The following is a 57,671-nucleotide window of genomic DNA, read 5'->3' as shown; positions in this document are numbered from 1 at the left end:
CTGGCGTGAGCGCACCGCCCTGCGCGTTCACCTTTTGATGTGCCATCACTGCCGACGCTATGTGCGCCAGTTACGTGCGTTGGTCTCTTCCTTGCGTATCGCTGAGCCGAGCCCTGTCAGTGATGATCACGTGGACAAGGTCCTGAATGACCTGGACAGGAAGCCCTGAATCACGCGCCCTTCACATTTGCTGACCGCTACTGACAGCCTGTGCAACTTTTCTCATCCATGTAAGCCGGCAGCCGCGCTCACATAACTAACCGGGCTCAAGTCCAGTTTACACAGACACCACCACCCAATTCCGGAGACGCCAGATGCGCGAAGACGTTCAGGACTACTACGGCAAACAGCTGCAATCCAGTAACGACCTGCAGACCAATGCCTGCTGTGATCAGGCACCGCCGGAATACCTGAAACCGCTCCTTGCCCAACTCCATGATGAAGTCATCACCCGCTATTACGGTTGCGGACTGGTGGCACCAGAACAACTGGAAGGCATGCGCATTCTCGATCTGGGCAGCGGCTCCGGTCGCGATGTTTATCTGTTATCCGCCCTGGTCGGCGAGCAGGGCGAAGTGGTCGGCGTGGACATGACCGACGAGCAGCTGGACGTCGCGCGACGCCACCAGGAATTCCACCGCCAGCAATTCGGCCATGCCCGCAGTAATGTGCGCTTCCTGAAAGGCTATATCGAGGAGCTGGACAGCCTGGACCTTCAGGACGGTTACTTTGACATCATCATTTCCAACTGCGTCATCAACCTGAGCACCGATAAAGCGAAGGTACTCAAGGATGTGAAGCGGCTGCTCAAGCCCGGTGGCGAATTCTATTTTTCCGATGTCTATGCAGATCGTCGAGTGCCCGCCCCCCTCGTCAACGACCCGGTACTTTACGGAGAGTGTTTGTCAGGTGCCCTGTACTGGAATGACTTTATCAACCTGGGCAAACGCAGCGGTTTTGCCGATCCGCGCCTGGTGGAATCACGCCGGCTGACCATTGAAAATCCGGTCATTGAAAAGAAGCTCGGCAACATCCGCTTCTACTCCGCCACCTACCGACTGTTCAACATTGAACATCTGGAGCCCGCCTGTGAGGACTATGGCCAGGCAGTGATCTACAAGGGCACCCTGAAAAACTGCCCGCATGCCTTCAAGCTCGATGATCACCACATTATCGAAACCGGCAAGGTATTCCCTGTTTGCGGCAACACCTGGTTGATGCTGGAGAAAAGTCGTTTTGCCGAGCATTTTGATTTCATCGGCAGCTTTGATATGCACTACGGCATCTTCGAAGGTTGTGGCTTGAATGTGCCATTTGAAGACAACGAGCAAAGCGGCGCGGCCAGCTGCTGCTGAAGCCGCAGGAGCCTGCCTGCAGGCGATAATCACTGTTGCGAGAAGCGAGTAACGAGTTTCGAAAGGCAAACCCCTGAAGCGGGCCACGCTTTTGATCTTCGTAACTCGCAACTCGTACCTCGCCACTCAAACGTCCGGCGAGCATGAGCTCCGACCAAAACCCTCTGGCACTGTTACACGGACCAAGGAAGCCTAATGAACATCAAGAAAGCGCTGTTGTTTATCATCATCGCCGCGCTCATAGCCAGCTACTTCATTTTCGATCTGGGTCAGTTCTTCAGCCTCGCTTATCTCAAAGAGCAGCAGAGTGCTTTTGATGGTCTGTATGCTGACAAGCCGGCCATCGTGCTGGGCGCTTTCTTCATCCTCTATATCGCCGTGACGGCATTGAGCCTGCCCGGTGCCGCCATCATGACGCTCGCTGCCGGCGCCCTGTTTGGCTTCTGGATTGCCCTGGTACTGGTCTCCTTCGCCTCTAGCATCGGCGCCACCCTGGCCTTTCTCGCTTCCCGGTTTCTATTCCATGATACCGTTCAGGAGCGCTTCGGTGAGCGCCTGAAAAAAATCAATCAGGGCATTGAAAAGGAAGGTGCATTTTACCTGTTCACCCTGCGACTGGTCCCGGCCTTCCCCTTCTTCGTTATCAACCTGGTGATGGGCCTGACTCCCCTCAAGACCCGTACCTTCTACTGGGTCAGCCAGATCGGCATGCTGGCCGGCACCGCCGTGTATGTGAATGCCGGCACCCAGCTGGGACAGATTGAATCCCTTGGTGGCCTGCTCTCCCCACAACTGCTCGGCGCCTTTGTTTTGCTCGGCTTTTTCCCCTGGATCGCCAAAGGCATCATGAACCGTTTGCAGGCCCGAAAAGTCTATAAGGGCTGGAAAAAACCGAAGCACTTCGACCGCAACCTGGTGGTGATTGGCGCCGGCGCCGCCGGTCTGGTCAGCGCTTACATCGCCGCCACAGTGAAAGCCAAGGTCACCCTGATCGAAAAACACAAGATGGGCGGTGACTGCCTCAATACCGGCTGTGTTCCGTCCAAGGCGCTGATCAAAAGTGCCCATCTGGCCTACCAGGAGAAGCAGGCAGAAAAGTACGGGTTCGACAGCATTAAAACGGATTTTCGTTTCACAAAATTAATGTCTCGGGTCCAGCAAGTCATTGCTGACATCGAACCCCATGACTCGGTGGAACGCTATACAGGCCTGGGGGTGGACTGCCGTCAGGGTGAGGCGACCATCGTCTCGCCGTGGGCAGTGGAAATCCGCAATGGTGACAAGGTAGAAACGCTCACCACCCGCAGCATCATCATTGCTTCCGGCGCCCGCCCTTTTGTACCCCCCATCTCCGGCATCGAAGAGATGGACATCCTCACCTCCGACAACCTTTGGGAGCAGGAAGAGCTACCCAAACGACTGCTGGTTCTGGGCGGGGGCCCCATCGGCTGCGAACTGGCCCAGACCTTTGCCCGACTCGGCAGCCAGGTGACTCAGGTAGAGATGCTGCCACGCATCATGATCCGTGAAGATGAAGAAGCCAGCGAGATTGTCACCCGCTCGCTGCAGGAAAGCGGCGTGCAGGTACTGACAAACCACAAGGCAATACGCTTCGCCCGGGAAAATGGCGAGAAAGTGCTGTACGCCGAGCATGATGGCAAGGAGATTACCCTGCCCTTCGATCAGGTACTGGTCGCCGTGGGGCGCAAGGCCAATACCGACGGACTGGGACTCGAAGCACTCAACCTGCCTACCGCAGCCAACGGCACCATCCAGACCAACGATCTGCTGCAAAGCCGTTACCCGAATATCTATGCCTGTGGCGACGTGGCCGGCCCCTACCAGTTCACTCATACCGCCTCCCACCAGGCCTGGTATGCTGCCGTGAATGCCCTGTTCGGGTTCCTGAAATCATTCAAAGTGGATTACCGGGTAATCCCCTGGTGCACGTTTACCGACCCGGAAGTGGCTCGAGTCGGCCTGAACGAACTGGAGGCCATCGAGCAGGGCATAGAGCACGAGGTCACCCGCTACGGCATTGATGATCTCGACCGCGCCATCGCCGACAGCGCCGCTGAGGGCTTCGTGAAAGTCATCACCGCCAAGGGCAGCGACAAGATTCTCGGTGTCACCATCGTTGGCCAGCATGCCGGTGACCTGATCGCCGAGTATGTACTGGCGATGAAGCATGGCCTGGGGTTGAACAAGATCCTTGGCACCATCCACATCTACCCCACCATGGCGGAAGCCAACAAATTCGCCGCCGGCGAGTGGAAAAAAGCCCGCAAACCCGAAGGACTGCTGCGCTGGGTGGAAAAACTGCATGCCTGGCGCAGGTGACGAACCTCAGTCATATTGACAATCATTCTCATTAAGAATACCGTGCACGGCCGAATACATCCCATACTCACATCCCGGGAGAATTGCCGTGCACCGCTTTCGCCATCTTGGCTTGCCTGTATCCCTGCTGACCCTTGCTCTCTCACCGATCGTCTTCGCTGAAGCGGAGAACCATGAACTGGAAGCGGTGACCGTGTCCGCGACTCGCTCCAACAGTGAGGTAGGCAAGACACCGCAAAAGATCACGGTGATCAGCAAGCAGGAGATTGAACAACAGCTGCGCATGACCTCGGATCAATCTCAAGTGCTGAGCAACCTGATTCCGTCCTACACGCCCAGCCGCCAGAAGCTGACGAATGCTGGTGAAACGTTCCGTGGCCGAGCCCCGCTTTTCCTGATCGATGGCATCCCACAATCAAACCCGCTTCGTGATGGCTCCCGTGATGGCTACACCATCGACCTGTCCATGGTCGAGCGGATCGAAGTAATCCACGGCGCCAGCGCCGAGCATGGTCTGGGCGCCACCGGCGGCATCATCAACTTCGTCACCCGCCGCCCTGAAGCCGGCACCGTGAACCAGCACCTGGGTGTACAAGCCACCGCGCCAACCAATGACATCAAATCCGACAGCCTGAGCTACAAGGTGGACTATCGGGTGGATGGCATCGCCGGCAATCTGGATTACCTGTTCGGCGCCAGTTATGTGGAGCGTGGCATGTTCTACGATGCCCAAGGCGACTACATCGGCGTGGATGGCACCCAGGGTGACATCATGGACTCACAGAGCGGTGATGTGTTCTTCAAGCTGGGGTACTGGCTCTCTGACGAGCAGAACATCGAACTGTCCGTGAATCACTTCCGGCTGGAAGGTAACCATGACTACGTGGCCGTGAATGGCGACTGGGCCAATGGCATTCCCACCACCGCAGAGGAGGGCGACCCGGATGGCGACGCCCCCATGAACAAAGTGACCACCGCCGGGCTGACCTACACCCACAGCAATCTGGGCGGCAATCACTTCACTGCCCAGCTCTACAGCCAGACCTTCAAGGGCCGCTATGGCGGCGGCATCTTCGGAACCTTTCAGGATCCGGCCTATGGCCCGGACCTCTATGACCAGTCCCAGAACGAATCCGACAAGATTGGCAGCAAGCTGACCCTGACCCGCGATGGTCTGCTGGACAACCGCCTCAAGCTGACCACCGGCCTGGATGTGCTGCAGGACGAAACCACCCAGGTCCTCGCCCAGACTGGCCGTGAATGGGTACCTAAAACCCGGTTCCGCAATCTCGCCCCGTTCCTGCAAGCGGAAGCCTCCCCCATCGACCAGCTGATCCTGCAAGCCGGTGTTCGCTACGAATACGCCGAACTAAACGTGGACGACTTCACCACCCTGGCTTCCTACGGCAGCCAGCAGGTGAAAGGCGGCAACCCGGACTTTGAGGAAACCCTGTTCAACTACGGCCTGGTATTCCAGGCCACCGAGAACACTCAGCTGTTTGCCAATTACTCCGAGGGGTTCGGCATGCCGGATGTGGGCCGGGTTCTTCGCGGCATCAATGTGCCCAACCAGAACGTGGAGGACTTCCTTGACCTGCAACCGATCCTCACTGACAACACCGAGATCGGTATCCGCATCAATGGAGAGCGCAGCCATTTCCAGATCAGCCACTTCAGCTCCGATTCCGATCTCGGCCAGCGCCTCGAGAACAACGGCGGCATCTTCGAGGTGAAACGTGAGCGCACCGAGATCCAGGGCATCGAAGCCGAAGCCGGCTGGCAGATCAGCAGCGCCCACGACCTGAACGCCAGCTATGCACACACCAGCGGCAAGTACGACAGCGACGAAGACAACAAGGTAGACACCCGCCTGGATGGCAACAACATTGCCCCTGACAGCTTCCGGCTGCGCTGGCTGGCACAGTGGACCAGCAAGCTGAACACCCAGCTGCAGGGTACCCACTATTTCAACAAGGATTTTGAAGGCGACACCAACGACTTCGTAGCCTACCAACTGGTAGACCTGAGCCTGGGCTATGACCTGCCCAAAGGCGAGCTGACCGCTGGCGTGGAGAACCTCTTTAACGAGGACTACTTCACCTACTACGCACAGACCGCCACCACTCTCGATGAGCGCAATTTCAAGGGCCGTGGCCGCACCTTCACCCTGGGCTACAACCTGGACTTCTGAGCCAGAACGATGATTTGACGGGCAGCTTTGGCTGCCCCGTCTTTTCTCTGACGAAACCTGAATCATGCGTACTCTGCTGTTTTTTCTGCACAAGTACACCGGCCTGACGCTGGGGCTGTTGCTTGTCATCAGTGGCCTCACCGGCAGCCTGCTGGTGTTCCATGACACCCTGGATGAGCAGCTCACTCCCGGCTTGATCACGCATGGAGAAAACCTGGCGCCACTCAGCACCGTTATCTCCAACGCTGAGGCCGCCACCGGTAAAACCGCCCAACGCATCGATCTGTCACGCCAACCAGGCAGCCCCCACACTCTGCGTTTTGCCAATGATGCAGATGCCCCCGGGCCATTGCAGGTCAGCGTGTCGCCCTATTCAGGCAACGTCCTCGCGGTGCGCGACTGGGGCCTCTACCCAATGACATGGGTCTACCGACTTCACTACACGTTGCTGGCGGGCAGTAATGGCAAGATCGTGGTCGGCATCCTTGGCTTGTGTCTGCTGGGCTTCTGCCTGACCGGGCTGGTGCTGTGGTGGCCCACCGGCAAACGAAAAGGAAAATGGCAGCGTAACCTGACTATCAAGCGAGGAGCGGGTCGCTACCGCCTGCACTTTGATCTTCATCAGGTCACCGGCATTTATCTTTTGCCGGTCTTGATAGTGATTGCATTCTCCGGAGTCAGCCTGGTGTTTGGAAAACAGGTCAGCGTCCTCGTCGGCAGCGCCCTGACCATGCAAGAGCGCCCCTCGCCCTTCTCAAACCCCACTGACAGCGCTCCACTGACCGCCGACGAGGCTTTCGCACTGGCGCAATCCCGCTTTCCTGAAGCGACGATCCAGCGTCTGTACCTGCCCAAAGCCCCCACCGACACTTACCGCGCAGCCTTCTCCTTGCCGGAAGATGCCTGGCAGGATTATGGCGCCAACAATCTTTGGCTGGATCAATACAGCGGCGAAACATTGGCGCTCTGGCAGATCAGCCAGCTCCCTGAAGGTAATCAGTTCATGACCTGGCAATTCCCTCTCCACAACGGGGACGCACTGGGCCTGCCCGGAAGACTGATTGTCCTGTTCAGTGGCTTTGCACCACTGCTGTTTTTTATTACTGGCAGCTACCTCTGGTGGACCAAGCGCCAGCTGAAGCGCAAGGCGATACAACGTCGCAAGCCTCGCACCTGATCCGCCCGACGCCCAGCATTGACAAAGCTGGACAACCTCCTCCGTGATACGCTGACAAAATCCGCCACCGACGTCAGCATTGGGTACAGGACAGAGCCCGCAGCAACCCCGTACCATCACGTGATCACAACCGGAAAATTTGCAAACTCCAATAACAACAACGGGAGCCCCCATGAAACACTTGCTGATCCCCCTGCTGCTCCTTTGCGGTTATGCCCAAGCCTTTGATCACGGCAGCTGGAATACGTTGCTCAATGAGCATGTGAAACATTTAAGAGACGGCGTGGCTACGGCCGTGGACTATAACGGCATGGCTGAGGACCGGGCTGGCCTGCAGAGCTACCTCAATGCTCTCTCAGCAGTCACCACCGCAGAATTTCAGCAATGGTCCCGTGATGAGCAATTGGCCTTCCTGATTAATGCCTACAATGCGTTTACTGTGGAACTCATTCTCCTCGAAGGGCAGCCCGATTCCATTCGCGATATTGGCAGCTTTTTCTCCGGCCCGTGGGACAAGGAGTTCTTTTCCCTGCTGGGTAAACCGCGCACGCTGGACGAAGTGGAACACGAGATGATTCGCGGCAATCCTGCACTGATGGACCCTCGCATTCACTTCGCCGTGAATTGCGCCTCCATCGGTTGCCCGGCGTTGCGCCCGGAAGCTTACACAGCGGACAAGCTGGATGGCCAACTGGAAGAGAGCACACGAAAGTTTCTTAGCGACAAACAGCGTAATCGCTTCAACGCAGACGACAACGTTTTGGAAGTCTCGAAGATTTTTGACTGGTATGAGGATGATTTTGAAAAAGCAGCGGGAAGCGTAGCAAACTATCTGCTGCCCTATGCGAAGGAACTCGGCGTCCCGCAAGTGAAGCAGACATCGATGAAAAGCGATGACCTGACCATTCGCCACCTGGACTACAACTGGAAGCTGAACAAACAGTAGCTGGACGCCAGGAATAAAACCGCAGGGCGGAAATGGGCGAATGTCCGTCTCCGCCATTTTCAGTAAATCTCACGCCCCGCCACATCAACAAAAACCCGGGGCAAGATTGCCGCCCCTTTCGCTCAACAAGTTGAGCCTCCCACAAAACCTCCTCACCTGCAGAGGTCACTTGAATCCATCCAGGTCCAGGTGTTGGGTTTTGGGTTTTGGGTTTTAGCTATTAATTATTCACTATTAACTATTAATTGCCTTTAAAGATATTCCAGCGCCTGCGCCACATTACTGACGCCGATCACTTCAACACCATCAGGTAGATTCCTTGGCAGGTTGGCCTTTGGCACGATGGCTTTCTTGAAGCCGTGTTTTACCGCCTCATAAAGGCGTTCCTGCCCCTGCGGTACCGGACGAATTTCACCAGACAAGCCCACCTCACCAAACACCACCAACTCTCGCTCCAGCGCCCGGTCGCGGAAGCTGGAAACAATCGCCAGCACCTGGGCCAGATCCGCCGCCGTCTCGGTGACTTTGACGCCACCCACCACGTTCATGAACACGTCCTGGTCACCCACCTGAATGCCACCATGGCGATGCAGCACGGCCAGCAACATGGCCAGACGATTGCCCTCAAGGCCAACACACACCCGGCGCGGATTGCCAAAGTGGGACGCATCCACCAACGCCTGCAGCTCCACCAACAACGGACGGGTCCCTTCCCACACCACGGTTACCAGGGAGCCAGACGCAATTTCGTCGGCACGGTTAAGGAAAATCGCGGAAGGATTCTTCACTTCCTTGAGCCCTTCGCCGGTCATGGCGAAAACGCCCAGCTCGTTGACGGCGCCAAAGCGATTCTTCAAACCACGCAGGGTGCGGAAACGGGAATCGGTTGAGCCCTCCAGCATCAGCGAGCAATCAATCATGTGCTCCAGCACCTTCGGGCCCGCCAGGGTGCCATCCTTGGTGACATGCCCCACCAGCATCAGCACTGTGCCGGTCTGCTTGGCGAAACGAGTGAGCGCGGCCGCACACTCGCGCACCTGCGCCACACTACCGGGCGCCGACTGCAGCGCGGCGAGATACATCACCTGAATGGAGTCCACCACCAGGATGCGCGGCTGCTCCTTGCGGGCCAGCTCGAGAATCTGCTCCACATCGGTTTCCGCCGCCAGGCGCAGCTTGTCCTTGGGCAGTTTCAACCGGTCGGCGCGCATGGCTACCTGGGAAAGGGATTCCTCGCCGGTGATATACAGTGACTTCTGGGAATCGGCCAGCTTGCACAGGGTCTGCAGCAACAGGGTGGATTTACCTGCCCCCGGATGACCTCCGATCAGAATGGCCGAGCCGGGCACCAGCCCACCGCCCAGCACCCGGTCCAGTTCGCCCATACCTGAACTGATGCGCGGCGTTTCCTCCAGCACGATGTCGTTGAGGTTCTGCACTTCGGACAACTGCCCGGCAAAGCCACCTCGACTTCCTGCACCTTTGGACATGGGCGTCGCGGGATCGTGGACAAATTCCTGCAGCGTATTCCAGGCACCACAGGACGAGCACTGCCCCTGCCACTTGGGTGTATCAGCCCCGCAATCGGTGCAGACAAAGGCGATTTTTTTCTTGGCCACAACAAATCCTTCTTGTGCAGGCTAATCTACGGAACCGCTGCAGGGGCGTAGCGAATAACACCGCTTGAAGTGCGAACAAACCAGTTTCGAGTTGCGAGTTTCGAAAATCAAAAACACCAGTCGCGGCGGGTTTTGATTTTCGAAACTCGTTACTCGTTACTCGCTAACGCTCGGATTCGCGCCTCAAATGGCGCTCCTACAGTAGTACTGAATCAAACGATAATGCGTTCAGGACGGCTGGTGATCTGGCAGAACAATTCATAGCTGATGGTACCGCAGGCTTGCGCCACCGCGTCCACGTCCACCACATCCCCCCACAGCTCCACCTCATCCCCCACATGGGCTTCAATGCCATTGAGGTCGATGGTGAGCATATCCATGGAGACTCTCCCCACCAGCGCCGTGGGCTCGCCGTTAATGGCTGCTGGTGTACCGCTGGGAGCATGACGGGGATAGCCATCGCCATAGCCCACAGCAACTACCCCGACCCTGCCCACCTCGGCCGCAGTCCAGGTAGCGCCATAGCCTACCGACTCACCGGGCTGGATGTCATTGATGGCGATCAGCCGGGCACTGAAACGGTGACTGACTTGCAGCCCCAGCTCCGCTGCACTTTTCCAGGTAAACGGGGAGGAGCCGTACAGCATGATGCCAGGGCGGACCCGCCGGCCATGGGATGCCGGGTAGCGAATCAGGGCGGCAGAATTGGCCGCAGACAACGGCAAGCCCAGCGCATCTGCGACTTCCTGGGCCAGCATCAGCTGCCGGCTGGTCCGACTATCCTGCTCGTCATCAGCACAGGCGAAGTGCGTCATCACGCCCACCGGCTTCATCCCTGCCGCAGCCAGCTGCTCGGCGGCCTGCAAGGCGATGGCCGGGCGCAGACCGAGACGATTCATGCCAGTGTTGAGCTTCAGCCAGATGCGAACCGGGCCGGGATTATCCAGCAACAGGGCCACCTGCCAGGGCGAGTGGACCACCACATCCAGCGATAGCTGACGGGCCTCCTGCAGCTCTGCCAGATCAAAGAAACCCTCCGCTACCAGAATTGACGCGCCGATACCCGCATCACGCAACTGACGCGCCTCTTCCAGCAAGGCCACGCCAAAGCCGTCTACCTGCGCTGACATGGCCATGGCAGCATTCAGCAGCCCATGGCCGTAACCATTGGCCTTGACCATAGCAAACACTTCAGCGCCCGCCGCCAACAGCCTGGCCCGCCCGGCATTATGCGCCAGCGCCGCATTACGAATTTCAACCCGGGTACCGCGCATGATTACATCCGCCAGAAGCCAGAGGCCCAACGCCCGACGCTACGCAGGGTTTTCACGTCAGGCGTCAGGCATCCAGCGTCAGGCATCTTATTCATCCATTGCCGCCAGCTGGGCATAGTATTCCGGCGCCAGATCGTCAAAACGCGAGAACTGCCCCTGGAAAGCCAGACGCACGGTACCGATCGGCCCGTTACGCTGTTTGCCGATGATCACCTCGGCAACGCCCTTTTCATTGGTGTCCTTGTTATACACCTCGTCCCGATACAGGAAGGTGATCAAATCGGCGTCCTGCTCGATGGCCCCGGATTCCCGCAGGTCTGACATCACCGGGCGCTTGTTGGGCCGCTGTTCCAGGGACCGGTTGAGCTGGGAAAGTGCCAGCACAGGGCAATTCAGCTCCTTGGCGATCCCTTTAAGAGAGCGGGAAATTTCGGAGATTTCATTCACCCGGTTATCCACCCCCGGCACCTGCATCAGCTGCAGGTAATCCACCATGATCGCGCCGATCTCGCCACCACACTCCCGAGCCACACGCCGGGCGCGGGCCCGCATCTCCAGCGGGCTCAATGCCGGGGTGTCATCAATGTAGAATTTCTGCTCGCTGAGCATATGGATGGCAGAAGTGATACGCGGCCAATCATCCTTTTCCAGGTTACCGGAGCGCACCGAGGTCTGGTTGATGCGCCCGAGGGACGCCAGCATCCGCATGACGATGGACTCTGCGGGCATTTCCATGGAGAACACCAGCACCGGCTTGCCCGCCTTGATGGCCACGTTCTCACACAGGTTCATGGCAAAGGTGGTCTTACCCATGGAAGGACGACCAGCGATAACCACCATATCCGACGGTTGCAAACCGCCGGTCATCTTGTCCAGTTCGTCAAAGCCGGTGGTCACCCCGGTGATGGCGCTCTTGTTCTTGTAGAGCTCATCAATCCGGTCCACCGCTTTCTTCAATACAGACTTGATATCCTGGGGGCCGGAGCCTTTCTTCTGCTGCTCGGCAATTTCGAAAATGGCCGACTCAGCCTTGTCCAGAATTTCCAGCGACTTGCGCCCTTCCGGATTGAAGGCACTGGCGGCCACATCATGGGACACATTGATCAGCTGACGCAGGATACTGCGCTCACGGACGATCTCAGCATAGGCGGTAATGTTAGCCGCACTGGGCGTATTGCGCGCCAGCTCGGAGAGATAGGTCATCCCCCCGATATCCTCCAACTGCCCCAGCTGGTTGAGCGCCTGGGAGACCGTCACCAGATCGCAGGGATTCTCCTCTTCTACCAGCTGGGCAATCACCTCAAAGATTTGCCGGTGAGCCTTGCGATAAAAGTCCCTGGACCCGACTCGCTCGGCCACATCATCCCAGGCACTATTGTTCAACAGCAGGCCACCCAGAATCGCCTGTTCCGCTTCCACAGAGTTAGGCGGAACCTTCAGGTTTTCAGGAAGATGTTTATCCAGTGACATGGGTTCATTCATTGGGGTTTCCACAAGACCAGAAAATCAGTAACGAGTTTCGAGAAGCGAGTACCGAAAAGCACCGCAACCCGGCCTTTCGTAACTCGTAACTCGCTTCTCGAAACTCAAAATCACTTCAACGAAAAAGGGCACTGCCCTCGCGGACAATGCCCTGATTCTGTCACCGCACCCCGTCAGGGGCAAACCGGTTGTCAGTTATCTGTCGATTACTCGGCAGGAACCACAGCCAGCTTGATGGTAACGGTTACTTCAGCGTGCAACGCCAGGTCGATTTCGAACTCGCCAGTGTTGCGCAGCGCACCGTTAGGCAGCTTCACATCCGCTTTCTCTACGGCCACACCAGTGGCAGCAGAAACCGCTTCGGCGATGTCGCGGGTACCCACAGAACCGAACAGCTTGCCTTCGTCACCGGCTTTCGCAGCGATGGTCACGGTAGCGTCGTTCAGCTTCTCGGCGCGCTCCTGAGCGGCAGCCAGCTGCTCGGCAGCATGCTTTTCCAGCTCGGCACGACGGGCATCAACTTCAGCCAGATTGGCCTTGGTTGCCGGCAGCGCCTTGCCCTGAGGAATCAGGAAGTTACGGCCGTAGCCGGAACGCACGTCAACCACAGTACCCAGGTCGCCCAGGTTCTTGATAGTTTCCAGCAGGATCACTTGCATGATAGTAGTCCCCTCGGCTTAGCTGTCGTGGCTGTCGGTGTACGGCAGCAGCGCCAGGAAGCGGGCCTGCTTGATAGCAGAAGCCAGCTGACGCTGATAGCGTGCCTTGGTGCCGGTGATACGGCTGGGCACGATTTTGCCAGTTTCGGTGATGTAGGCTTTCAGGGTGTCGAGATCTTTGTAATCGATGTACTCAACACCTTCCGCGGTGAAGCGGCAGAACTTGCGGCGGCGATAAAAACGGGCCATTGGATATCTCCTGTTTAATCCTGATTGAGAGGTTCCAGCGTTTGGGCAAGCAGCTGTAAACGATCCCGGGCGTCTCCCTTGTAACCGGCACGACTAAGGCATCCGGTTACCTTGATTCGCTGACCCTCTTTCAGGCTTTGGGCCTGTCGGGTCATCCCACCTGCCAGAATCACGGCAATGCGGGCCTGGACTTCACGGGGGTGGCCGTCTTCCAGTTGGCGGGAGCGATGCTCAAGCCACAACCGTTGGCGGGGTACCCCTGCCGGTGTCAGTGCGACCTTTTCCAAGGTGGCGATTACACCGGTGAGTTCACAGTAATTGCTTTCCAAAATTAGCTGGCAGCCCCCTCCTTCTCTTCGTTCTTCGCCAGTGCAGACGGCTCGGTAACAGCGTTGTCGCGACGAATCACGAGGTGACGGATTACGGCATCGTTAAAGCGGAAAGTGTTTTCCAGCTCGGCCAGGGTTTCGCCGTCACATTCGATGTTCAACATCACATAGTGAGCTTTGTGGATCTTGTTGATGGAGTAGGCCAGCTGGCGACGACCCCAGTCTTCAAGACGGTGGATGGTGCCCTTGCCATCAGTCACGATCGCGCTGTAACGCTCGATCATGGCAGGCACCTGCTCGCTCTGATCCGGATGGACCAGGAACACAACTTCGTAATGACGCATGAATTGCTCCTTACGGTTGAGACACCTCACGGTGTCAGATCAGCTTCCCGTTCGTCCCAATGGCGACACGGTGAAGCAAGGAGACCCAAACCCCAGCCTGTATCTACAGGCGGGGCGCAGGAAGCGCGCGATTCTATCCCATACACCCTGCCGGGCTCAAGGCATATCCATTGCCAATTGCATCCTGTCGTCGTATCCTGAACCGAAACATAACGCTACAAACGCTTACAAAAAGCGTCGTTTACCCTAAACCCCTGATAAAAAAGGGGAAAACAACAACAATTGGGATACGACCATGCACCTCAGAGCCCTGGCCGCTGGCCTGTGCAGCTTTTGCTTGCTGTCCCCGCTTCACGCCGAAGAAACCCTTCCGCCGTGCGGCAACCCTGTATCTGTGCCCAGCAAACCGGATCTGGAAGATTACCCGGACTACACCGACTTTCTTGTGAAAATCATGGTTTATAAGAAAGCCAAAAAGAGTCAGGTTATCCACCGGGAGGCTTGCCCGGAAGACTATCAGCCACAGCCTGTTGTCTCGAAAGATCCAACCATCATTCTGGAACCGGAAACACTGGACGGCGCCCTGGACAGGGCTGAGCAGATTCCCAAACTGGACTACGCAAGCAACGCGACATGGCATGACCGCTCGACATCTCAGAGCTTCTCCCTGGCCGCACTGCCCGGTTCAGCGCTGGCCAGCGAGAACATTCGCACGATTCTCGCCAATGCCAATAACGATAGTCCACTGGTGCTCCCCATGACGATTGTGGGCATGCAACTTGACGGGCTGAATGACGGCGCCAATGCAGAACATCTGGCACAGGACAGCGCATATCAGACCCTCCTTTACACTGAAGGCTCCGTTATCGAGATTCTTTTTTCGTCAGCTAATGGCATTACGGCCATGAGCAATTCAGGCAATCTGACGTTCTTCCATAACGACAGTAACGACATTGTGTTAACCAACGGCCTGATCGAAGTCGAGAGCTGCCTGAGTAGCGGCTGTCCGGACCTGTAACCCCCTTGAGGCCAGCAAGGAGTCGAGATAGTTATGATCTGGGGTAAAGCCATACTGAACCTGACTCTGGTTTGCTGGGTGCTGGCGCCCGGCAGCACCCTTGCCGGCCCGGATCTTTCTCCCAAACAGCAATCCGCACTTGAGCATGTCCTCGGCCCTCGCCCCGAGATCCGCAACTACAGCCAGCAAGACCAATTCGTTACTGACCTGCTGGCCTGGAAAGCCCGGCGCGAGTCGCTCACAGAGAAACTTCGTGCGGGCGAAGACATCCTGCCACCCCAGCCCGAGAAACCGGATGACTGGCACCATGTCACCGGGCCGGAAGATCTGGACACCGCCCTGCAAAATGCCGAAGGCTATCAGCAGCCCAGATACAAGGAGGCGCGCCGCTACGACCGCACCACGCACATTAGCTTTCCACTACCTCCGCTGGGCAAACAACAACTGGCCAAGGAGCGACTGGAGCCAGTAAGACCACCGCTTAGGGCCATCACCAACGAAACCGTACCCGCTCCACTGCTGGACGAAACCAGCCAACTTCAGCGGGAAATGGCCGCCCGACAGGCTGACCTGCCGCTACCTTCACTGGAAACGCAACGCATTGTGAGCCACTCGGAATTACGTTAAAGAGACACTGCGGGCGTGACGCTTGACGTCACAGCTCAAGCAAACAAAAAGGCCGCGCCCAGAAGATGGGCGCGGCCTTTTTGTTTCAAGACAGCCATCACACTGCTCGCGCAGCGATTTAGTGTTAAGCGCTTTTCTGAGCGCGCACCGCGAACAGCACCACCCCGGTGGCCACAGACACATTCAGGCTCTGCACCTCACCGGCCATGGGAATTTCCAGCAGCTGATCACACTTGTCCCTGGTCAGCCGCTTCAACCCGGCACCTTCCGCACCCATCACCACGGCGAGAGAATCCGGGGCCTGATAATCAAACAGGGAAGCACTGCGCTCTTCCAGCGCGGTACCGACCACCTGCACACCTCGCTCCTTGATCTGGTCCAGCAGGGTCGCCAGATTGCCCACCTCGTAATAGGCAAGGCTCTCCGCTGCCCCCACTGCCGTACGGCAGGCCACAGGCGTCAGGCCGGCAGCACCACGACGCGGAACGATGACGGCATTGACGCCCGCCGCATCGGCACTTCGCAGACAGGCACCCAGATTATGGGGATCGGTGACATTTTCCAGAATCAGCAGAAAGGGGCTGGCCGGCTTGCCGTCGAGCCATTTGAGCAGGGCGTTTTCATCCGCGGCGCGACGAGGACGTGCCCGCGCCACAATTCCCTGGTGCTGGGGACCGGCATGCTTTTCCAGAACATCGCGTCGCGCCCGCTGCACCGCGATACCGAAATCCCTGGCCACCTGAATCATAGCCTCAAGCCGAGGCTCCTCCCGCTCGGCACGGGTATCCTGTACAAACAGCTCCAGCACCGCTTCCGGGCGATGCCGCAACAGGGCTTCCACCGCATGGAAGCCGGAATACATGAGGGGTTTCTGGGGTTTGCTCATTGTGACGCCTGCACGCTACATGCTCTACGCAATAGAGGTAGAGCCAGAATCATAACGCAGAAGCGGCGCCTGAACCGCAAACCCTCAACAGAGAGTTCACGACTCAAGCGCCGCTCCTGCAGGTAAATCGACGTCAGCTTTTCTTGCTGCGCCGAGCCGCCTTTTTGCCGCGAGGCGGCCCCTTACGCTTGGCCTTGGGCTTGGGAATGTCGCCCTTGGCCAGTTTTTCACGCTCGGATGTGCCTTTCGCCGCTGCCGGTTTGCCGCCTTCTTTGCCGGTCCTGCCCTTACCCGCCTGCTTGCTGCCCGCCTTGGGCCGCCCCTTGCGGGATGGGGTTGAGGATTCCAGCTGAAGATCAATCTTGCGATCCTCGGTATGAACGGCGGCCACCCTGACCGTCACAGAGTCACCCAGGCTGAAGGTGCGGCCACTACTTTCACCCTTGAGGCTCAGATTCACCTCATCAAAGTGGTAATAGTCGCTATCCAGGTTGGCCACATGCACCAGCCCATCGATATGCAACTCGTTGAGCTGAACAAACAGGCCAAAGTTGGCGACACCGCTAATCACCCCTTCAAACACTTCGCCGATACGTGATTCCATGAACTGGCACTTGAGCCAGGAGATCACATCGCGGGTTGCGTCGTCTGCACGGCGTTCGGTCATGGAGCATTGCTCACCAATCGCCACCATGTCGCCCTGATTGTAAGGCACAATTTTTTCCTGCGGGATGACCGGCAGCTTGCCCGGGTTATCCACGTGAGCAGGCATGGCCTCGCTGCGAATCAGGTAACGAATCGCCCGATGCACCAGTAGATCGGGGTAACGACGAATTGGCGAGGTAAAGTGGGTGTAGGCCTTGTAGGAAAGCCCGAAGTGCCCCTTGTTCTCGGCCTCGTATTTAGCCTGGGTCATGGAACGCAGCATCATGGTCTGAATCACGTGGCGATCCGGTCGATCCAGAATCTGCTCGCGCAACTGCTGGAATACGGCAGGCTTCGGCGCCCCTTCAGACCAGGCAATACTCAGCCCAAGCCCACCGAGGAATTGCTGCAGTTTGCTCAGGCGCTCTTCCTTGGGCGGCTCATGGTTGCGATACAAAGCGGGGATCTTTGCCTTTTCCAGCAGCTTGGCAGCACAGATATTGGCGGCCAGCATGGCCTCCTCAATCATGATATGCGCCACATTGCGCACCACCGGGACCATCCCTTCGATCTTGTGGTTTTCGTCGTAGATAATGCGGGTTTCTTCGCTATCGAAGTCGATGGCACCTCGCTCTACACGGCGCTTGCGCAGTGCCAGGAACATTTCGTGATAGGCCCACAACATATCCAGGGACTCATCATCCAGGCTAGCCACCGTCTCCAGCGCCAGTTCTGATTCCGGCTCCTCAATCATGGCGCCCACCTTGGTGTAGGTAAGGCGATGACGGGAGCGCATAACCCCTTCACGGAACACAAAGCCCGAGAGGCGGCCATTGGCAGAAATGGTCATGTCGCAGTAAAGACACAGCCGATCCACATGGGGATTGAGGGAGCACAGCCCGTTGGACAAGGCCTCCGGCAACATCGGAATAACCCGGTTCGGGAAGTACACCGAGTTACCGCGCTTGGCAGCTTCACGATCCAGCGCCGAACCCGGATACACATAATGGCTGACATCTGCGATGGCCACGATCAGGCGCCAACCGCCACGGGCACGACGCTCCACATAGACGGCATCGTCAAAGTCCCGGGCGTCTTCGCCATCAATGGTCACCAACGGCAGATCCCGGAGATCCACCCGGTTGGCCTTGGCCTGATGAGGTACGGCATCGCCAAAGGCATTGGCCTGCTCTTCGACGCCTTCCGGCCAGACATAAGGAATCTCGAAACGGCGCAGAGCCACTTCAATTTCCATACCGGCCTGATCCGGGGTAGCAATGACTTCTTCCAGGCGCACCAGCACATGGTGCTCGCGGCTGGGATATTGGGTAATCGTGGCGCGGACATGGTCACCGGGATTCGGCTTGATGCCGTTCTTGTCCTCGACCAGCACTTCCTTGGTAATACGACGGTTTTCCGGCTCGATAAAGCTGATGCCGGCTTCCCGGTAATAGCGGCCAACCAGTTCCGTCGTCGCTCGCTCAGTGATTTCCACGATGCGGGCTTCTTTCTTGCCGAAGCGGTTTACCCCCGCATCGCTGACCAGCACCCGGTCACCATCCATGACCTTTTCCATCTGGCGCGGGCCGATGAACAGGTCACCCATGGTCTTGTCGTCGGGGATCAGGAAACCAAAGCCATCCTTGTGGCCCTGGATCTTTCCTGCAATGAGGTCCATGCGGGAGACCACACCGACCTTGCCATTACGGTTCTGGACCAGCTGGGCATCGCGCAGCATGGCCCGTACACGGCGGTCGAGACCGACTTCGCCGTCCTCGCCCACCTCCAGCAGCGCGGCCAACTCATCGAAGGACAGGGGCTTACCCTGATCATTGAGTACGTCCAGGATCAGCTCTCGGCTGGGCACCGGATTCTCGTACTTTTCCGCCTCTCGGTCGGCATGGGGATCGCTATAGTGTTTTTTTGGGGGCATTGAAGAATTTTTCGAAAAGGGGTTTGACATCCCGCCATCATATACTAGAATGCACGCGCTTTCGCGATGAACCTGACGTGAAACAGTAAAAACTTTGCTTTCGGGCAAAGAGTCAGGTTCATAACGGAAATGCCGAGGTGGTGAAATTGGTAGACACGCTAGCTTCAGGTGCTAGTGGGGGCAACCCCGTGGAGGTTCAAGTCCTCTCCTCGGCACCAAACATGACTCTTACGGAGTCCGACAAAGCCCTGTAACCGTCTGGTTCAGGGCTTTTTTCGTTTATACTCGCTCTAATCCCATCCGATGGAATCCAACCAGATACCAGCATTTCTGTTGGTACTTATGTTGGCACTGCCCTGCTGGCCTCTTTCAGATACCAACAACGCCCAAGGAACAGGAAATGAGCAAGAATGCGATGGAAAAGCTGTCGGCCCTTGAGATCAAAAAGGCCAAACCGAAAGACAAAACCTACAAGCTTGCTGACGGTGGCGGGCTCTACTTACAGATCTCTCCTGATGGAGGAATGTACTGGCGCTATCAGTACCGCTTCCTAGGTAAGCAGAAATCCTTGGCACTTGGGGTGTATCCCGAAATCTCCCTCAAGGCCGCCCGAAAAGCTCACAAAGACGCGCGGCTCAAACTTGCCGACAACATTGACCCTAGCGAAGCTCGCCGCCAGGAGAAACTGGCTCGCACCGAAGCCCAGGCCAACAGTTTCGAGGCTGTTGCCCAGGAATGGCTGGTGCGCCAGCAGGTAGCCCCCGAAACAGACAAGAAAAATCGCTGGCTCATGGAAACCTTCGCCTTTCCTTATATAGGACACAGGCCTATTGCCGACATATCCCCCCGAGAACTGCTGGATGTCCTCCGCCGAGTCGAGTCAACCGGCAAGCTGGAAACAGCTCAACGCCTGAAGACAAAGTGCGGCCAGGTCTTCCGCCATGCAATCATTGAGGGAAAAGCCGAAATCGATCCCACGGCAAGCTTGCGAGGAGCGCTCAAGTCACCCAAGGTAAAACACCGCGCCGCCATCACCGACCCTTCCCGGTTGGGAAAGCTGCTACGGGACATGCAAGCGTCCACAGCAGGCCCAGTGGTGAAAACCGCCCTGCTTCTGACCCCCATCTTATTCCAGCGCCCAGGCGAAATCCGGCAAATGGAATGGTCCGAGATCAACTGGGAAGAGCAGCGCTGGGAGATCCCTGCCGACAAGATGAAAATGCGCCATCCCCACATAGTACCACTACCGCAGCAAGCCATGGCGTTACTACAGGATATCCACCTGTTTACCGGACGCGGCAAATACGTTTTTCCGTCGCAACGAGGGGCAAGCCGCTGTCTATCCGAGAATGGCGTCCGAGTGGCCCTTCGGGATATGGGCTACGGCAACGATGACGTAACCCCCCATGGCTTCCGAGCAACAGCCCGGACAATCTTGGACGAAGTACTGGGCTATAGGATTGAGTGGATCGAGCACCAACTGGCTCATGCCGTCAAAGACCCCAATGGTACCGCCTATAATAGAACCAGCTTCCTGAGTCAGCGCACCAAAATGATGCAGGAGTGGGCCAACTACCTAGACGCCCTTCGAGATGGGAAACAATTTGAACGGGCGGGAACAACCCCAGAAACTCAATACAGCCTTAGCTGCGAATCGACTGAAAAAGAGAATGGCAATCTAAAGAAGGATGGCAAGAAAAGCTTTACAGCTTTATTTAGCAATTATGCATCCCAGGAAAAACCCACATCTGATTAGTCGCCACTCCGATCTTTACCAAACACCCGTAGCTCGAAATCACCGGGTGCAAGTAACAACACAGACTTTCAGCCGAAAAATCGCAAAAAAATGGAACCCTAACCCTTCGTGGGCGGCAGCATAACGCAGGCCTGCAAAGCAAGTCATTGAGCATAGTCCCCAGGCATCCAAAAGCGTCCTAGCCCGTCTAAGATACCGCCCTATTTGGTCAACATCCCGATCAGAAGCGCAGCCAGCCCATCCCTTGCATGTAACGGCTCAATCGTTGCGGTACAGGGTCACTACACAGGCCCCCCCCAGACCAAGGTTGTGCTGCAAGGCTACCCGAGCTCCCTCGACCTGTCGCTTTTCTGCTTGGCCACGCAACTGCCACACCAGTTCGGCACATTGCGCCAGACCTGTAGCCCCCAGCGGGTGCCCCTTGGACAGCAAGCCACCGGACGGATTGGTCACGAACTTGCCTCCATAAGTGTTGTCGCCATCCCAGATAAATTTCTCCGCGCCGCCTTCCCGGCACAGACCCAGACCTTCATAGGTGAGCAGCTCATTGGCGGTAAAGCAGTCGTGCAACTCGACCACATTGATGTCTTGCGGGCCGATACCGGCCTGCTCGTACACGCTGTCGGCGGCGGAACGGGTCATGTCGTAACCGACCATCTTGATCATGGATTTTTCATCAAAGCTGCTGGCGAAATCCGTGGTCATCGCCTGGGCGGCGATATACACCGGGTTAGCAATGCCATGCTTCTTGGCGAACTCGTCCGAACACAGAATCGCGGCGCCGGCACCACAGGTGGGCGGGCAGCATTGGAAACGGGTGAGCGGATCAAACACCTCGTCTGACGCCATGATCTCTTCCAGCGACAGCACCTGATTGAACAGTGCGTAAGGATTGTTGGCGGCATGCTGACGCGCCTTCTCGGCAATCTTGCCGAAGGTTTCCCGTTTGGTGCCGTACTTCCAGCGGTATTCACGCCCTGCGCCACCGAACATCTGTGCCGCCGGCGGCGCCTGATTGAAGCCCTGCGTATCCATCATCACCTGCGCATGCTGGCTCATGGGGTTCTCGCGATCATTGAACTTAGCACCAAGCGCGCCGCGCTCCATTTTTTCAAAACCCAGGGCGATGACACATTCAGCCAAACCGCCTTCGATGGCCTGGCGCGCCAGGAACAGGGCCGACGAACCGGTGGAACAATTGTTGTTCACATTGACCACGGGAATGCCGGTCAAGCCCAGTTCATACACGGCACGCTGACCACAGGTGGAATCGCCGTAGACATAACCACAGAACGCCTGCTCAACATCGCTGTACTGGATGCCGGCATCCTTCATTGCGGCGAGGCCAGCCGCTTTTGCCATCACATGGTAATCATCGCTGGCACCGGGCTTGGCAAACTTGGTCATCCCGACACCGATCACATTCACTCTACGTTTCATTCTCTGTTCTCCGAATTATGGCGTTACAGGATTTGTTCAAGTTTGCGCACCAGCGCCAGGTCACCGTCGACGCGCATGTCGCCCTTCTGGTACAAGGTGCTCAAGGCCACCTTGCCGGCAATCAGGTCGGCAAGCTTGCTGTCGTCCAGCGTGATCAACGCCGCCGCGTCCTTCTCGCCGCTGACGATGCCGGGCGACGAGGCGGATAGATCGATAAACCAGGCACTGTCTGGGCTCTGCACCTTGATCTGCAACACACCACCCTGTCCACCAATGGCCGACAGTTTTTCCGCCAGCTCCGGCAGCACTTTCTCCGCCTGCGGTGCTTTCTGCTTTTTCGGTTGTGCGGTAGCGCTATCCGGCTGGCCGGAGGCCAATCGCTTGTCGCGTGCCTGCTCCACCAGCTTAGGGTCCATGTCCTGCAACACGGTGAGCTTGTTGGAGGCCATCACGTTACCTCCGATCTTCAGATCGCCACCAAAAAACAGTTTCTGTACCGCAGCCAGATCACCGCCAAACAGGGTCGGGGCATGTTTGCTGTCCAACTCCAGCGTCACATCCGCCTTGTCCAGCTGGCCCGCCCCGGCGGTACCCGGTGCGTTTTTCAGATCAATATAGAAATCCTGATCCGGGTTGCTGAACGCAAACTGGAAGCTGGTAGCGGCCTTCTCGATCAGATCCGGGTTGTCAGCGATGAAGTGGCCGATGGCACTGAACACATCCGCCATGATCGGCTCCTGCGATTCGACCGGTACTGCGACAGCTTGTGAACCACCACCGTCAGCCACGCGCTTGTCACGCGCCTGCTCGGCCAGTTTCGGGTCCATGTCCTGCAACACGGTCAACTTGTTGGACGCCATCACGTTGCCGGAAATTTTCAGCTCGCCACCGAAGAACAGTTTCTGCACCGCCGCAAGATCGCCACCAAACACGGTCGCCAGATGCTCGCTGTCCAGCGCCAGAGTCACGTCCGGTTTGTCGATCGTGCCAGGCCCTGCCGCGCCTGGTGCATTTTTCAGATCAATAAAGAACTGCTGATCCGGATTGCTGAACTCGAACTGGAAGCTGGTACCGGTCTGATCAACCAGTTCCGGTTTCTGCTTGATGTAGGTCGCCACCGCCGCGAACACATCGTCAGGCGTCACCGCCTGCTCCACCTGCGGCGCAGACACTTCCTCGGCGGACACCTGTTCCGGCACCGGCGCTTCTGCCGGAATCTCCGAGAACAACTCGATGGCGGCATTCTTCAGCACCACCTCGTTACGCTCTTTCACCCAGGTTTCGAAGACGATACGGTTATCGGATTCCTTCCACATGCGGGTTTCCAGGGTTTCACCCGGGAAGACCGTCTTGGCAAAGCGCACCTTGATGCTCTTGAAATAACGGCCATCGTTATTGCTGAACGCCTTGATGACATGGCGTCCGGCATAACCGAAGGTACACAGCCCATGCAGGATCGGCTTGTCATAACCGAACGCCCTGGCAAACGCCGGGTCGGCGTGCAGCGGATTCCAGTCACCGCACAGGCGATACAGCAGCGTCTGGTTGGCGTCGGTTTTCTCTTCGATCACCGCATCCGGTTCACGTGCGGGCGGCACATTGATCTCGCCGGAATCGCCCCGCTCACCGCCCCAGCCGCCGGCGTCTTTCACGAACGAGGTCATCTCGTTATAGGCCACCTCGTTACCGTTTTCGTCGGTGGAGGTAATAGCAAAGGTAACTACCGCATTCGGATCCTTGTCCAATGCCTTCTTGAATTTGAAGGTGTGCTTCAGCTTGGCGTGCGGCGGCAGCGGCCGTTTGATTTCGGTGTATTGCTCGCCATGCAGCAACCGGTCGAAGCCAAAGTTCATCCCTGGCAGAGCCAGCGCGCCTTCTTTTGCTGCCTTTAGCATCGCGCCGATCTGTGGCATGACGCCATAGGTGGGCAACGCCTGGAAATTGCCACCCAGCTCGTAGACGAACTTCAGTTCATCCTTGTCGAGCGGATCACGTGCGGCGCCCACACTTAGGGCATACAACGACAGGTCATTTTCATCATAGGACGATTCCAGCTCGAGGCTTTCCTTGCTGGCCACATCCAGATCGATGAATTCGTTGCCGCCCAGTGACGGGTTGTTGATGTTGTCGAGAATCGGCGAGAAGGATTCGTTGACATTGGATGGATGCTCCGCATCGGTAAAGTCGGTGATCTTGTCCCAACGACGCGCTACATCATCAACACTGAAGGCCTTGCCAAGGGGGAAGCTATTTCCCTGGCTACGTTCCCAGCGCAACTTGCTGATGAAGCCGGCACCCACTTCGAAGATACCCTTGGTTTCTTCGCACTTTTCATGGCACAACCAGGCCACCAGCGGACTGACCGCTTCTGGCTTGAGGTTTTCCAGCAAATTCGGCGGCATGATGGTTTCAGTCAGCCGCGAGGCCGCAATCGGCGCAATGGTATTCACATGAATGTTTTTGCTGCGACCTTCCTCCGCCAGACAGTTGGCCAGCCCGGCCAGACCCAACTTGGCAGCACAGTAGTTGGCCTGACCAAAGTTACCGTAGAGGCCGGCTGCCGAGGTCGTCATGATGATGCGGCCATAGCCCTTCTCACGCATGATCGGCCAAGCCGCATGGGTGACGCTCATGGAACCTTCCAGATGGACTTTCAACACCAAGTCCCAGTCCTGCTTCGACATCTTGGCAAAACTGACGTCACGCAGGATGCCGGCATTGTTGACCACGATGTCCACAGTGCCGAAGCTATCCAACGCGGTTTGTACTATCGACTCGCCGTTTTCCACCGAGTCATAGTTGGCAACCGCCTCCCCTCCCATGGCCCGGATCTCATCCACCACCTTGTCTGCGGCAGACGACGACTTGCCATCACCGTGGGCGCTGCCACCCAGGTCGTTAACCACCACCTTGCAGCCACGCGCGGCCAGGGTCAGGGCATGCTGCCGGCCCAGCCCGCCCCCGGCACCGGTGACAATGGCTACACGATCATCAAAACGAAGTTCTGCCATGATACTTTCCTCTTTTCAATACAGGGCACACATGCCGTGCAGGGTCGAGAATCCTCAGATAGAGCGTGAAATAAGTTCTTTCATGATTTCGTTGGTGCCGCCGTAGATGCGGTTGGCACGGGTGTCGATGTAGGCTCGGGCGATCGGATACTCGAGCATGTAGCCATAGCCACCATGCAGTTGCACACAGCGGTCAACCACCTTGCTGAGCAAATCGGATACCCAGTACTTGGCCGCACAGGCAGCCTCGGGCGACAGGGAATTCTTCACCACCAGCTCCATACAGCGATCAACATAAACCCGTGCAATCTGGATTTCAGAACGCATCTCGGCCAATTCAAAGCGGGTGTTCTGGAATGCCGCCACCGGCTTGCCAAACGCCTGGCGCTGTTTCACATATTCCACGGTGGTTGCCAGCGCATGCTCGGCAGCCGACGAACAGATGATGGCGATCATCATCCGCTCCCAGGCCAGCTCCTTCATCAAGGCAATGAAACCCATGCCCTCGGCACCCAGCAGGTTTTCCTTGGGCACCTTGACGTTGTCGAAGAACAACTCGCAGGTGTCCTGCCCGCGCATGCCGACTTTCTTCAGCGGCTTGCCCTTGGAGAAGCCCTCGCGATCCGCCTCAATAATCATCAGGGACACACTTTGTGCACCCAGCTCAGCCGGCCCGGTACGCACCGCCACCACCGCCATGTCACAGAGGTAACCGTTGGTGATAAAGATTTTCGAGCCATTTACCACGTAGTGATCGCCCTCAAGGGTGGCCGTGGTCTTGATACGTTGAAGATCGGAACCGGTACCCGGCTCGGTCATGGCCACGGCAGTGACCGCTTCACCGGTGGCCATTTTGGGCAGCCACTGGCTTTTCTGTTCATGGGAACCAAAGTTGTTGATGTAGTTGGCAACAATGTCCGAGTGCAGGGCAAAGCCGCTGGCCGAATCCCCCACCCTCGCCTGCTCCTCCATCAGTATCATCGAATAGAGACGGTCAACGCCGCAGCCGCCGTACTCTTCAGGCATCGTTGGACACAGCAGCCCCAGCTCCCCCGCCTTGTTCCACAGTTCACGATCAATATGTTGCTGCTCCTCCCACTTCTCGTGGTAAGGGGCGATTTCAGTCTCGAAGAAACGCCTTGCTGTGGCGCGGAACGCCTCATGGTCTTCATTGAAGAGAGTACGGGGGATCATCGGCGATACAGCCGCCGGTACATGCACATCACTCATTACAGGCTTCCAACGTTGATTCAGGAACAATGGCAAGACTTTATAACTTACAATACGTACGTTCAACTTGTTTATTGGCGAGCTACGCTACAATCCATTTATCATTTAGAATCAGGCCTCTGCATCCCAGTGACCATGCTCAGTAATAGACAGAGAACGCGATGAATGCTCAACGACGCACCCAGGAACAACGTAGCGACGCCATGCGGGAACGCATCATTCAGGCAGTGCTCACCTGTCTAGAGAAGGATGGATTCGCTGGCACCACCGTCAGTCGCATTATCAACATCGCTGGCGTATCTAGGGGCGCCCCACTACACCATTTCTCTAGTAAAGCAGACATGATCGCTGCGGCAGCTGAGCATTTAATTCGCCAGCACTATATTCAGCTGGGTAAAGCCATCGCCAAACTCCATGGATCTGAAGATCGACTAGAAGCCCTTATCTTTGGTGCATGGAAGAATGTTTTCGATCAGCCGGAATTTATCCCGTTGATGCAACTATTGACAGCCAGCCAACATGACCCTGAGCTTGCATCCATTTTGCAACGTGTCTGGACTTCCAATTACTTCATCGTCGGTAACGCGGCAGACCATTATCTGGAGGCCATTAGTGAAGACACCGATGTGCGCTCGATGATGATGTTGACGCAATGGCTGTTGCGCGGCATGGCGCAGGATTTGCACATCGTTGCCGACAAAACGCTCTTTGACCGCTATCTCAAAGTCTGGTGCAACATGCTCGCCGTTCATCTGCGAGCCCGTGCAGATGTAAACGACCCACCGCCTTACCCGCCCAAGTGGGAACTACCGCTGAGCGATGCTTGACCTCCCCACTTGGGCTTGCGGCATCTCTACACATAGCTACGTTGTCGTAAACACCCAACGAATAAAGCTGTATATCGACCATGTCCACGCCACTTGATTGCTCAGATCGACCTTCGGTACCGGATACGGTTTCCGTTGACACAAGTCGTCATCGAGACTATTGGAGATAGCAATTCTTGCAGTGCTTCAGATTAAAGACTTCAGTTCGATATTCGGATTAGACAATACTTCAGCGCTGACACTCTTGCGCAGTTTAACCAACTGTTTACCTACCATGAATGCAACTGGAAAATTGACTGCATCAACAGCAATAACATGACCAAGACATAGATAGAAAACTGCGAATTCCTTGTCAAGGATACTGCCACGCAGTACACGCTGGTCATGATTTTGGGACAATCCTACCATCTGCAAACGAACATCATACTGGTTCGACCAGAACCAGGGAGGGCTATCGTAGGGCTTTTCTTCACTCATAAGTGTAGCTGCCGCCGTACGAGCTTGCTCAACAGCGTTAGCGACTGATTCAAGACGCTGCCTTTTGTCGAAGAAGAGATTATGATGGCGGGTACAATCTCCTATCGCCAGAATGTCTGGGTCATCGGTGCGGGTAAATTCATCGACGACAACGCCATCATCGCAAAGCAGGCCAGCATTTTCAGCCAAGGCCGTTTCTGGTATGACACCAATCGAAACGAGAACGATGTCCGCTGACACCTTACCCCCATCGGCCAAGGTCACACCATTCACGCACCCTTGATCATCTGATTCAAAACCAATTACGGCCGCCCCCAGACGAACATCGACTCCTGCACTCGTGTGTTTGGCGTAGAGAAATTCAGATATCTCTGGCCCAGTAACACGCTGCATTAAGCGCTCGGCAGCTTCCAAGACAGTAACTTTAACACCTTGCTTAGTCGCACTGGCAGCCACTTCAAGTCCGATATACCCGCCCCCCACGATAACCAGGCGTTTGCCGGGTACTAGCTCACGACGCAGGGCATCTGTGTCCTCGATACCATGCAAATAATGAATACCTTTCAAGTCTGAACCCCGCACGTTAAGACGGCGGACATGTGAGCCAGTGGCCAAGACCAGTTGGTCGTACTTTAAAGTGCTTTGATCTGACAGAATGAGGCTTTTGTCGTCTCTGTTAATCTGTTCTACGCGCACGCCGAGCTGTAATTGCTGCCCCGCATTCTCGTAGATTGAAGGCGGTTTAAGGTATAAAGACGCCTTATCAACCTCCCCCGCGAGATAATTCTTGGACAAGGGCGGTCGCTGATAGGGAGGGTGCTGCTCTTCGCTAACCATAACCACTTTGTGAGGGTATTTTTTTTGCAGCAAGGCGGTCAAAAGTGTTCCTGCTGCGTGTCCACCACCAATAATGACGGTGACCTCTTTATTTTTGTTAATCATAACCTGTCTCTTTCTATGCATACTGAAACCGAGTTACCCACAAAAACTTCATGAATAACTATAACTTGCAACATCAGCCGAGCTAAACACATGATGCCTAAACTCCAGCCACCGCGGCGTCCTCAAGTATCATGTCTGCCCCTTTCTCTCCAATCATGGTCGCCGGCTGATTGGTATTCCCGCCAACCAGGGTTGGCATGATAGACGCATCAACTACCCGCAACGACTGCAAGCCACGCACACGGAGACGAGGGTCGACCACTGCCATATGATCAATCCCCATCTTACAAGTGCCGACCGGGTGGTATGCGGACTCGCCATTACGGCGCACCCACTCGGTGAGACTCGCGTCATCCTGTATTTCCAGCCCTGGTGAAATTTCTACATCCTGATGAAGATAAAGTGCACGCTGGGACAAAATATTACGAACAAGCCGAACACCACGAATGAGTTGTTCGACATCGGCAGGGTCAGCCATGTAATTGGGGTCAATCAATGGTGCAGCGAGCGGATCAGCACTGTGTAAACCAATGCGGCCCCGGGACAAGGGCCTGAGCCCATAGATCATTACAATGTAGCCATAGCCACTCATTGCAATCTTCATGTCACGCCCATGATCAGCGTACAGCATTGGTCCGAAGTGCAATTGCAGATCAGGTATCGGTAGCTCTGCTTGAGAGCAAATGAATCCGCCTGCCTCAGCGCCATTGCTAGACAGCACACCTCGGCGACCGCTCAGGTATTGCATTAAGGCCCACACCCCCTTCAACCAATAGCTCGGATGCATCGAGATTCCCTGCCGGCTTCGCGATCTGACCCGCACAAAAACGTCAACATGATCTTGAAGATTACGCCCCACACCCTCCAGCGAACGACGCAGCTCAATGCCATGTCGAGCAAGCTCCTCGCGGGGGCCGACACCTGACAGCATAAGCAGTTGTGGCGAGTTGAATGCACCGCCGCATAGGATAACCTCCCGCCTAGCATGAGCTCTAACCAAACTTTTTGCGTGGCGATACTCGACACCAATAGCGCGAGTCCCATCAAACAGCACGCGTGTAACATGTGCATCGCTGCGAATGGTCAAGTTAGATCGACCCTCAGCAGGCTCAAGATAAGCACGCGCATTACTGCAACGGGAACCATCCTTCTGATAGGTGTAGTAATAGCCGACGCCTTCCTGATCAGGGCCGTTGAAGTCCCGATTGCGTCGATACCCCGCCTGTACTGATGCCTCGACAAACGCCGTACTCAACGGGTTTGTATAACGCCGCTCCGCCACATTGAGAGGCCCATCCTGACCATGGAAGCCTGCGGTACCCGGCACCATCTCAGGCTCGTAATGTTCTGACTTACGAAAATACGGCAGCACCTCGGCGTATGACCAACCGTGACACCCCTGCCGTGCCCACTCGTCGTAATCCCTGGCGTGACCACGGATATAGACCTGGGCGTTAATCCCGCTCGAACCGCCAAGCATCTTGCCCCGCGGCTGGAACAACGAACGACCGTACATGTGACGCTGTGGCTCGGTATAGAACTGCCAGTTGAAACGGCGACTGAACATCAACTGCAAAAATCCCAGCGGCGTGTTGACGAAAGGGTTGCGGCGACTCTCCGGCCCGGCTTCGAGTAGCAACACCGAATAGAGGCCACTCTCGGACAAACGATTGGCTACCGCGCACCCTGCCGAGCCAGCGCCCACAACGATATAGTCGAATTCTTCAGTCGCCAGCCCGGTCAAACTTTTCATTAATTTTTTGCCGTCAGTTTGACCATCAACTTCGAATAACCGCGCACGAAGTTGGACTGTACACGCTCCGGCTCGCCAACCACTTCGATATTTTCGAAGCGCTTGAGCAGTTCTTCCCACAAAATGCGCAATTGCAGTTCGGCCAGGCGGTTACCCATACAACGATGAATACCGTAGCCAAAAGAAATATGGTTGCGTGCATCCTTGCGATCAATAATGAGTTGATCGGGGTTGTCAAACTTGCGTTCGTCTCGATTACCTGAGGCATACCACATTAACACCCGGTCCCCTTTCTTGATGGTCTGGCCACGAAGTTCTACATCCTGTGTCGCCACCCTACGCATGTTGGCCAGTGGAGTTTGCCAACGAATGATTTCCGACACCATGTTCGGAATCAGATCCGGTTTCGCCTTCAGCTTGGAGAATTCCTCGGGGAATTGATTCAAGGCCAAAACACCACCACTCATGGAATTCCTTGTGGTGTCATTGCCGCCAACGATAAGCAGAGCCAGATTCCCGATAAACTCCATCGGTCGATTGATAAGGTCTTTTGTATCGTCGTTGCTCTGCAGCATACTGATCAAATCGAAACCGGGTTCTTCGCCGGAAGCACGTCGCGCCTCCTTGTCTCGCCACAGCCTGGAGAACGCCCTCGCCATATCTGCCGCGTCATCAAACATGACATCTTCGTCGGTAAATTCTCCACCCGTGGCGGATGCCGCGCCAGACAAACGATCAGACCATTCAACGAGTTTGTGACGATCCTCATAAGGGAAATCCAGCAACGTAGCGAGCATACGGCCAGTCAGTTCTTTGGACACCGCCGGCACCCAATCGAAAGGTTTATCCAGAGGCAAGCTGTCTAGCACTTCCGCCGCACGAGAACGAATCAGCCCTTCCATTTCTTTAAGGTTTTTCGGAGCAACGACGCCCTGCACCGCTCGGCGCTGTACATCATGTTTGGGCGGATCCATGGCGATAAACATTTCCACCGATAGTCCGTCCGGTGGATCACCCAGAATAATTTGCGGCTCAGAGGAAAACAGTTCATGGTTCTTGTCGACGAACAAAATATCTTCATAGCGCGTTATTGACCAGAAAGGCCCGAATGGACTGTTCTTCTGGTAATGTACCGGAGCTTCATCTCGTAACCGCTTAAAATAGGCGCGCCACTGATCTTGTCGATACAGAAAAGGGTTGCTGGTGTCGATATCTTCCAGTGCCAAGGTGCTAACATCAGGCAGGGGAGTTTCGACAAACTCCATTTGTGTGGAGCGAGAACCCACGGCCTTTCTCTTTGCCTTCATCAACATTTTCATGGTTTTAATCTGAAAATGCATTGGCACCACTTTCGACGAAACGTTGAAAACCTTGGTCTGCAAACTATTGCTTGAGCTTGTTTTTGTTGACATAGCTTTATCCCTGATTACATCTGGAATTCGGGCAAATGCACGGTCATACCGTCCATCGCCTCAGTAATTTCTACCTGGCAGCCCAGACGCGAGGTTCTCGCCCGCTCCGGGGTCATGGACAGCATCTGTTCTTCCGCGTCACCAACCGTTCCGGTATTGCCGAACCACTCATCGGCAACAATCATGTGGCAGGTACCACAGGCGCACTCGCCGCCACAATCACCATCGATACCTGGCACGGCGTTATCAACCGCAACTTGCATAAGCGTAGAACCCGCCCTGAATTCCGTCACATGCTCGGTATCGTCATGTTCAATAAAGATAATTTTTCCCACAGCGCGTCTCCTAGTATTTATGTCTAACCTGAAGATTGGCTATATAGCGGCATGCCAGCGAGGACATTTCTTGACAGGACGGGGACATTTAAAGACAGTAATGACTTTCCGAGGAGAGGCTAATGGCAATAACTACGCAGAGTGATAGCTTGCAAAGCGTGGATGCTGATATCCCATCGAACTACTCACGCCTTATCGCCCGTGAACTTGGTCTGAGTGCACGAGGGCTGCCCCGACTCCTGCGCAACACAGATGTGGATGTTACGCAATTACTCAAAGATGAGAGTCGACTCACCGCAACCCAACAGATCCAGATCTTGCGTAATGCTTTGGATCTATCCGGTAAACCAGAGTTCGGCTTGCGGTTGGGCAGGCGCCTCACCCCGGCAACCCATGGGGTGATGGGCTTTGCTGCTAACAGCAGCCCCGAACTTTATACCGCGCTGCAAGCCGTTCACACTTTCCTGCCTACGCGAGCAAGCTTTATTCAGGTGAACTTGCAAAACACTGAGGATTATCTGGAATGTGTTGTGAGCTTTCAGGTAGCAATGGACAACGACGTGGAGCGCTGCTTGGCAGATACTGTGATCAAGGCTTTTTTTGAAATTGGCGAGTTCATCGTAGGTCGCCCATTGTATGAATCAGAGGTTCATTTCCCCCATCCAGCCCCCGTCTACCAGGACATGTACCGGGAGTATTTACCAGGCAAAGTTTACTTCGACTGCGATCACTTCAAACTAAGATTAGCAATGGAGTTATGTCGAAAGCCGAACGCATCAGCCAATCATGAAAGCTATCATCTGGCCTTTCAGCAGTGCGAATCCATGCTTGCGCGCCTTGAGAACCCTGAACCGGACTATCGGACTCGGCTACAGAAAATGATGTTTTCCCGACCACCCGGGACACTGAGTGAAGATGAAGCCGCCGCCTCCCTCTTCATGAGCAAACGCACCCTTGCACGGAAGCTCAAGAAAGAAAACAGCAGCTTCAGAAAGATTCGCGATGAAGTGCTATCCAGGCAAGCAGCAAACTATTTGTGCGAGAGTCAGCTCTCGGTCGAAGCAACCGCTACACTGTTGAATTATCATGACACTGCCAGCTTCAGACGGGCGTTTAAACGCTGGTTTGGTCAGACTCCTGATCAGTACAGACAAAGGACGGGCACATAAGCCGTGCCGACAGTCAGCAATCAGCGCTGGTCATGACTTCTCATTCAATAGATCGTCTAGCGCTTGAGCACACCGTCTTTAATTACCACCCACACAAAGTCACCGATATCTTTTACGGTATACCGCCCGCCCTCGTTAAACCATGTTGCGACCCAATTTAACGCTCCCAAGCCGATAAGGCGCAAAAGGTCACGATCTACATCCGCACGAATCAGGTTTTGAGAGGACAAGGATTGGATCATAGCAGACCAAAGAAGTTCGTATCTGTCTCGTAGATCAATCATTTCCTTGCGTGACTGGCCCTGCAAGGAGCGCCATTCAAAAAGGAGCACATAGACCATATCCGAACCGCCGACCAGTAACTCAAGGTGAGCATTAATGCCCTGACGCAACTGCTCTAGTGGTTCACTCTCCCCCCGAATAGCCTCAGACAAAGCTGTGGAGGCTTGCTCAAGCGCAAGACGCATCAGGTCTACCAGGATGCTTTCCTTGGAGGGATAACGGTAATGCAGGCTGCCAGGCAACATGTCACAAGCTTCGGCAATTTCTTTAACGGTGGTTTTATCGAACCCCTTTTGACGAAATAGACGTGCCGCAGCACCGAGCACAAACTCTCGATCCGCTTGCGCTACCGGTGTTACCTGATTTTTCTTTCTTCCCACAAGCCACTCCCATACTATAAGCCTTTGATTCTAGCATTCCTTTTAAAGTCGGCCCAGCCTTCCTGGCCGATGGCACTATTCGATCTATACAGATAAAAACACGCTGTCTACCTTATAATCTTGAATTTGGTTGGTTATACAAATAAAGTCCAATGAATGCACTTTACTTGGGAGCGATCCAATGGCTCTGGCAAACCGCAAGATTGGTTACGACGAGGTTGTAACCCGTGACATTCACTTTCCCATGAACATCGAAAACGTGGCTCGCCACTGGTTTCGCAACGACCCGTGGTCCACTCACTGGATGAATGCCATTCTCGCCGCCGTCCCCGACGGTGAACGCTGGGTGATGAATTCTGCAAGACGGCAGCTTGGCAAGCTTGACGATCCAGAAGTGCTGAACGCAGCTAAAGAATTCATTCGTCAGGAGCGCATTCATGCTCGTGAGCACGATGAAATGAACGCCATCGGCGTGCAACACGGGGTTCCCATCGACAAGGTTGAAGGCGTGTTCAAGCTGATCCGTAAGCAACTCCAACACCGCCTCAGTGACGATATGCAGAGCTCCATCGCAGCGGCGTTTGAACATTTCACGGCCATTATTTCCTCGGTACTGCTTGAGCACCCGGAGCTGTTTGACGAAACCCACCCGGATTTGCGTGCCATGCTCTACTGGCACTTTGTCGAAGAAACCGAGCACAAGAGCGTCAGTTATGACGTCTTCGTCGATGCCAGTGGTGGTGGCTACCGCAGTTACCGACTACGTATCAGTGGCATGCTACTGGCCATTGCCCTGGGCTTCCCCATTATGATCGGCAACCAGACCTATCTGCTCTACAAGGATCGTCAAATTCTGAATTTGTGGTCCGCCGCCAAAATGACCAAAGTCCTGTTCTGGCGTCCCGGCATTCTTTCCAAGGTACTCGCTGGCGTGCCCCCCTATTTCTCCCCCACTTTCCACCCGTGGGATGACGATAACCGTGATGTAATCCGGATCTGGAAACGCGCCTACGAAAGAACTGGCGACCCTCATAAGGCCTATCAAGCGCTCAGAGACCACCGAGCCAACAATGTACACGGTACATTCGAAACGCCACAACCTGAACCCGCATGGGGGCAGGCATGAAAAAGAAACCCTTGCACCCGTCAACTCAGGCGGCAGCTGTCATCACCGGGGCGGGTAGCGGCATCGGTCGTAGCTTTGCTTACGAAGTTGCCCGTCGAGGCGGTTCGGTACTGTGTGTCGATATCAATGAAGAGCGCGCCGAACAGGTGGCGATCAGCCTGCGAGCACTCGGTACTCACGCGGTAGCCCTGGGGTGTGATGTCGGCGATGAAAAACAGATGGCATACCTGGCGGAAAATGCCGAGCCTTTGCTCGGCAGGCCGGTAACCCTGGTAATCAACAACGCCGGCGTCGGCCTCGGTGGCCCAATCGGCGAGGTGTCACTTGAAGATTGGCACTGGTGCATGAACGTCAATCTATGGGGAGTTATTCACGGCTGCCATTATTTTGCCCCTCAGCTTCGCGATCTGGGCTATGGAGGCATCATCAATGTGGCCTCTGCTGCCGCATTCGGGTCCGCCCCGGAAATGGCCGCCTACAACGTCACCAAGGCAGGGGTACTGGCCCTGTCCGAAACGCTGTCTTCTGAACTGACCGGAACCGGCGTAAAAATCACGGCCCTGTGCCCAACCGTGGTCCCGACCAATATCGTCGAGAATGGGCGCCTGCCTGAACGTCGCCGTGACTTTGCCCGTTCAGCGATGACCCGCTATGCCCTCACCAACGCCGACCAGGTGGCCCGACAGACCCTCAGTGCCCTTGATCGAGGTGAGCTTTACATGCTGCCACAAATTGACGGCCGGCTTGCCTGGCGGTTGAAACGCCTGACGCCACGACTATACGCCCGCGCGATTGGCGAAGCTTACAGAATGCTGGCTGATTAAATCGCATTTGAGGAAACGGAACACGCAAGGAATTCAATATGGCCTCCATTCCTACAACAATTTTGAAGCTACTTTTTCGCGCCGGCATGAAGCGTGATATACGCGACCCGGACAAACTGGTAAGACATCTTCGCAGGGTGATGAACGCGCCTTTGGCCCCCTCTCTGCTGCCACGCGGAGTGCGACTCAAGCGAGGCAAGGTTGCAGGAATAGCTGGCCACTGGCTAGGCACCGCAGACCCACAAATCACCATACTCTACCTGCATGGTGGCGCCTTCATCGGCGGGCGGCTTGATACCTATCACCACTTTTGTGGCCGTTTGGCTCACGCCCTGAATGCGCGGGTCTTTCTTCCGGATTACCGACTAGCCCCTGAGCACCCCTTCCCGGCAGCAACGGATGACGCCTTTAATGTGTATCGTGAACTGATCGCAGACCCTCGCCCTGTGGTCATTGCGGGAGACTCTGCGGGAGGCAACCTGACGTTAGTCACATTGCTGCGTGCCCGTGATCAGCTGCTGAAAATGCCGGCTTGCGCCCTCGCCATTTCGCCGGCATCGGATGCGCGAGGCACCCTGATGTCCAGACAGGCGAATAGCGACAGCGATACCATGCTTTCCCATGGCATGATTGAGGTGGCAACGGATATCTATCTGGCCGGCGCGGACCCCGCTCACCCGTATGCCTCACCAATCACCGCGGATTTCACCGGCTTGCCCCCTCTACTTTTCACTGTCAGTAGCGAAGAGTGTCTGCGCGACGATACCCATGCAGCAGCACAATGCGCGCGAGATGCGGGGGTGCCCGTGCAGGTTCTGGAGCGCGATGATATGCCGCACGTGTGGCCCGTATTCACCTTTTTGCTACCAGAGGCAAAGCAGGACTTCCCTACCATCGTCCGAATTCTGGGAAAGTATCTGACCAGCAATAACGTCGGCAAAGCCCCATCCCAAACGGTCAATGCTAGCGATAGCGCCATAGTTGAGGTTGCATCATGAATATGGCTGCTGTTGCAATCCATAACCCTCGTCCCAGCGTTACTCCTGATCATGAAGTCATTATCATCGGCGCGGGAATTTCTGGAATTGGTGCGGCAATCCAGCTGCGTGCCGATGGCATCAAAGATATCTTGATCCTTGAGCGAAGCAAGGATGTGGGAGGAACCTGGCGCGACAACCGTTATCCGGGAATCGCTGTCGACATTACCTCGTTTACCTATTCATTTTCCTTCGAACAAAACGCAAATTGGTCTCGCGTTTTTGCGCCGGGAAACGAGCTTTACCAGTATACAAGACAGGTAACAAGCAAGTATGGCATCTACCCACTGATTCGCTTTGGTGTCGAAGTCGCTAGCGCCCGTTTTGATCTCGACAGCCATGTCTGGTTGATCGATCTTACGGATGGCAGGCGACTTAGTGCACGCCATATTGTCTCGGCCTGTGGCGGTTTGATATCACCCAAGATGCCAGATATTGAAGGGCTTGATACGTTCCAGGGCAATGTCATTCACACTGCACGCTGGCCAGATGACCTTGATCTTAGTGACAAGCGAGTAGCGGTAATAGGCACTGGCGCCACTGCAGTGCAACTGATTCCGAAAATTGCCCGCCAGGCTCGTCAACTTGACGTCTACCAGCGCACCCCCATCTGGGTGCTGAAGAAGCCGGATCAGACTCTGCCTGGCTGGCTCAAGGTATTGTTCCGAACCGTACCGGGCTTGCAACGCAGCCTTCGCGGCGCTACCGACACCGTCAGCGAAACCCTGATGGTGCTTTCCGCAATATATTACCGGCAGGCCCCTTGGCTGGTTCGCATGTGTGAAAAGGCGGGCATAAACAACCTGCGCGAACAGCTGCCCAACCGCCAGGACCTGTGGCAAGCACTGACACCGAAATACGGCTTCGGGTGCAAAAGGCCAACGTTTTCCAACGACTATTTCCGAACCTTTGCCCGAAACAACGTTGAGCTTGTCACGACCCCGATCAAGCGTATTACGTCCCGCGGCATCACCACCCAGGACGGCCGCTCACGGCGTATCGATACCTTGATCCTCGCCACCGGTTACAAAACCTTCGAGAAAGGAAATATTCCCTCGTTCGACGTCATCGGCAGCAACAACATCAATTTGGGCGATTTCTGGCATGACTACCGTTACCAGGCCTATGAAGGGTTGACCATTCCGGGCTACCCGAACTTTTACATCATGCTCGGTCCCTATGCCCTTATCGGCACCTCTTACTTCAAGATGGTCGAAGGGAATGCCATCCACCTCTCTCGCTGTATTCGCGAAGCCAACCGACGTGGAGCCAGCCAAGTGGAAATACGTCAGTCCGTCCATGACGCGTATTTCCGCAATATCCAGAAACGCCAGCAAAACACCGTGTTCCTTAACCACAACTGCGCGCTGTCGAACAGTTATTACTTCGACCATCATGGTGACGCGCCAATGCTGCGGCCCTCTACCTCTCTGGAAATGCTGTGGCGAGCCAAGCATTTACCGATGGATCACTACCGGTTCAGTGTACTGGCCGGGCACACTCCCAGCAGACACGACGGCGGGAGACAAGCCTGTGAGCCACATCCCCAGCTGCCAGAGAAGGGCATTCCGGCAAAACAAACAGATAACAATTCTCAGTGACTGTGCCAGAGAAAGTGTGGAGCCTGCTTGTACATGTCACGCCAGCAGAGCTCTCCAGATCCAGTTGACCGTGCGCTTTAGCGCTGCCCAGGAGGCGTTACACCACTCGATAACCCATGCCTGGTCAGCAACAGAACACGGCATCTCGTCATAGACGACGACTGGGCGTCACGCATTAATGTGTGACATTACCGGAGCGCCAGAGCACAACGTCATTACAGTCATGGACACAGACAGCTAAGCCTGAGACCAATATTGGTTGTTTAACCAAACAAACAGAAAATCAGAACAACTCACCATCTATAACCAGAACAGCCCCCTTTAGGAGCCTGAAATGTCTGCAAAAAAAACAAAACGGTTACCTCTCCTTTTCTTCACGTGCACTACAGCATTGCTCTCACCCGGCTTGGCCATTGGCGGTGCTGGCGACGGAGCGAGCACTTATGGGCTAGGCCCAATGAATGCCGGCACTGCCTTGGCATTCAGTCCTTTTGCATCCAACAGCTGGTCGGTGTACTACAACCCGGCCGCCATGGCCCGCTCCCCGGAGGGCGAACTGGGAGTCATTGTGCAGTATGGCGACCAGGAATTACGTGCCAAATCACTGGGAGGAACAGACCCTTTGGAGCGAGAGAATGATATCCTCTCTGATACCAGTTCCGAACTACTATTAATTGGCTTGAAAAGCCGCATCGCCGGCATTTCCAGCATCGACAAGCCCATTTACTTTGGGCTGAACGTGGGTGTAGACCAATACTCGTCCAACCTATTGCCCTATCAGGCCAATACCAGCGAGGAAGGGCAGTTTCTACGCTATGAGTCTCAGCCACTTTATCTCGCCTTTGGTGGCGCTATCAGCAACGTCCTGAGGGGCGTTGACGTCGGCGCATCAGCACGTCTTACCCTCCAGGCCAAAGCCAACCTGGAAGCAGTTTCAGACCTTGGCGGCAACACAGACTCTGAAAAACTTTCCCTGGAAGCCTCTCCATCCCTATCACCGGCACTAGGTATCAATATCCGCTCTGGAGAAATGTTCTGCGGTACAAGCGAGTGCATGCCTTTTGGAATGGATAAGATGGAGCTGGCTCTTTTCTGGCGGGGGGAAAGTAGCTATGAGGTATCCGTGGATGCCAATGTGGTTGTGCCGGGAGTTATCCCTGAACCAGGCCTGAGCCTAGCGCTTAGTACAATTGATACCTATCAACCTGAAGTTCTCGGCGCAGCCATTTTGCTTCCCGTTGGCAAATTCGAATTGACGGCAGGCATTGAGCAGCACAATTGGTCTGCGCTTGAAAGCGAGTTTGCCGGCGATACTATTCGCGATCAGGCTAATCTAGCGTTTGACGACATCACCATTCCCCGAATTGGCGTTAGCTATCAGTGGTCAGAGTCAATGAAACTCTTTGCAGGCGCAGCCCTGGAGGACTCACCTTTAAAATCCAGCCGTTCCCAGGACGTTAACTATCTTGACACCGATAAAAAGGTTTTGGGTGTGGGTGCCAGCTACCGTCTGGCCAGCGCACCAATAATTGAAATGCCATTAGAACTCGCCTTCGCTTACCAATATCAAATGCTGGATGAAGCTGATTTTGAATTGACCTCCATCAACTCTCCCACCGATCCAGATTCTTATGAAACGGTAAGGGCTGATGGTGAGATAAACGTATTTTCTGCCTCTCTGTCGCTAAAGTTTTAACAACAGACATGCGATTAATACCAGGAGAAGAGCAATGAATAATAATTCCAGCACAATCCATCAGTTTTTTACTATTCTGGCGATCGCCATAGCAGCCCTTCTGACCGGATGCGGTGGCGACAAGGGCGATGTAAACAATCCCTGGAGCACACCAGAGACACTAATTTTTTCATACCCTTATCCCGGCCAGACAGAAGTGCCAGTTACCGCGCCAGTGATCCTGCGATTTTCCTCTGCACTTGAGCAAGAGGTTATTGATGACATTGACTCACGCCTACAGCTGGCCAGTGATACTGATGGGAATACCGTCATGGTTGACTATCAAGTGGTAGACAATGGCAGAGGCCTGGCCCTGTATCCTCAATCGCAGCTGGCTCCGGCTGAAGGGTACCATCTGGTTGTCAACGATGGTGGCTTAGGAGCCATTGATGACGACTCCGTGAACCGCGTTGGCTTTCGGACTGCAGGCAGTCAAGACGGCGCATCGCAAAGCATGGGAAGCGGCTCTTTCACTCTGCTTTCAGCCACTCCTTTAGACCAACCGTCATTGCTAGAGTCAATTGATGATGCCAGGCGTCCCAACGACATGAGCACCCTCAGGATGTCGTTTAACCAGACGGTTGACCCAGTCAGCACAGCATATGGCGAAACCGGATCGGTTCAACTTCGTGACAACCTGGGCAAGCTGGTTCCCGCCTCCCTCTTCTTGCGGGGCCGTTACCTGACACTAGATCCTGAGCAAGATCTACAACCTGTTGAACACACACTGACGATTGCTGGGCTGCGCGCCCAGACTACCGGTGAACAGTTACCGGTGTACAATCGTACTTTTGTACCGAAAACGACACTTCCCCGTGCTACATCCATTCTCAAAGTTGGCAGCCTTGGAGCTGAGCAACCTGAACTAGCGTCAATTTTAACCGGCAACCCGATCAATCAGGTACCAGTACAATCCTTTGTATTGGGAGATGACTCATTTACCGTATTGAGCGGGAATCTAGCAGCAGATCTGGCTTTTGCTCCCAACTTTCCTGATGCCGTTCCTCTGCGAGTCCCCGCTGGTTCCGTACTGCGAGGCACCGACGTCGACGTCAATATACTGGGCGAAGTACCGTCCGGGCTAGAAACCGGTGAAGTCACCATCACGATACTCAGCGACGCTAATGGGTATCTGATCCCGAATCCATTCAGTGATTCCCCATCGGTCCCCCGCTATGCCCTTCTTAATATGGATGCAGCAATGACAGCTGAGGGTACAGAACCCAATGCGGCTCTCAGCCAGAATCTGCTAAATGTGCAGGTGGCGGGTTTAGCCATTGTAAAAGATGGTGTGCTGGTACTGGATGCGGTCAGTGTGGTTGAACTTGAAGTGCTGGGCTTAGAGAGGGCATCTGGCCTGCTCTCATTTCGCATGGAGGCCTATCAAAACCAGCGCCAAGCGCCTACCCCAAGCCCAGATACACGGCCCTTGCAGCTCCAGTCTTGGGCACCGGGGGAAACGTTCCAACCCAATGCAAGACCTGGTGACCCCGTTATCCTGAACTTCAACAAACCATTAGACCCAGCTTCGGTTTTCATTGACGGTGCTGTACAGGTTTCTGTGGATGGTGTAGTAACGAAGTACCCAATGCGACACGATGGCGCCACGATTGTCATCGGGGGAGATATCCTTCAACACGGAAAAGACGTCCAGCTCGCCCTCACCAGCCTGCTCCGAGATACGCAGGGGAACCCGCTCAACCAGGACCAGACACTCAATATCCGTCTGCCGGACTTCGTGCTTCCCAATGGCAGCACCAATGAGTTACGTGCACCACTTGTCGCGGCTGTTTTTCCCGGTTACCCCTGTGCATTAACCGGTGTCCGTCTTACTGGCGAAAGAGAGACTTGGCGCAATGGCCGATGTGTAGGAGGTAAAAATAGCGACCCGCTCTATCCTGTACCGAATATGTTCAAGGATTTTAGTATTCGAGTCATCTTTAGCCGCAGTATCGACGGCGACACGGTTAATGATCAGACTTTTGTTGTTGAACACTTCGATACCAACAATAACGCATGGGACCCCATCAATGGTCGTCTCAAGGTGCTTGCCCAGCGAATAGAGTTTCTCCCGAACAACCCGTGGCAGATTGGCGAGCTTTATCGCTACACCCTGCACTCCGAGCAAAACTCGCCTGTTTGTGGCACCAATGCCATATGTTCAACCGATGGTGCACCGCTACAAACACGTCAAATCTCTCAGTCCAGTTCCTCAGCCCCAGAGCTTAGAGAAGGAGGTCCAGACCTAACCAATCACTTCGTTGTAACAGGGGAAGAAGACCGGATCACCCGTGTGTCGTTACGCTCTCTGCCGGTTGCGGATGTTAACGCTAATCTTAGTATCGATGACAACGAGCAAGGTGCGGTACCCGATGGTAACGGCGGTGCCATTGCCGATGCCAACTACCTACAGCTTAGGCTAAAAAGCAAATCGGGAGTAATAACCCATGCCAACATTGGCTGTGGTATAGGCGACGATTGCCCGGAAAAGAAATTTTCCTTTGTCGCGTCAGGCGCCTTGCAAGCCGGGGTAAGCCAGTATGAGCCGGATGTCACCATCAACCGACGCCTCATCGACAGCGACCCAATGACATCAAATGAAGTCACCGGCGCCGTCATTGCCAAAGTCTTCCCCACTGTTCTCCCAACGACGAGTGTGTTTCTGGAAGCCCGTGCACTGGGATTAATCACAATACCGTTAGACACCGGCCCCCTGGTGCTTCGCTTGGCATATGAAAACAATCAGCCCATTACTGGCTATATCACCCGAACCCCTGATGGCCCCTGGTTTAGCACCACGTTTGATCTCATGGTGGATGCACCAGAACTGGAACCACGACTAATCATTGAACTTGGGCATGACATCCGCAGTAAAAAAATAACCGGAGTCACCTTGGAAGGGCCGTTACGTTTTGTTGACGATGGTCGCCTGATTCTAAAAGTTCGCAACCCTGACTCTCTCGTCATACCAGCCAACATTGATCTGCTTGGCATAGGTTTGGCCGGTGTCGAATTGGAGGTACCGCCCCTCGGCGTAGACCTTACTTTTACCTTCTTGCCGGTAAAAGATTTTTAATATATTCCCCTTGTGCTAACGCACTTTCATGCCCCCTTTATGGGGGCTTTTTTCTGTCCTCACCGTATGCCACACCGCTGAATGATCATCAATATCGTCAAATAGGACTTTTCTTTGTGTAGAAGAAACGCTAATATTTGGTTGTTTGGCCAAATAAATAAATGCCTATAATGATGCATCCTCACGACAGCCTCGCAAGCCTTGCCTATAGCGATTCAAAGCACTCACCGGAATCTGGCAGGGATATACAGTTCCCGGGAAACGGCGGGTTGGTTCTTAGTGCAACCCAGTTCGGGGACCCGAAGTCACCGCAGGTGCTTTTGCTGCATGGCGGCGGACAGACCCGTCATGCCTGGGCGCACACGGCAACAGCTCTGGCCAGATCCGGGTACTGCGCTACCTGCATTGATGCCCGCGGTCATGGTCAAAGCCAGTGGTGCCCTGAAGGGGATTACAGCGGCACCGCGCTGGTATCAGACCTCCGCGCCATCATCCAATCACTTCCCACATCACCTTATATCGTGGGAGCGTCAATGGGCGGACTGACGGCCATGCTTACCCTTGGGGAGGAGCCCCCCTTGCCCTGTCGAGGTCTGGTACTGGTGGATGTGGCCCCACGGCTTGAGACCAAAGGCGTTCGCCGGGTGATTGAGTTCATGCGCCGCCACCCTGACGGTTTCGACTCTCTGGATCAGGTTCAGGATGCCGTGGCTGCCTATAACCCAACACGAAAAGCACAATCAAGCTCACAGGGCTTGCGAAAAAACCTCCGCCAGGACGCTAATGGCCGTCTCCATTGGCACTGGGATCCTGCGTTTCTTGATCATGCGGTAATCCCTGAAGCAAATGAAGGCATGTTCGGCCGAGCGCGACTCAATCTTGCAGCAAGCAAACTCAAATTACCGATATTACTCATCCGCGGCCATCACAGTGATGTACTCAGCGAAGCAGGAGCCCAGGAATTATTAGCCCTCGTGCCACATGCCAAGTACCGAGTAATCCATCAAGCAGGTCATATGGTAGCGGGTGACCGCAACAGTATTTTTACCGGAGCAGTGCTGGACTTTCTTCAGCACCTTGACCCGCAAGGAAATCACATACGCTCCACCGATCGGAGACTTACACCATGAAACATAAACACCTCGACGTGCTGATCATTGGCGCGGGCCTTTCCGGCGTCGGTGCGGCTTGTCACCTAAGCCGCAAGTGCCCAGATCTACGCTATGGCATCCTTGAGCGACGCAAGCGCGTTGGTGGCACCTGGGATTTATTTCGCTATCCCGGCATCCGTTCGGACTCCGATATGTTCACACTCGGCTATAACTTTCGGCCTTGGACAGACACCAAGATGCTTGCCGATGGCCCCTCTATTCGCAATTACATCGAAGAAACCGCTGAGCATCATCAGGTCCACAAGAAAATTCATTTTGGCCTGAAAGTCACTGCCGAGGACTGGAGCAGCGAATTCAATCGCTGGACGGTTACCGCGTTGAACGAGGAAACCGGTGAAGAAGAAGTTTTCACCGCTGGGTTTGTCCTCAACTGTACCGGTTATTATAACTATGACGCCGGCTACACACCGAAAATTCCTGGAATCAATCGCTTTGGCGGCGAGGTAATTCACCCGCAGCACTGGCCAGCTGACTACGACTATACGGGTAAGCGAGTTGTCGTGATCGGCAGCGGCGCCACCGCCGTAACACTGGTGCCCGCGATGACCGACCGCGCTGCGCATGTCACCATGTTACAGCGCTCCCCTACTTATGTTGCCTCCGTCCCTGAGCAAGATCTCATCTCGAAAAACCTGCGCCGAGTACTGCCAGAAATGCTTGTTTACCGCATGGCGCGCACACGCAATATCCTGCTGCAGAGAACCGTATTTAACCTATCGATTCGTAAGCCCAAAGCGATCCGCAGATTACTGCTGGCCGCTGCTCGCAAACAACTGGGGCCGGATATCGACATGAAGCATTTTCAACCTCACTACAACCCATGGGAGGAACGAATGTGCGCAGTTCCCAAGGGGGATCTGTTCAAGGTGCTTCGTGAAGGCAAGGCTTCCGTGGTGACGGATCATATAAAAAATGTCACCAAAACCGGTATAAAACTGGAATCTGGGGATTGGATACCTGCCGATATTATCGTCACAGCTACCGGTCTGGATTTGCAAATGTTGGGCGGCGCAGAGCTACGTGTTGATGGTAAGCACGTCAATCTCTCAAACACCATGATGTACAAAGGCTTAATGCTGGAAAAAGTGCCTAATATGGCACTGGTCTTTGGCTATACCAACGCGTCCTGGACCCTCAAGGCAGATATTGCCTCCGAATTTGTTTGTCGGCTTCTCAAGCATATGCGCAAGACAGGCGCAGAAAAGGTGACCCCTATCGACGAGGAAGGGTGTGGCTCTGATGTCAACTTTCTCAACCTTCGCTCTGGCTACATTCAACGTGCTGATGACCGCCTGCCACGCCAAGGCAACAAAGATCCTTGGCAAAACCTCAACGATTATCTTCACGACCTGCCGGCGCTTCGTTATGGAAAAATGAATGATGGCCACCTTAAATTCGAAACGACAAACCTACATAAAACGAAACGCAATCTCGTCCAAAAACTTCTGAGCAACACACTCAATATAGAGGCGCAACGATGAAATCATTTTCAGGAAAAGTCGCGGCGATCACTGGCGCCGGGTCGGGCATCGGGCAAGCCACGGCGATTGCTCTAGCAAAAGAAGGCTGCCACTTAGCGATCTCTGATATCAGCGAAGAAAGCCTAGAGAAGACGGTCGAATTACTGGCAGGCTACGCCGTCAACATCAGCACTCATGTTGTTGATGTCAGCAACAAAAATGCGGTTTATCAATACGCGGAAGATACCGTCTCAACACACGGAAAAGTAAATCTCATCATGAACAATGCCGGTGTGGGACTGGGTGAGACCGTCGAGAACATGAGCTATGAAAACTTTGAATGGCTGATGAATATCAATTTCTGGGGTGTCGTATACGGTACAAAGGCATTTCTTCCCCATCTCCAGAAAATAGGTGAAGGCCATATCGTCAACATCTCCAGCGTTTTCGGCATTATCGGTGTTCCAACCCAGTCAGCCTACAACGCCGCAAAATTTGCTGTTCGCGGATTTACAGAATCATTACGTGAAGAGCTGGATATCGCGGGCGGCCTTGTCAGCGCGACTTGCGTTCATCCAGGTGGAGTAAAGACCAACATCGCGCGTAATAGTCGCATGGGAGACATGGGCAGCATGAACATGGGCGACAAAGAAGAGATTGCCAGCATGTTCGAAAAAATTGCCATGACCACACCCGAAGCTGCCGCTAGAACCATCCTGAAAGGCGTGCGAAAAAACCGGCGAAGAGTTTTGGTAGGCGGTGACGCGGTCATGCTGGACACCACACAGAGACTGATACCCACAGGCTACCAACGCTTGCTTGAAATTATGTTTAAAAAACAGCAAAGCAGCAAAAATAAAAAAACGCACCAGGGCATGGCCTGACATTTTTCTCTTTAACTATCACATTATTGATTGGAGGCGATATGCGCTCGTCTAATACGGTAAAAAGCATTAAGAAACTCAGCGGCGCGCTGGTGGGCATTCCACCGCGTCATATCAATTTTCAATTTCCAGATTCCATTCCAAAGTATTTTTATGCTGGAAATGCCACAGCAACGACTTTCTTTGCCATGCTCTCCGGGTTTTTCCCACCTGGTGAACGCTATTTCATGGAGTCTGTTAGACACTTTCGTGGTCAGGTTAAGGACGAATCTCTACGGGCGGCCATATCGGGCTTCATGGGACAGGAGGCCATTCACGGACGAGAGCATGACAGGCTGAACCAGATTCTCGCCGAGTACGGCTATGACATGCAGTCGCCAGATCGGTTTGTCAAAATTGGCTTGGCCATACTAGAGAAGTTGCCGCCGAGCACTCGGCTAGCCGCCACCACGTTTATGGAGCACTTTACTGCGCTTCTCGCCGAGCAGCTGCTTGAAGACGAGAATTTTGTACGCCAGGCAGACCCTGAAATGCTCAAAATATGGCAGTGGCATGCGCTCGAAGAGCTGGAACACAAATCTGTTGCCTACGACGTATATGAGCTTATTGGTAACAGCCGTACAGAGCGCGTGGCTGCAGCCCTCGCCTCGATGGTCGTCTTGCTGCCGATGCTGGGCATCACCTGGAGCTGGATGCTTGTCAAAGACGGCCAGCTCGGCAACATCAGCGATAATGTTAAAGGTCTGAATATTTTGCTAGGTCGTAACGGGTTTATATCGCAAATCCTTTCGCGCCTTCCTGAGTTCATTCAGCCGGATTTCCACCCAGATCAACATGACACCAAAGGGCTGGAAAAACTGTGGCGTGAGAAGTTGTTCGCTGAAGGTGGCCAACTGCATGAGCTGTATAGCAATCCGGCGGCATAATAATGCTCAAGGGGGTTTAGGGAACCTCTGAATAGTTGACGACTCTGTCACCACCGTTTGCTAAAAGACACACAAAAAAATGCCGGAATTGCTTCCATGCAACTCCGGCATTACACCTTTTATCATAGCTTTTCTCTAGCCGATCTTTATTGCGCATCCTCTAGAATGAATTGTGCCGCTCGCTCGCCAATCATCATACATGGCGCGTTCGTATTACCACTGATCAACAATGGCATGACCGAGGCATCCGCGACACGCAACCCCTTCACACCGTTTACCCGCAGACGGACATCCACCACCGCTTTTTCATCACTACCCATTCGGCAAGTGCCGACGGGATGGTAGATTGTTTCAGCGCGCTGGCGAATATCCGCATCAATCTGGTCATCACTCTCCACGCTGGAAGCCGGTTCGTCATCACCGCCAAAAGCAGAGCTGAAAGAATGACTGTGAAACACTTTTCTGGCTAGTTTCACGCCTTCACGGAGCACAAGAATATCGTCAGGATGAGAAAGATAGTTTGGGTCTATCAAAGGCGCAGTAAATGGATCGCTATTGGCCAATCGAATCTGTCCTCGACTCTTAGGCCTGAGTTGGCACACATGAATCGTACAACCAAACCCTGGCGTCAACTGACGTCCATGATCTCGAAGATAAGCCGGTAAAAAGTGTAGCTGAGCATCCGGACGATCCGGCTCGCTGAGCAGGCTGACAAAAGCCCCTGCTTCCGCCGCGTTACTGGCAAGAAAGCCGCGCCGATGACGAAAATACTGGTAGAAGGCACTAATCAGCCGAGGTATAAAAAACGGTGACATGCCGATTGATTGACGGCTTTTGTCCCTGATCATGACGGTCATATCAAGGTGATCTTGAAGGTTCTCCCCAACTTCCGGCGAGTCTTGCAAACAGGTGATGCCGATTTTCGATAGGTGCTCTCGCTCTCCAATACCCGACAACATCAGCAACTGAGGGGTATTGATCGCCCCACCGGACAGGATGACTTCTTTGTTCGTACCAATGACCGATTGAGCACCATCACTATCACAAATTTCGACGCCAATCGCCCTGCCGCAATCCAGTAACACCTTGGTTACCTGCACATCCGTCATGATGTGCAGGTTATCGCGGCCACGTGCAGGATCCAGGAAAGCACGCGCGGCACTCCATCGGCGCCCTTCTTTTTGTGTTACCTGAAACCGGCCAAAGCCTTTCTGTTCCGGCCCGTTAAAATCATCGTTTCGGGTATAACCCAGCTCTTCACCGGACTTAATAAACAGCGGGGTTAACGGGTTAACATCCCTGACTCGGGTAACATTCAGTGGCCCACCCACACCATGCCAATTGTCAGCGGAGTATTGTTCATTGTTTTCATGTGCATTGAATACCGGCTGCACATCTTTCCACGCCCACCCTGTTGCGCCTTGCGCTGCCCAGTCATCATAGTCTTGTTGTTGGCCTCGAATGTAGACCATGGCATTGATTGAGCTGCTGCCCCCCAGTGTTTTTCCTCGCGGCCAGTAGAGGCGTCTTTTATTAAGGTGACTCTGTGGCGCGGTGTCGTAGCCCCAGTTTCGCTTTCCTTGTTTAATTAGACCGATGAGACCAAACGGAATATTAATAAAACCGCTATTATCGTGGGGGCCGGCCTCAATAAGACAAACGGAATACTTGCCGCACTCGCTTAACCGGTTGGCAAGAACACAGCCCGAAGAGCCCGCCCCCACGACGATAAAATCAAACGACTTCATTTTGGTTCTCCCCCGCCTGAATAAACCGTGACATGTGGTGCTCTCGGTCGCCATGACTCAATGACGCATGTGTCACCAGACGGAAGTAATGGCCAATGTTCAGCTCTTCCGTAACACCAACGCCACCATGGATCTGGATACCTTGCTGAGTGATACCAACGGCCTGGTTTGCGTAGTAAGCCTTTGCCGCCGCTGTCGCGCGCCCGCGCTCACAGACGTTTGCGCTCTCTCCTTTTACTGACACCATCAAGAGCATGGATTCCAGCTGCTGGAGATCAATAAACGCATCAACAAGGTAGTGCTGGATTACCTGAAAACTGCCAATCGTTGTACCAAACTGTTTACGCGTTCGAGCGTATTCCAGAGTGGCCTGATACACCTCTCGGCAGGCGCCGTACATACGTGCGCAGTCCAATGCGCACAGATAATCGAACCAGGCAGAAACCGCCTGCTTTGCCGCATCACCACGACACAAAACCATTTCGTCTGTGATGAGCACATCATCAAGCGTCAAACTGGCAGCACGGCTTCCATCGAGCAGTCGATATCTTTCAACGCCACAGGCGTCGAAAGGTAGCGCGACAATGACCAACTCATCACCAGACATAGCGGAGACGAGCACGGTGTCTGCAACGCCACCATCAGACACAACGTGCTTCTGCCCGGAAAGTCGTTCTCCGTTTAGCCTCAAGGAAGGGTTCAGCACGTGATAACCGGCATGCCGGTCATAAAGGCCGCAAGCCACACGTGCCTCACCAGCAATAATGCGATCAAGCAACGCCAAGGATGTTGGCGTATTGGCGCACTCCAATAACTTGCCGGGGGAAACAATTAAATCGACAAAAGGGTCAAGACAAAGCGCGGCTCCTAACTCCTGAACAATGGCGCACACGTCAAGCAATGAGCCGCCATACCCTCCAACAGATTCAGCAAACGGAAGGCCAAACCAACCCAAATCATTCATGGCCTGCCAGCGATTCGCTTCAAGGTGATTACTCTCATTCAACTGTGCAATGTAGGTGTCAAATGAATAGTTATCTTTAAGATAACGGCGCGCGGTATCCGCAATCATGGTGGTATTTTCGGGTAACTTGAAATCCATTTTTCACCTCACAATCCGAGCAACATCTTCGCCAACACGTTTTTCTGGATCTCGTTAGATCCACCATAGATGGTGCACGCACGCAGGAAGTTATAGCGGCGACTGGCCTGATTAAAAATTTGCTCCCCAATGGGCTCCTCGTTATCCCATGGCAAAGACATCAAACCTCCGATTTCCACCATCGCCTGGGAAACCCTTTGCTGTAGTTCCGTGCCTTTGATTTTCAGTCCTGACGATTCTGGGCCGAACGGCTTGCCTTCATCTGTGGCAGCAACGGTGCGAAAGTTGGTGTATTCCAGCGCCATAAGATCGACTTCCAATCCAGCCAACCGACGCACCGCCAACTGCTTATCTGTTTCCGTTGGTAGCGCATCGATAGCACTTTTAAGGCGATTGATTTCGTAGTGAATATCCGCCACACCGGCAATGGTGGTGCGTTCGTGGGTAAGAAGAAACTTGGCAATGGTCCACCCCATTCCTTCTTGACCCACCAAATTTTCCACAGGCACTTTCACGTCGGTAAAATAGACTTCGTTAAGGTGATGATGCCCATCAATTGAATAAATCGGCCGTACTTCAAGCCCGGGGGTTTTCATATCGATCAGCAGGAATGAAATGCCCTGCTGCTGTTTCACGGTGCTATCCGTTCGCACCAAGCAAAACATCATGTCCGCCCAATGGGCCTGTGTCGTCCAGATTTTTTGACCATTAACCAAATAATGGTCGCCATTACGCGTGGCTCGCGTTTTTAACGAGGCCAGATCTGAGCCCGCATTGGGCTCAGAATAACCCTGGCACCATAGCGTTTCGCCACGCTGAATGCCGGGCAACCACCGTTCCTTCTGTGCTTCAGAACCGAAGGTATATAGCACCGGCCCAACCATAGCCACACCAAAAGGGCTTGTTGGCGGTGCCCCTGCCGAGGCGCGCTCCTGATCGAAAATATACCGCTGGGTTGCGCTCCACCCCGGGCCTCCAAATTGTTCTGGCCAAGTAGACGTGAGCCAACCTTGACTGCCCAGCAAACGCTCCCATCGTTGCTGCATATTCTTATCTAACATCGCTCCTCGGGCAGTACAGCGCCGAATATCATCAGGCACATTTTCCTTCATCCACTGCCGGATACTCTTACGAAATTCTTTTTCTTCATTACTGAAATCCAGATTCATGGAAGCCTCCAAGCCAATAAATTTCGCAATACAAGGTTATCGATTACTCAATTAACCTGTTTACCGTTGTTCTCCCAAAAGGGGGCTCGCAGTTCGTTTTTCAGCACCTTGCCTGCCCCACTCACCGGCAACGACTCGGCCTTAAACTCAACGCTACGAGGCACTTTGTAACCTGCAATTCTTTCACGGCAATGTTCGATAATCTCTGCCTCATTAGCGCGCTCTCCTTCACGCAGCACCACGATTGCATGCACAGCTTCACCCCAGCGCTCATCAGGAATACCGATTACCGCGCACTCCTGTACCGCAGGATGGCCATAAATGGCACCCTCAACTTCAACAGAAAAAATATTTTCTCCACCGCTAATTACCATGTCCTTGGCTCGATCAACGATGAAGACAAAGCCATCCTCGTCCATGTAGCCAAGGTCGCCGGTATGTAGCCAACCATTGCGCAAGGTATCAGCGGTTGTTGATTCCATTCCCCAGTAACCCAACATGACGTTTGGTCCCCGCGCACATATTTCGCCAACCGTACCTTGAGATACCACCTGATCATTTTCATCAAGCACCAACACCTCCACACCCAGTGCTGCGCGACCGGCGCTACGTAATTTTTCTCCGCCGGGAATGTGATGTTCTGGCCCGAGTGAGGTAATGATTGGGGAGGCTTCGGTCTGACCATAGCCCTGAGCAAATGACACTGTCGGCATTTGTTCCATAGCACTAATCAATACCGCCTCTGGCATTGGCGAGGCGCCATACAGCATGCGTTTTATGCTGCTGACATCGTAATTGGCGATGCGACCAGATGAGGCTAGAAGATTGACCATGGTCGGCACCAGCAGGGTGTTCGTGACTTTCTCCTGCTCAATGAAAGCCAGCACTTCATCAACATCAAAGCGAGGAACAATGCCATGTGTCCCCGCAGCCAGTGTCACGGCGAACGTGCTGGCCATATCAGCCAAGTGGAACATGGGCCCGGCATGCATATATATGGTGTCACTGTCATAGCCCATCTCGGCAACCACGTTCAGGGCATTGAATACCAGGTTGTCATGACTCAGCATCACGCCTTTTGACCGCCCAGTGGTACCACCGGTATAAAACAGCCCCGCCAGATCGTCACCGCCAGCATTGGCGTCACGGATTCGATCGGCGTTGGCGACAAGGGATTCATAATCAATACACCCTTGTGGACACTCACCCTCGCCCATGAAGACAACATGCTTGATAGACTCAAGCTGTGGCTGTAGGGATGGCAGCAATGCTGCAAAGGTGTCATCAACGAAAAGCACTTTAGAACCTGAGTCATTCAAGGTATAGGCGATTTCAGGTGGTGCGAGCCGAATATTGACGGGATTCACTGCCGCACCGGCCCACGGCACTGCATAGAAATACTCCAGGTAGCGATCGCTGTTTAACGCCAGTATGGCAACCCTGTCACCCGCATTGACGCCCAGACTTAGCAACCCGTTAGCAAGGCATGCGATACGGTCTTCAAACTCTCGCCAAGTTTGCCGCCGGCCAGCAAAAACGGTAGCCGTACCTTGGCCGTTTAATTGAACCGCACGGCGCAAAGTCTGTGAAATATACATAACAGAACTCCTCTATTGAGGCAGAAAAGGAAGGGGGGAGGGTTGTTTATAGATTGGACTAGCTGGAAGTGAAGGCTCTCTTATAAATGAAGCGACCTCGGGAAACCTGGGCGCCATCAAGAAACACATCCACAACAACCACAAGGAAGCGCTTTCCTTCACGAATAATGCTCGGCTTCGCTACCAACGTACCCGCAAAGGCCGGACGCAAATAATCCAGAGTCATACTGGAACATACTGGCTTATTTTGTTCAGTCTGATTTGCTGTTAAGTGCGCGCCCGCAACAAGCTCCGCGAAGCTTGCGATAATACCGCCATGAAAAGTCTTGATCAGAGGGTTGCCAATGTGCTGCTCGCGAAACGGCATTTTATAGGTTGCTTCGCCGTTATCGTCCGAGGCCGTCATACCAAGAAATTTTTCGTATGGTGATGCTTCGACAACCACAGTAGAGAGAGCGGTTACCCTTTCTGTTTCGAAGCTGATGATTCCTTCATCATCGATTGTGTTTTTCTTGGAGGCGGCTCTCTTATTGCTAGCATTCACAGATTGATCAAAGGACGGGCCTGCGGTTCCTATCGCAAAACTGCCTGATACCGACGCCAGCAAATTGCCGCCATCACGCCCAAATGCCTCTCCACGGACATAGGCAATATTTTCTTCAACTGCAAAACAGGTGACATTACATGCCACCCCTTCGCCAGCCTCGGGTTTAGCGATGAAATCAACGCGCAAGTCAATTGTCGCAATTGGGCGCATGTCGCCGAGGCGCACAAAAATCGCCAAACCACATGCCGTATCAAGCAAGGTAGCGATGGCGCCTTGATGAACCGCACCCTGTTGATCACAAACCTCTGCCACACAGGGCATACTCATTACGGCGCCATCGTTAGTAATGTCATCCATTGCAATACCAAAAGCATTAAACAACGGATGTCCAGAACCAAAAAAAGCCTTTGCAGCAAGCAGTTCTCTCGGGAGTGATTTTTCAGCTGTCATAGTTAGGAACTTTTATATAACAATGTTAAAGCGGCATCCGCATATCGGGTTTCTGCAGCACGTACAGATTCAATGGCGTCCGTTATTGCTTCTTCAGGGAATGTTTCACTTTCGGATCCCTTTCGCAGACAATCAGCCAGAGCGGACCATGCCGCAGCACTCGTGCGCATCAACTCGACCAAGCCTGCCTCATGTATTTCAGGAACAATTTCACTCGCCTCATCGAGAAATTCTGAATACATCACTCTAAAACCGCCGCCCCCCGTTCCACGCTTCTCGATCACTTGATAGGCAAAACGGAGCAACCATTGCCATTTATCCACTGCCTTCCAGCGAGGAAGTTCCTGGATCCAAGTTGTTAGCGCTTGAATACCGTGATTCCTGCTTCCTTGCAGGAGATTATCTGCATTCCTCACAATCGCACTGCGCACTTTCTCGGCAGACACCTGAACCGAAACACTTTCGGGTGCGAACAATGAACCATGATGGATAAAGGGTGGCGACAAGGAGAATCTGGCTTCAACCAGCTTGTCACGAGGCACCTCTAAAAGCCCTGGGCGCTCGGTATCGCTAACAAGCATCGTCTCGCCCTTCTCGGCTCGCTGCCAGGCGACGATGGCGTGACCGGGGAAATGTGTACTGCTCTTGAAATAAGGAAGGTAAAAAATATCAGTTAAGAGAAGCGCAGGCCGCCCCGCATCAAGATGGGCATCCAGCGCATCGGCGGCAGCACATTTATCTTGCCAAGTTTCCCAGCGAAACGGCACGCCCAGTGTAGAGAACACCGTTTCCTCAAATCCCATTGAACGGACATGGACAATAAACGGGGTGTCCGTGCCTGGTATTTCTACATAAGTAATACCAAGCCCGGCACCCAGCCCGAAGCAGAAAGCTTCCGTCAAATTAAGCCCATGAAACTCCAGCAGGTCTCTGATAGCTGAACTGCCACAGTGACGCCCAGGCCGATGTGTATGAGGAACATCGACGGTACTGGGGATATCCTGCTTGCCTCCATGCATCAGGCTGCCTCACTCACTGGAGCCGGACCGTAAATGGTTTCCGACGCCCGCATCGGATCTCCATGAGTCTCATACTCCGCCAACCACGCGGCAACCTTCTCTGGCATACCGGTATCCCAAGGGTGGAACCCAGGGCGGAACCAAGCGAGGAAATCAGGCAGCATGCCTGTGAGAATACCTTTTCGCCCATAAAGCTTGTTCAGGCCCCGCAGAATCACGCCAGGCTGGCGCGTTACGCCATCAAGCTTGAGCATATTCCAAAATACTGGAGCCACGACAAGGTGAACCATCAGGGTCGCAACCACCAACGCAGACGCGCGCGTCAAGTAGCCTCCACCTGCTGCGCCCTGATAAAGATCATAGGCCACGGCCTTGTGCTCTACTTCTTCGACCCCGTGCCACAGAAATAGCGCTCTCATGACGGGGTCAGCCTCGCTAAACATCTCGCTCTTCTCGCTGACCATGGTTTCGCCCAAGGTTGCCGTAAAGTGCTCAAACGCCGCCGTCATGGCGAGCTGATACTTCTTCGGCAGGTACTTTTGTGTGGTGCGAATAAACGTCCTTAGATTCGCAGTGACCTTATCCACATCCACGCCCTGGCTGGCCATCACATCGTTGAAACGATCATGGACAATCCCGTGCTGACCTTCCTGGCGAATAAAGTGTCGAATATCCTCGCTCAGCTGATCATCTGTCACTTGATCCTTGAAGTTACGCACTGACTGGATAAAGAAGCGCTCTCCCTCTGGGAAATGCACTGAGAGGGCATCAAAGAAGCGGGTCAGCACGGGATCACCGCCATTCCAATGCCTTGGCACTGATGAGACATCAAAGGCGACTTTGCGCGGCTGAATAGGGATAGATTTCATGGCTCCTCCAAATAGACAGGGCTCTTCAGGATGGTCAAGCCGCAAAAAAAGCGGCACTTTCGAATATCTTATTTGGTCATACAACCAAATGTCAATGCCAGAGGAATAATTCAAACCACCAACAGCATATGAACGAACCCGGGCGATCATCCAACCCCTTACAACACAGCCATCCACACCAAGATCAAATAACTGGCTACTTTACCGTCTAGTTGGTACATTAAGTAGACCATGTAGTTCGTACTAGGAACCGCCATGAACACCGCCTCTACTCGTGACATGATCTTGGATGCTGCTCAGCGCATAGCCGTAGAGCACGGATCCGGGCGCATTACCCTTGACAAAGTTGCCCGTGAAAGCGGCTTCAGCAAAGGCGGACTTCTCTACCACTTTGCCACTAAAGAAGCTCTACTCCAGGCAATGCTCGAACGCCTAATCGCCCGCACCAGAACAGTTCGCGAGACGCATGAGCAAACGTTGTCGGGCCAGCCCTGGAGCGTCCTGCGCGCCATGCTTGCAGCACGGATGGATCCTGATGTGCTCGACCCCAGGGTCACCATGGCCATACTGACCTCCGCCGCTGAGCAGCCGGCCCTGCTCGACCCGCTGCGTCAATACATTCAGCAAACCCGCAAACGTATCCTCGAAGAAGAACGGGAATCTCCCACAGCATGGCTGCTGTGGGCAGCCGCCGACGGCCTGTTGTTCCAGGAATTACTTAATATCTCACCGGTACCCAGCGACCAGCGCAGTCAGGTTTACCAACAACTGCAACGACTGGCCAAGGACCTGCTCAAATGAGACAACATCCAGCATCCTTTTCCGGCATGCATTCACACGCCAAAAGCGTGTCACCAATACCGCTACGCAATGACTGCATTACTCTTGCTATCTTGCTCTACGCTACCCTGTTGCTGTCATCCTGTGGCGGCAATGACAAAGCAGCAATGGAGCCCCGTGCGGTCCGCCTCTACCAAGTCAGCAGTAATAATAACTTTCAAGCAGCTCGCCACTTCGTCGGTCGCGTCGACGCAGTCAACACAGTGGACCTGTCTTTTCAGGTGAGTGGCCGCATCATCGATATGCCGGTCCATCAGGGCAAGTTTGTTGCTAAGGGGACACTAATCGCTGCGCTTGATTCATCTGATTATCAACTCGCGGTGCGCGAAGCTGAACTGCAACTCGAACAGGCCTCCCGCGATCTTGAGAGAACCCGTACCTTGTTAGAGCGCGGCACACT

The 57,671-nt window shown here is 54.5% G+C and carries 47 protein-coding genes and 1 tRNA gene (2 of these 48 running past the window's edge); 24 read left to right on the top strand and 24 right to left on the bottom strand.

The window, feature by feature from the left end:
• From GFN93_RS06425 to GFN93_RS06400, 6 genes are all read left to right on the top strand, one after another.
• Positions 1–169 carry the 3' portion of an anti-sigma factor family protein gene (locus GFN93_RS06425; protein ID WP_328594336.1) on the top strand. 62 nt of this gene lie to the left of the window's left edge, so the window shows 169 of its 231 coding nt (coding positions 63–231); the start codon falls outside the window, past its left edge; it ends in the stop codon at positions 167–169.
• A 145-nt stretch (positions 170–314) separates the two neighbouring features.
• A complete protein-coding gene (locus GFN93_RS06420) occupies positions 315–1,355 on the top strand; it encodes a methyltransferase domain-containing protein (protein ID WP_153499870.1) in 1,041 nt (346 codons plus the stop codon).
• A 195-nt stretch (positions 1,356–1,550) separates the two neighbouring features.
• Complete coding sequence (gene lpdA / locus GFN93_RS06415) at positions 1,551–3,695, top strand: dihydrolipoyl dehydrogenase (protein WP_153499869.1); 2,145 nt, start codon at positions 1,551–1,553, stop codon at positions 3,693–3,695.
• 88 nt (positions 3,696–3,783) lie between these two features.
• Positions 3,784–5,886 carry a TonB-dependent receptor gene (locus GFN93_RS06410; protein ID WP_328594335.1) on the top strand — a complete coding sequence of 701 codons (2,103 nt, stop codon included), beginning with the start codon at positions 3,784–3,786 and terminating at the stop codon, positions 5,884–5,886.
• Positions 5,887–5,950: 64 nt separating this feature from the next.
• Complete coding sequence (locus GFN93_RS06405; protein ID WP_153499867.1) at positions 5,951–7,063, top strand: PepSY-associated TM helix domain-containing protein; 1,113 nt, start codon at positions 5,951–5,953, stop codon at positions 7,061–7,063.
• Between the two features lie 172 nt (positions 7,064–7,235).
• A complete protein-coding gene (locus GFN93_RS06400) occupies positions 7,236–8,009 on the top strand; it encodes a DUF547 domain-containing protein (protein ID WP_153499865.1) in 774 nt (257 codons plus the stop codon).
• A gap of 251 nt (positions 8,010–8,260) precedes the next feature.
• Here GFN93_RS06400 and radA read toward each other — a convergent pair whose 3' ends face one another.
• From radA to rpsF, 7 genes are all read right to left on the bottom strand, one after another.
• Positions 8,261–9,628, bottom strand: coding sequence for a DNA repair protein RadA (gene radA, locus GFN93_RS06395; RefSeq protein ID WP_328594334.1), 1,368 nt, complete (start codon positions 9,626–9,628; stop codon positions 8,261–8,263).
• Positions 9,629–9,840: 212 nt separating this feature from the next.
• Entirely contained in the window at positions 9,841–10,902 is a 1,062-nt protein-coding gene (gene alr / locus GFN93_RS06390) for an alanine racemase (protein WP_153499864.1), read from the bottom strand.
• Positions 10,903–10,989: 87 nt separating this feature from the next.
• Positions 10,990–12,384, bottom strand: a complete 1,395-nt coding sequence (gene dnaB, locus GFN93_RS06385) for a replicative DNA helicase (protein WP_153499862.1) — start codon at positions 12,382–12,384, stop codon at positions 10,990–10,992.
• A gap of 206 nt (positions 12,385–12,590) precedes the next feature.
• Positions 12,591–13,043: a 50S ribosomal protein L9 gene (gene rplI / locus GFN93_RS06380; protein ID WP_153499860.1), complete on the bottom strand. Its 453-nt coding sequence runs from the start codon at positions 13,041–13,043 to the stop codon at positions 12,591–12,593.
• 18 nt (positions 13,044–13,061) lie between these two features.
• Positions 13,062–13,292, bottom strand: coding sequence for a 30S ribosomal protein S18 (gene rpsR / locus GFN93_RS06375; RefSeq protein ID WP_153499858.1), 231 nt, complete (start codon positions 13,290–13,292; stop codon positions 13,062–13,064).
• A gap of 14 nt (positions 13,293–13,306) precedes the next feature.
• Complete coding sequence (gene priB / locus GFN93_RS06370) at positions 13,307–13,621, bottom strand: primosomal replication protein N (protein ID WP_153499856.1); 315 nt, start codon at positions 13,619–13,621, stop codon at positions 13,307–13,309.
• Positions 13,622–13,623: 2 nt separating this feature from the next.
• Complete coding sequence (gene rpsF, locus GFN93_RS06365) at positions 13,624–13,965, bottom strand: 30S ribosomal protein S6 (RefSeq protein WP_153499854.1); 342 nt, start codon at positions 13,963–13,965, stop codon at positions 13,624–13,626.
• A gap of 295 nt (positions 13,966–14,260) precedes the next feature.
• Here rpsF and GFN93_RS06360 point away from each other — a divergent pair, with 295 nt between their 5' ends.
• Positions 14,261–14,983, top strand: a complete 723-nt coding sequence (locus GFN93_RS06360) for a hypothetical protein (RefSeq protein ID WP_153499852.1) — start codon at positions 14,261–14,263, stop codon at positions 14,981–14,983.
• A gap of 33 nt (positions 14,984–15,016) precedes the next feature.
• Positions 15,017–15,610 carry a hypothetical protein gene (locus tag GFN93_RS06355; RefSeq protein WP_153499851.1) on the top strand — a complete coding sequence of 198 codons (594 nt, stop codon included), beginning with the start codon at positions 15,017–15,019 and terminating at the stop codon, positions 15,608–15,610.
• Between the two features lie 124 nt (positions 15,611–15,734).
• Here the strand turns inward: GFN93_RS06355 and rlmB are convergent, their stop codons facing one another.
• Both rlmB and rnr read right to left on the bottom strand, forming a co-directional pair.
• Positions 15,735–16,496 (bottom strand): 23S rRNA (guanosine(2251)-2'-O)-methyltransferase RlmB, encoded by a 762-nt coding sequence (gene rlmB / locus GFN93_RS06350; RefSeq protein WP_153499849.1) that lies wholly within the window; start codon positions 16,494–16,496, stop codon positions 15,735–15,737.
• 133 nt (positions 16,497–16,629) lie between these two features.
• Positions 16,630–19,074: a ribonuclease R gene (rnr, locus tag GFN93_RS06345; protein WP_153499847.1), complete on the bottom strand. Its 2,445-nt coding sequence runs from the start codon at positions 19,072–19,074 to the stop codon at positions 16,630–16,632.
• A 131-nt stretch (positions 19,075–19,205) separates the two neighbouring features.
• On the opposite strand from rnr, the gene GFN93_RS06340 reads away from it, so the two are divergent.
• Positions 19,206–19,292: transfer RNA gene (locus GFN93_RS06340), tRNA-Leu, on the top strand.
• A 182-nt stretch (positions 19,293–19,474) separates the two neighbouring features.
• Positions 19,475–20,830 carry a tyrosine-type recombinase/integrase gene (locus tag GFN93_RS06335; protein ID WP_022983799.1) on the top strand — a complete coding sequence of 452 codons (1,356 nt, stop codon included), beginning with the start codon at positions 19,475–19,477 and terminating at the stop codon, positions 20,828–20,830.
• Between the two features lie 258 nt (positions 20,831–21,088).
• Here the strand turns inward: GFN93_RS06335 and GFN93_RS06330 are convergent, their stop codons facing one another.
• Genes GFN93_RS06330 through GFN93_RS06320 form a run of 3 tightly spaced genes read right to left on the bottom strand, consistent with a single transcriptional unit; the run spans position 21,089 to position 26,511 of the window.
• Entirely contained in the window at positions 21,089–22,270 is a 1,182-nt protein-coding gene (locus GFN93_RS06330; protein WP_031225738.1) for a lipid-transfer protein, read from the bottom strand.
• Between the two features lie 23 nt (positions 22,271–22,293).
• Positions 22,294–25,281 carry a peroxisomal multifunctional enzyme type 2 gene (locus GFN93_RS06325; RefSeq protein WP_153499845.1) on the bottom strand — a complete coding sequence of 996 codons (2,988 nt, stop codon included), beginning with the start codon at positions 25,279–25,281 and terminating at the stop codon, positions 22,294–22,296.
• Between the two features lie 54 nt (positions 25,282–25,335).
• Positions 25,336–26,511, bottom strand: coding sequence for an acyl-CoA dehydrogenase family protein (locus GFN93_RS06320; RefSeq protein ID WP_153499843.1), 1,176 nt, complete (start codon positions 26,509–26,511; stop codon positions 25,336–25,338).
• Positions 26,512–26,672: 161 nt separating this feature from the next.
• On the opposite strand from GFN93_RS06320, the gene GFN93_RS06315 reads away from it, so the two are divergent.
• A complete protein-coding gene (locus GFN93_RS06315; RefSeq protein WP_022983803.1) occupies positions 26,673–27,338 on the top strand; it encodes a TetR/AcrR family transcriptional regulator in 666 nt (221 codons plus the stop codon).
• 186 nt (positions 27,339–27,524) lie between these two features.
• Here GFN93_RS06315 and GFN93_RS06310 read toward each other — a convergent pair whose 3' ends face one another.
• The 4 genes from GFN93_RS06310 to GFN93_RS06295 all read right to left on the bottom strand — a co-directional run bounded on the left by GFN93_RS06310 (position 27,525) and on the right by GFN93_RS06295 (position 32,257).
• Positions 27,525–28,757, bottom strand: coding sequence for an NAD(P)/FAD-dependent oxidoreductase (locus tag GFN93_RS06310; RefSeq protein WP_153499842.1), 1,233 nt, complete (start codon positions 28,755–28,757; stop codon positions 27,525–27,527).
• 97 nt (positions 28,758–28,854) lie between these two features.
• Positions 28,855–30,510 (bottom strand): GMC family oxidoreductase, encoded by a 1,656-nt coding sequence (locus GFN93_RS06305; RefSeq protein ID WP_153499840.1) that lies wholly within the window; start codon positions 30,508–30,510, stop codon positions 28,855–28,857.
• Positions 30,510–31,922 carry a cytochrome P450 gene (locus tag GFN93_RS06300; RefSeq protein ID WP_153499838.1) on the bottom strand — a complete coding sequence of 471 codons (1,413 nt, stop codon included), beginning with the start codon at positions 31,920–31,922 and terminating at the stop codon, positions 30,510–30,512. Before GFN93_RS06300 ends, GFN93_RS06305 begins: the two co-directional genes overlap by 1 nt.
• Positions 31,923–31,936: 14 nt before the next feature.
• On the bottom strand, positions 31,937–32,257 hold the full coding sequence (locus tag GFN93_RS06295) for a 2Fe-2S iron-sulfur cluster-binding protein (RefSeq protein WP_008930234.1): 321 nt from the start codon (positions 32,255–32,257) through the stop codon (positions 31,937–31,939).
• A gap of 122 nt (positions 32,258–32,379) precedes the next feature.
• On the opposite strand from GFN93_RS06295, the gene GFN93_RS06290 reads away from it, so the two are divergent.
• Positions 32,380–33,426, top strand: coding sequence for an AraC family transcriptional regulator (locus GFN93_RS06290; RefSeq protein WP_153499836.1), 1,047 nt, complete (start codon positions 32,380–32,382; stop codon positions 33,424–33,426).
• Between the two features lie 56 nt (positions 33,427–33,482).
• Here the strand turns inward: GFN93_RS06290 and GFN93_RS06285 are convergent, their stop codons facing one another.
• A complete protein-coding gene (locus GFN93_RS06285; RefSeq protein WP_063525805.1) occupies positions 33,483–34,088 on the bottom strand; it encodes a TetR/AcrR family transcriptional regulator in 606 nt (201 codons plus the stop codon).
• 181 nt (positions 34,089–34,269) lie between these two features.
• Here GFN93_RS06285 and GFN93_RS06280 point away from each other — a divergent pair, with 181 nt between their 5' ends.
• From GFN93_RS06280 to GFN93_RS06235, 10 genes are all read left to right on the top strand, one after another.
• Positions 34,270–35,214: a metal-dependent hydrolase gene (locus GFN93_RS06280; protein ID WP_008930237.1), complete on the top strand. Its 945-nt coding sequence runs from the start codon at positions 34,270–34,272 to the stop codon at positions 35,212–35,214.
• The gene (locus tag GFN93_RS06275; RefSeq protein WP_008930238.1) at positions 35,211–36,038 is read left to right on the top strand and encodes an SDR family NAD(P)-dependent oxidoreductase; all 828 of its coding nucleotides are present in this window, start codon (positions 35,211–35,213) and stop codon (positions 36,036–36,038) included. Before GFN93_RS06280 ends, GFN93_RS06275 begins: the two co-directional genes overlap by 4 nt.
• A gap of 38 nt (positions 36,039–36,076) precedes the next feature.
• Positions 36,077–37,036, top strand: a complete 960-nt coding sequence (locus tag GFN93_RS06270; RefSeq protein ID WP_035233473.1) for an alpha/beta hydrolase — start codon at positions 36,077–36,079, stop codon at positions 37,034–37,036.
• Positions 37,033–38,676 (top strand): flavin-containing monooxygenase, encoded by a 1,644-nt coding sequence (locus GFN93_RS06265; protein WP_007149384.1) that lies wholly within the window; start codon positions 37,033–37,035, stop codon positions 38,674–38,676. The genes GFN93_RS06270 and GFN93_RS06265 overlap by 4 nt, the downstream gene beginning before the upstream one ends.
• A 334-nt stretch (positions 38,677–39,010) precedes the next feature.
• Positions 39,011–40,372 (top strand): OmpP1/FadL family transporter, encoded by a 1,362-nt coding sequence (locus GFN93_RS06260; protein WP_153499834.1) that lies wholly within the window; start codon positions 39,011–39,013, stop codon positions 40,370–40,372.
• Positions 40,373–40,406: 34 nt separating this feature from the next.
• Entirely contained in the window at positions 40,407–43,487 is a 3,081-nt protein-coding gene (locus GFN93_RS06255; RefSeq protein ID WP_153499832.1) for an Ig-like domain-containing protein, read from the top strand.
• A gap of 269 nt (positions 43,488–43,756) precedes the next feature.
• The gene (locus GFN93_RS06250) at positions 43,757–44,617 is read left to right on the top strand and encodes an alpha/beta fold hydrolase (RefSeq protein WP_235901701.1); all 861 of its coding nucleotides are present in this window, start codon (positions 43,757–43,759) and stop codon (positions 44,615–44,617) included.
• Positions 44,614–46,140 (top strand): flavin-containing monooxygenase, encoded by a 1,527-nt coding sequence (locus GFN93_RS06245; protein ID WP_153499830.1) that lies wholly within the window; start codon positions 44,614–44,616, stop codon positions 46,138–46,140. Before GFN93_RS06250 ends, GFN93_RS06245 begins: the two co-directional genes overlap by 4 nt.
• Positions 46,137–47,003, top strand: a complete 867-nt coding sequence (locus tag GFN93_RS06240; protein WP_007150445.1) for an SDR family NAD(P)-dependent oxidoreductase — start codon at positions 46,137–46,139, stop codon at positions 47,001–47,003. Before GFN93_RS06245 ends, GFN93_RS06240 begins: the two co-directional genes overlap by 4 nt.
• A gap of 41 nt (positions 47,004–47,044) precedes the next feature.
• Positions 47,045–47,929, top strand: a complete 885-nt coding sequence (locus GFN93_RS06235; RefSeq protein WP_035233479.1) for a metal-dependent hydrolase — start codon at positions 47,045–47,047, stop codon at positions 47,927–47,929.
• A 146-nt stretch (positions 47,930–48,075) separates the two neighbouring features.
• Here GFN93_RS06235 and GFN93_RS06230 read toward each other — a convergent pair whose 3' ends face one another.
• The 7 genes from GFN93_RS06230 to GFN93_RS06200 are packed head-to-tail and all read right to left on the bottom strand — an operon-like array spanning position 48,076 to position 56,581.
• Complete coding sequence (locus GFN93_RS06230; protein WP_035233481.1) at positions 48,076–49,677, bottom strand: GMC family oxidoreductase; 1,602 nt, start codon at positions 49,675–49,677, stop codon at positions 48,076–48,078.
• Entirely contained in the window at positions 49,664–50,779 is a 1,116-nt protein-coding gene (locus tag GFN93_RS06225) for an acyl-CoA dehydrogenase family protein (RefSeq protein WP_035233483.1), read from the bottom strand. Before GFN93_RS06225 ends, GFN93_RS06230 begins: the two co-directional genes overlap by 14 nt.
• Positions 50,780–50,787: 8 nt before the next feature.
• A complete protein-coding gene (locus tag GFN93_RS06220; RefSeq protein WP_035233484.1) occupies positions 50,788–51,948 on the bottom strand; it encodes an acyl-CoA dehydrogenase family protein in 1,161 nt (386 codons plus the stop codon).
• 47 nt (positions 51,949–51,995) lie between these two features.
• On the bottom strand, positions 51,996–53,546 hold the full coding sequence (locus GFN93_RS06215) for a long-chain-fatty-acid--CoA ligase (RefSeq protein WP_153499828.1): 1,551 nt from the start codon (positions 53,544–53,546) through the stop codon (positions 51,996–51,998).
• A 58-nt stretch (positions 53,547–53,604) separates the two neighbouring features.
• On the bottom strand, positions 53,605–54,543 hold the full coding sequence (locus GFN93_RS06210) for a PaaI family thioesterase (protein ID WP_153499826.1): 939 nt from the start codon (positions 54,541–54,543) through the stop codon (positions 53,605–53,607).
• Between the two features lie 2 nt (positions 54,544–54,545).
• Positions 54,546–55,562: a BtrH N-terminal domain-containing protein gene (locus tag GFN93_RS06205; protein ID WP_153499824.1), complete on the bottom strand. Its 1,017-nt coding sequence runs from the start codon at positions 55,560–55,562 to the stop codon at positions 54,546–54,548.
• Positions 55,562–56,581, bottom strand: a complete 1,020-nt coding sequence (locus tag GFN93_RS06200; protein WP_235901700.1) for a metal-dependent hydrolase — start codon at positions 56,579–56,581, stop codon at positions 55,562–55,564. The genes GFN93_RS06205 and GFN93_RS06200 overlap by 1 nt, the downstream gene beginning before the upstream one ends.
• A gap of 105 nt (positions 56,582–56,686) precedes the next feature.
• Between GFN93_RS06200 and GFN93_RS06195 the strand changes: the two genes are divergently transcribed.
• A complete protein-coding gene (locus GFN93_RS06195; protein ID WP_035233486.1) occupies positions 56,687–57,232 on the top strand; it encodes a TetR/AcrR family transcriptional regulator in 546 nt (181 codons plus the stop codon).
• A protein-coding gene (locus tag GFN93_RS06190; RefSeq protein ID WP_153499822.1) for an efflux RND transporter periplasmic adaptor subunit crosses the window boundary here: on the top strand, positions 57,229–57,671 show its 5' portion. 682 nt of this gene lie beyond the right edge of the window; 443 of the gene's 1,125 nt are visible here — the first part of the coding sequence; its start codon is at positions 57,229–57,231; its stop codon lies beyond the right edge, outside the window. Before GFN93_RS06195 ends, GFN93_RS06190 begins: the two co-directional genes overlap by 4 nt.

Source organism: Alcanivorax sediminis (assembly GCF_009601165.1).
GTDB lineage: Bacteria > Pseudomonadota > Gammaproteobacteria > Pseudomonadales > Alcanivoracaceae > Alcanivorax > Alcanivorax sediminis.
Note: the sequence above shows the minus strand (reverse complement) of the source record. Positions and strands in the feature narration are given on the sequence as shown.

Bases quoted from the DNA above. Each gene is read 5' to 3' on its own strand.
- GFN93_RS06420 (WP_153499870.1), top strand. From the start codon at position 315: ATGCGCGAAGACGTTCAGGACTACTACGGCAAACAGCTGCAATCCAGT.
- GFN93_RS06310 (WP_153499842.1), bottom strand. From the start codon at position 28,757: ATGATTAACAAAAATAAAGAGGTCACCGTCATTATTGGTGGTGGACAC.
- GFN93_RS06315 (WP_022983803.1), top strand. From the start codon at position 26,673: ATGAATGCTCAACGACGCACCCAGGAACAACGTAGCGACGCCATGCGG.
- GFN93_RS06360 (WP_153499852.1), top strand. From the start codon at position 14,261: ATGCACCTCAGAGCCCTGGCCGCTGGCCTGTGCAGCTTTTGCTTGCTG.
- lpdA (WP_153499869.1), top strand. From the start codon at position 1,551: ATGAACATCAAGAAAGCGCTGTTGTTTATCATCATCGCCGCGCTCATA.
- GFN93_RS06275 (WP_008930238.1), top strand. From the start codon at position 35,211: ATGAAAAAGAAACCCTTGCACCCGTCAACTCAGGCGGCAGCTGTCATC.
- GFN93_RS06235 (WP_035233479.1), top strand. From the start codon at position 47,045: ATGCGCTCGTCTAATACGGTAAAAAGCATTAAGAAACTCAGCGGCGCG.
- GFN93_RS06225 (WP_035233483.1), bottom strand. From the start codon at position 50,779: ATGGATTTCAAGTTACCCGAAAATACCACCATGATTGCGGATACCGCG.
- GFN93_RS06280 (WP_008930237.1), top strand. From the start codon at position 34,270: ATGGCTCTGGCAAACCGCAAGATTGGTTACGACGAGGTTGTAACCCGT.
- GFN93_RS06355 (WP_153499851.1), top strand. From the start codon at position 15,017: ATGATCTGGGGTAAAGCCATACTGAACCTGACTCTGGTTTGCTGGGTG.
- GFN93_RS06260 (WP_153499834.1), top strand. From the start codon at position 39,011: ATGTCTGCAAAAAAAACAAAACGGTTACCTCTCCTTTTCTTCACGTGC.
- alr (WP_153499864.1), bottom strand. From the start codon at position 10,902: ATGCGCGGTACCCGGGTTGAAATTCGTAATGCGGCGCTGGCGCATAAT.
- GFN93_RS06255 (WP_153499832.1), top strand. From the start codon at position 40,407: ATGAATAATAATTCCAGCACAATCCATCAGTTTTTTACTATTCTGGCG.
- GFN93_RS06325 (WP_153499845.1), bottom strand. From the start codon at position 25,281: ATGGCAGAACTTCGTTTTGATGATCGTGTAGCCATTGTCACCGGTGCC.
- rpsR (WP_153499858.1), bottom strand. From the start codon at position 13,292: ATGGCCCGTTTTTATCGCCGCCGCAAGTTCTGCCGCTTCACCGCGGAA.
- dnaB (WP_153499862.1), bottom strand. From the start codon at position 12,384: ATGAATGAACCCATGTCACTGGATAAACATCTTCCTGAAAACCTGAAG.
- rlmB (WP_153499849.1), bottom strand. From the start codon at position 16,496: ATGAGCAAACCCCAGAAACCCCTCATGTATTCCGGCTTCCATGCGGTG.
- GFN93_RS06240 (WP_007150445.1), top strand. From the start codon at position 46,137: ATGAAATCATTTTCAGGAAAAGTCGCGGCGATCACTGGCGCCGGGTCG.
- GFN93_RS06210 (WP_153499826.1), bottom strand. From the start codon at position 54,543: ATGACAGCTGAAAAATCACTCCCGAGAGAACTGCTTGCTGCAAAGGCT.
- GFN93_RS06200 (WP_235901700.1), bottom strand. From the start codon at position 56,581: ATGATCGCCCGGGTTCGTTCATATGCTGTTGGTGGTTTGAATTATTCC.
- GFN93_RS06220 (WP_035233484.1), bottom strand. From the start codon at position 51,948: ATGAATCTGGATTTCAGTAATGAAGAAAAAGAATTTCGTAAGAGTATC.
- GFN93_RS06330 (WP_031225738.1), bottom strand. From the start codon at position 22,270: ATGAAACGTAGAGTGAATGTGATCGGTGTCGGGATGACCAAGTTTGCC.
- GFN93_RS06205 (WP_153499824.1), bottom strand. From the start codon at position 55,562: ATGCATGGAGGCAAGCAGGATATCCCCAGTACCGTCGATGTTCCTCAT.
- GFN93_RS06300 (WP_153499838.1), bottom strand. From the start codon at position 31,922: ATGTCAACAAAAACAAGCTCAAGCAATAGTTTGCAGACCAAGGTTTTC.
- GFN93_RS06265 (WP_007149384.1), top strand. From the start codon at position 37,033: ATGAATATGGCTGCTGTTGCAATCCATAACCCTCGTCCCAGCGTTACT.
- GFN93_RS06270 (WP_035233473.1), top strand. From the start codon at position 36,077: ATGGCCTCCATTCCTACAACAATTTTGAAGCTACTTTTTCGCGCCGGC.
- rpsF (WP_153499854.1), bottom strand. From the start codon at position 13,965: ATGCGTCATTACGAAGTTGTGTTCCTGGTCCATCCGGATCAGAGCGAG.
- rnr (WP_153499847.1), bottom strand. From the start codon at position 19,074: ATGCCCCCAAAAAAACACTATAGCGATCCCCATGCCGACCGAGAGGCG.
- GFN93_RS06400 (WP_153499865.1), top strand. From the start codon at position 7,236: ATGAAACACTTGCTGATCCCCCTGCTGCTCCTTTGCGGTTATGCCCAA.
- rplI (WP_153499860.1), bottom strand. From the start codon at position 13,043: ATGCAAGTGATCCTGCTGGAAACTATCAAGAACCTGGGCGACCTGGGT.
- GFN93_RS06335 (WP_022983799.1), top strand. From the start codon at position 19,475: ATGAGCAAGAATGCGATGGAAAAGCTGTCGGCCCTTGAGATCAAAAAG.
- GFN93_RS06405 (WP_153499867.1), top strand. From the start codon at position 5,951: ATGCGTACTCTGCTGTTTTTTCTGCACAAGTACACCGGCCTGACGCTG.
- GFN93_RS06230 (WP_035233481.1), bottom strand. From the start codon at position 49,677: ATGAAGTCGTTTGATTTTATCGTCGTGGGGGCGGGCTCTTCGGGCTGT.
- GFN93_RS06305 (WP_153499840.1), bottom strand. From the start codon at position 30,510: ATGAAAAGTTTGACCGGGCTGGCGACTGAAGAATTCGACTATATCGTT.
- GFN93_RS06215 (WP_153499828.1), bottom strand. From the start codon at position 53,546: ATGTATATTTCACAGACTTTGCGCCGTGCGGTTCAATTAAACGGCCAA.
- GFN93_RS06290 (WP_153499836.1), top strand. From the start codon at position 32,380: ATGGCAATAACTACGCAGAGTGATAGCTTGCAAAGCGTGGATGCTGAT.
- GFN93_RS06245 (WP_153499830.1), top strand. From the start codon at position 44,614: ATGAAACATAAACACCTCGACGTGCTGATCATTGGCGCGGGCCTTTCC.
- GFN93_RS06195 (WP_035233486.1), top strand. From the start codon at position 56,687: ATGAACACCGCCTCTACTCGTGACATGATCTTGGATGCTGCTCAGCGC.
- GFN93_RS06320 (WP_153499843.1), bottom strand. From the start codon at position 26,511: ATGAGTGATGTGCATGTACCGGCGGCTGTATCGCCGATGATCCCCCGT.